Below are 41,236 nucleotides of genomic sequence, written 5' to 3' on the forward strand. Positions count from 1 at the left end.
AATAGAGTTTTCACCACCAAACGATGTGCGGGAATTGAACACCCATCGGCCTGGAAGAATGCGCAGCATTCTTCACCAGCAACCCGCGAAGCGGCGTTGCTGACGCCACCTCCAATAGAGTTTTCACCACCAAACGATGTGCGGGAATTGAACACCCATCGGCCTGGAAGAATGCGCAGCATTCTTCACCAGCAAACGATGTGCGGGAATTGAACAGCTTATGCCGCCTTCAATTGCTGATTGTAGGCGGAGGCAATATCGGCAAACTGGAATTTTAAGTCCTTGAACAAATCCACCAGCACCGGGTCAAAGTGGGTTTCCCTGCTCTTTAGGATAATGTCCTCCGTTTCGGCGGCGCTTAAGGGCTCCTTGTAGGGGCGTTTGGCGATAAGGGCGTCGTACACGTCGGCTATGGCCATAAGCCGTCCTTCCAGGGGGATGTCGTCGCCCTTAAGGCCGCGCGGGTAGCCCGAGCCGTCCCACTTTTCGTGGTGGGTCGCGGCAAAGACCCTGGCATGGCCGAGGAATTCCTTTTTGCGGGTGTTTTTCATGATGGCGTCGATTGCCGCTTCCCCGTAGTCAACGTGCTTTTTCATAATGGCGAATTCTTCCGGGGTAAGGCGGCCCGGCTTGTTGAGGATCGTGTCGCTGATGGCGATTTTGCCCACGTCATGGAGCTGGGCCGACGGAATGAGGTATTCCATGTTCCACTTGGAGGTCGCATCGCGGTACAGGCCCTCGTCGAGGATTTTATCCACCAGGAGAGTAAGGTATTGCTGGGTACGGTTGATGTGCCCGCCCGTCACGCTGTCCCGCGCTTCAACAAGCTCGGCGACGGTGTTCAAAATGGCGTTTTGCAGTTCGTCCACCTGGCCGGTCCGCTTGACCACGGTCTCGACGAGCAGTTCGTTGTAGCTTTCCAGGGTCTTCCGCTGTTCGGCCATGGTAAGGTGGTTTTCAAGGCGCTTTAAGAGGAGCGGCGCCGAGAAAGGCTTGGAAATATAGTCGACCGCCCCCAGGTCAAGCCCTTCCAGTTCGCTGCCCGGGTCGCTTAACGCGGTTAAAAAGATTACCGGTATGCTTTTCAGATCATCGTCGGCTTTAAGCTTGCGAATGGCGGTATAGCCGTCCATCCCCGGCATTTCTATGTCGAGGAGTATCAGGTCGGGGCTTACCTTTTCGAGCAGTTCAAAAAGGTCGGGGCCGGACTGTACAGGAAAGACCTTGTACTTTTCCTTAAGAATGGCCTTCCCCGTGTTAAGGTTCGTTATGTTGTCGTCAACCAGAACGACGGTTTTGCGTTCGTTTTTCATCATACCTCCCGGGTATTACGCGCTTTGTGCGGCAAGGCTCTTTTCCAGAAGCCCGCCGAGCCTTTCGGCAATTTCCTCGAAGGACGTCGTGTCCACCTGGCCGCGCAGCCAGGCGACAAGGTCGCCGCCTTCCTCGTAATCGAATTTTTCCAGTTCTCCCATAGCCTCGTCGGCGGCGTCCACATCGTATTCCCTTGCCGCTTCCCACAGGGCGGCGAGGGTTTCTTCGTCCGGCGACGGGAGTTTTTCCTTGCCGCTTCCCGCGCCGTCAAGGAATTCCTCCAGGCCGTCCAACAGCATGTGGAGCTTTACCATGAATTCGGGGTGTGAATTGGCGATGTAAAGGTCGTCGCCGTCCTTCGCCGCCTTTTCGAGCTTTTCGGCCAGATCTCCCACCTCAAGCGCGCCGATGCTGCGGCTGGAACTCTTGATACCGTGGGTAAGGATGCCGTATTCCTTTATGTCTACCCCGGCGGCGCGGTTTGCTTTTTCGGCAAGCTCCGGCGTGTTTTTCGCGTAAGAGCCGAGAATTTCCAGATAGATGTCTTCACTGCCGCTGAAATGCGCAAGCCCCGCGGCTATGTCCACGCCGGCAATGGCGGCGCCGTCGAGGCGGCCTGGAGACGGCGGCTGCGGAGGCGGGACAAGTCTGCCGGCGAGCTCTTTTTCCAGCTTGCGGTCCCGCACCCAGCGGTCGATTACTTCGTCAAGCTTTATGATGTCGATAGGCTTGGAAAGAAAATCCTGGAAGCCCTTGTTCTTAAACATCTCGTCGTTGCCCACCAGGGCGTTTGCGGTCAGGGCGATAATCGGAACGTTCTTCGCGTATTCGGTGCCTATTTCTTCCTTTATGATGCGGGTCGCCTCTATTCCGTCCATTTCGGGCATCATGTGGTCCATAAACACCAGGTCGAAGGGCTTTTCCTTCAGACGGGCCAGAGCTTCCGCCCCGCTTTCGGCCACATCCGCGTCGATTCCGTAATAGCGCAGAAGCTCCTGAGCCACCAGCAAATTGACGTTGTTGTCGTCCACAATCAAAATATTGGCGTCTTTGACCCTGAAGTTTTCGGAAGAGTCCTCTGCGGAGCTGCCTGCGGAGGCCTCGACCTCCACCTCCGTTTTGTTCAGAGCCCGGGCCAGAGCAAAGGCCAGAACGGGCTCGAAAAGAACCTCGGCTCCCGGCGCCGTTCTCTGCCGGGCGGCGAACTTCATATTTTTGATCGCGATGACCCGGGCCCCGAAGCGCCAGGGCGCGTAACGATCCATGATCAGGGCCCCGTCCGCGTGGCGGTAAAGGACGTGGGTGAAATCGGAACGCATCGCCTTCGCGAATTCCGCCTCGTTTTCGCACATCACGAAGGGAACGAACAAACGGCGCAGCATGTTCGCGAAGGCCTCTCCGTAACGGGGGTGGTCCATAAGGCACAGCACCCGTTTTTTGTCGGGATCTTCCACCAGGGCAAGAACGTCGGACCCCACCGACTGCTGAGGGATCTCGAAGGCAAAGACGCTCCCCTTCTCCTGAACGCTGGACACGCTGATGGTTCCGTTCATCAGCTCCAGCAGACGCCGGCAGATGACCAGCCCCAGCCCGCTGCCCCCCGTGCTTCCGGTTCCCTGCTGTTCCGTCTTGAGGAAGGGCTCGAAAAGTCGGGGAATATCCTCCTCTCTGATGCCGATGCCGGTATCCTCCACCCGACACACCAGGTCGAAGTTCCGGCCTTCGCGTTTTCGGACTTCGATGACAAGGCTCACGCATCCCTCGGAGGTAAATTTCACCGCGTTGTCCAGCAAATTGAGCAGGATCTGCTTGACGCGCACCGCATCCCCCATAATCATGGCGGGAACGGAGGGATCGATGTCCGCCACGAAGTCCAGTCCCTTTTCCGTGGTCTTCAGATGGATCATGTTCGCCACGTCGGAAATCATCGATCCGGCGTCATAGGGAGCCGTCACAATCTCCAGTTTGTCCGCGCTGATCTTCGAAAAGTCCAGAATGTCGTCCACGATGTTCAGGAGCGAATCCGTCGCCCCGAGAATGTTGCGGACGTACCCCTTCTGAACCTCGTCCAGCGGCATGAGAAGAAGAAGATCGCTCATCCCTTTTATGGCGTTCATGGGCGTCCGCAGCTCATGGCTCATCTTCGCCAGAAAGGTCCCCTTCACCCGGGCGGCCTGCTCCGCCTGCTCCACCGCGGCAAACAGTTCGGTGACGTCGTGCATGGCGACGACAACCCCCAGGCACTTTCCATTTTTGTCCAGAGCGGGAGAAAGAGTTGTCTGAAACTTCAAAACGCAGTCCTCAGAGAAAGACAGCGTGTCGTTGCAGCGGGCAGGCTGAGTGGTTGCGTACACCCGCCTTGCATTGGCCAGGGTTTTTTCCGTCCAGGCAGGGGGAAATTTCCGGGCGAACAGTTCCTGAAAGGGCCGATCCACCATCTCTCCCCGATCGGAGATCCCCAGCTGACGGGCCAGCGTGTCGGTAGCCAGCACGACCCGCATCTGCCCGTCCAGAACCAGGATGACGTCGGTGCAGGCCTCCAGCAGCAGACGAGCGTAAAAGGACTTCAGGTCCCCTTCCGCCTCACCGGCGTTCTTCAGACCCTCGTTTTTCAGGCCCTCGTCCTTCAGGTCTTCGTTTTTCAGGCCCTCAGCGCCCTCATCGGAGTTTCCCATGTCATCGCTCCTTTCGCTTCCTCAGGTCCAGCCCGGGCAAATGCGACAAGCTGCAAAACTATTATAATATACCCCCTCATTTCACGCGAAAAAGAGGACCGTCTCTCCGGTCCGAAAATACACCGGAACGTGACGGTCCTCTTTTCTGTTTTCAGTTTTCTGTTTTTCTGTTTTTAATCCGAAAAAATCTGAAAATCAGGCGGTCATGCGGACAAAGACAGCAGGTTGCGATAGATGGGATAGGGCCAAATCTCCGCGGAAATCAGAAGCTCCGCCGCGTCGCAGGTGGAACGTATTGAATCCATCAGAGGAACGACGTCCTTCACCAGCAGGTCCGCCCGCTCCCGTCCGCTGTTCTTCTTGGCCAGCTTCTCCTTCAGAGACCACAGTTTCTGCGACTCCGTCATGAGGCCCGTCTTGAAGCCGCCCAGCTCCAGAATAAATTTCTTCCAGGGAGCGCTGTCCGGGAAGTTCATGCCGTCCAGAGCGGAGAGAGAGCTCTTTTCGAGGATGAGCTGCTTCGAGATCGCGGGCAGAACGCCCTCCCACACCATATCGTACAGGACGGAAAGTTCGATCTCCAGAGCCCGTTCGAAAGAATCCATGCGGATTTCATGCAGAACGTCGATTTCATGTCCCTTGAATATGCCCAGCTTTTCCAGCATTTCCCTGTTTTTCGGACGAAGGAAGAGGTCGATTTTCTCGGGTATGGTCTCGGCCTCGATCAGGCCCCTCTTGCGCGCCTCCGCGTGCCAGGCGGGAGAATAGGCGTCCCCTTCGAAGAGAACGGAAGACCCCTTGCGAATCGCTTCCTTCACCGCGTCCAGAGCGACGTCGATGGCGTCGGCGCCCTGGGCCATTCTCGCTTCGATCATTCCGGTCAGCTGCTCCAGACCCCAGGCCCAGATGGCGGAGAACATCGTCACGGGAAGGGCGATGGACTGAGACGCGCCCGGCGCGCGGAACTCGAACTTATCTCCCGTGAAGGCGATGGGAGACGTCCTGTTGCGGTCGCAGTCGTAGGGCGTAAGGGTGGGCAGTTTTGCGAGCCCCGTGTCCAGCTGTTCCCTGTCGGGCAGCTTCAGATCCGCCTTGTCGAGCTGCGACAAAAGCTCCGTCAGGGTCTGTCCCAGATAGACGCTCATGATGCTGGGAGGCGCCTCATGTCCGCCCAGACGGAACATGTTCCCCGCCGTGGCCACGCTGGCCTGCAGAAGGCTGTGGTACTCCGACACGCCCAGAACCAGAGCCGACAGGAAGGTCAGGAAGATGACGTTGCGCCGATGATTGTTGGAGGACTTGAGGAGGTTGCGCCCCTCGTTGTCCATCAGAGAAATGTTGATGTGCTTGCCGCTGCCGTTCATGTCGCTGAAGGGCTTCTCATGGAACAGAAGGCGCAGGTTGTGAGACCGGGCCAGTTTGCGCATGGTCTCCATGACGAGCTGGTTCTGGTCGCAGGCCCTGTTGGCCTCCGAGAAAAGGGGCGCGAACTCGAACTGACAGCGGGCCACCTCGTTGTGCCTGGTCATGATGGGAACACCCAGCACCGCCAGCTCCCGTCCCACGTCGTCCATGTAGGCGATGACCCGGGGAGCGATGGCTCCCATGTAGTGATGGTCCAGCTTCTGGTCCTTGGCGGGCTGGGCCCCGATGAGGGTACGGCCGCAGAAACGGATGTCGGGTCTCAGCTGAGCCCTTGGACGATCCAAAAGGAAATACTCCTGCTCTGGCCCCACCGTCACGTAGACGTTGTGCACGCCCCGCTGCCCGAAAAGCTTCAGCAGTTTAAGCGATCGGTCCTCAATGGCGGTCAGAGAACGCAGAAGAGGCGTTTTCTGGTCGAGAGGCGTCCCGTCGTAGGAGAGGAAGACCGAGGGGATGCAGAGCGTACCGCCCTTTTCGCTCTTTACGATGAAAGCCGGACTGCTGGGATCCCAGGCGCTGTAGCCCCGCGCTTCGAACGTGGAGCGCATACCCCCTGAAGGGAAGGAAGACGCGTCCGGCTCGCCCTGAATCAGATCCTTGCCCCGAAAGATGTCGATGGGAGTCCCGTCCGCCGAGGGCAGCGCGAAAGCCAGGTGCTTCTCCGCCGTCAGCTCCGTCAGAGGATGGAACCAGTGCGTCCAATGGGTCGCTCCCTTGCTGACCGCCCAGTCGCGCATCGCCATGGCGACCGTATCCGCCAGAGACGCGTCCAGCTTGTGCCCTCCCTCCATAGCGGAAATGAGACGCTCATACACGTCGCTGTTCAACTTTTCTTTCATTACCTTACGATCGAAAACCATTGATCCGAATATTTCTCTCATTTTTGGATATTCTACGGCCGTGCTCATTCCATAACTCCCCCCTGAATTTTTATGATGTATGCGGACTGGAATGAATTATAAGCAGATAAAAATAATAAATCAACTGCTTAAAAAAAATTTTTCTATGTTTTTGTACGAGAGAATGGAATCTCCTCCGCCTGTTCCGTAAGGCGGATGAAAGCGTCCTCCAGGGTGGGGGCGGGGTTGAAAGAGACGGCCGCCGCGGCCTTCAGTTCGTCCGGGGAGCCGGAGGCCGCCAGCCTGCCGTTGCAGACCAGCGCGACCCGGTCGCAGTACTCCGCCTCATCCATGAAATGAGTGGTTACCATCACGGTGACCCCCCGCAGGGCGGCGCTGTTGATGCAGGTCCAGAACTCCCGTCGGGTCACGGGGTCCACTCCGCTGGTGGGCTCGTCGAGAAAAAGCACGTCGGGACCGTGCATGATGGCGCAGCCCATGGCCAGCCGCTGTCTGAAGCCGAGAGGCAGAGATCGGGTCGGAATTTTCAGATATGGAGCGAGGCCAAAGGCGGCGACGACGTGGTCGACCTTTTCTCTTCGGGCTTTCCCCCTCAGCCCGTAGGCCCTTGAGAAAAAGTCGAGGTTCTGCCGCGGGGAGAGCTCCCCGTACAGAGAAAATTTCTGGGCCATGTAGCCGAGACGGGAACGCGCCGCGCCGGGGGCAACGCGAAAATCCAGGCCGATGATGGAACAGCGCCCGGAGGTTGGGGCAAGCAGACCGCACATCATTTTGAAGGTGGTGGACTTGCCCGCGCCGTTGGGCCCCAAAAGGCCGAAGATCTCCCCCCGCCGAATCGAAAAGGAGACCCCGTCCACCGCGGTAAAGGTTCCAAACCGCTTCACCAGGTTTTCCGCCCGGACGGTTTCCTCCCCGGTGTCCTTCAGCTCGAAAAAATCGGCAATCGCCGGACTGGCGGCTCTGGCGCCCCCCAGAACGTCCATAAAGGCGTCCTCGAAACGGGGTTCCGCCGCCGCGAGAGAAAGTTCCGTCGAAAAAGCCCCGGACAGGGCGTCCATGCCGGATCGGGCCTCTTCTCCCCGGTCCCGGGTCAGGATTCGAACGGCGCTGCCCTGAATGACCGCGTCCAGCGTCTGAGATTTTTGCATCAGCGGCCCCACCAGCAGGCGGCGCTTTCCGCCTCCTCCGCGGATCAGAAAAACACGCCCCCTCACGCGGTCGGAGAGGTCCCCGGGAGGCCCGGCGTAAAGCAGTTCTCCGTCGTTCATCAGCAGCACGTCGTCGCAGGCTTCCGCCTCGTCCAGGTACGCGGTGCTCCAGACCACCACATGGCGGGAGGTCAGCAGCTTCCGCACCATGCTCCACAGCTCCCGCCGCGCCAGGGGGTCCACCCCCACGCCGGGTTCGTCCAGAAACAGCGCCCTGGGACGGGCCAGCAGGGTACAGGCCAGGCCCAGCTTCTGCTTCATGCCGCCGGAAAGATGTCCGGCGAGACGGTCCGTGAAGGGAGAGAGGCCGGTAAAGTTCAGGAGTTCCGCGTAGCGATCGTTTCTTTCCCCGGGAGGAACGTTGCGGAGGTCCGCCTGAAGGTTCATGTTCTCCATGACGGTAAGGTCCTCGTAAAGCCCGAACTTCTGAGGCATGTAACCGGTAAGCTCACGAACGGCGTCGGGCCGGGAGCCCACGTCGAGCCCCAGCACGGAAATACGCCCCCGATCCGGAAGCAGCAGCCCGCAGAGAAGCCGCAGCAGCGTCGTTTTTCCCGCTCCGTCAGGCCCCGCCAGCCCGGTGATCCGTCCCCCCTGGATTCTGGCGGTGACGTCGTTCAGCGCCGGACGTTTTCGGGGGTCGAAGGATTTCACGATCCCCGAAAGGGAAATCCCCTCTTCAGATATCAATATTTCAGGCATCAATATTTCAGACATCAAAACTCACGGACGTCAGCGGTCCGTCCCGGACTCCCGCTCCAGAAGGACGGTGACGGGCATCCCGTTTTTCAGCAGTCCTTCGGAATCCTCCTCCACCTGGAGGCGGATGCGATAGACGAGGGCGGTGCGCAAATCCTCCGTCTGCACCTGCTTCGGAGTGAACTCCGCCTCCGGCGAGATATAGCTCACCGTCCCCCAAAGGAAGTCCGAAGACGCGTCCGTACAGATTTTTCCCCTCATGCCCATCCGGATTTTTCCCAGCTGCGGTTCCGAGACGTACGCCCGAACCTGCAGGGGCCGGGCAAGCTGAAGCGCGCAGACCGTCTGTCCCGCCGCCAGAATGGTCCCGGGCTCGGCGACCCGGGTCAGAAGCGTTCCCTCGGAGGGAGCGTAAAGTTTCGTATCGGCAAGGGCGTTTTCCGCCTCCCGCAGCTGAGTTTCAGCCACATCCGCCGCGGCCGCGGCCGCCTCCACGTCCTCCGTCCGGTAGCCCTCGCGGGCCAGGTTCAGCGCGGACTCCATCGAGGTCAGCTGAGCCCGAAGCTGGTCTCTGGACGAGGTGACGCCGTCCAGCGCCTGCTTCGAAACCGCCCCCTGAGCGTAAAGATTCGCCATGCGCTTATAATCCGCCTCCGCCAGGTTCAAAGACGCCCGCACCTGATTGCGGCCCGCCACGGCCTGACGAATTTCCTCCGGACGGGAACCGCGGCTCATTTTCCGGAGGTTCGCCTGAGCCTGGGCCAGCAGGGCCACCTGCCGATCTCTCTGGATTTCATACGGAACGGGATCCAGCGCGGCCATCAGAGCTCCCGCCGTCACCCGCTCCCCCTCCTCAAAGCGAAGCTCCGCGAGACGACCCGAAACGCGAAAACCCAGAAGCGCCTGACGGTACTCGACGCTGCCGAAAAGTTTCATTTCATCGTTCTTCCCGGGGCGAAATTCCCCGCCGAGATACCGCGCAAGGCCGTCCCGCAGCTCTTCCCGCCGGTACAGCAGCCCAAGAACAACCCCCGCGAGAATCAGGGCGAACAGGATTTTTCTCTTTTTCAATAAACGCCTGCCCCTTTCTTACAGTTCTTACATTTCCTGCATTTCTTACGTTTACCGCATTTTATGCGTCTCATCCGGCGTGAATTTTACTGCGTCTTCTTCCGGAAAAACCAGGCGGCGAAAATCAGGGTCGCCGTGGCGATGCCCGACAGCCAGGCCAGCTCCGGCAGAACGTCCGCCAGGGACATGGCCTTCAGGTAGATGCCCAGGGTGATGGAGAGAACGTGCCGCGCGGGGTTCAGCAGGGTCAAACGCTGTAAAAAAACGGGCATGTTTTCGAGAGGCGCGGCAAACCCCGACAGCAGCACCGCCGGAACCATATAGACGAAACACCCCAAAAAGGCCTGCTGCTGCGTGTTGCACAGCGACGAGACAAAGAGCCCCACCCCCGTCACGGCCAGAATGAACAGCCCCTCCCCCAGCGCCAGAAAAAGGGCGTTCCCTGCAAAAGGAACCCCAAATCCGAAAATAGCGACGCAGTGAACAAAAATTCCCTCGCAGAAGGCCAGACAGAACGCCGGAATGGCCTTGCCCAGCATAATTTCAGCGGAGGAAAGGGGCGACACCAGAAGCTGCTCGAAGGTCCCCAGCTCCCGCTCCCTGGCCACGGACATCCCCGACACCACAAGAGCCACCATCTGGGTCATCAGCACCAGCAGCACCGGCAGAGTGAACCACAGGTACTCCAGATTGGGGTTGAAAAGCTGCCGCGTGGCCACGTCCAGCCGAAGCGGGGAAAGGGCGGCCGCGTTTTGAAGCTCCGCCTCCTCGAACCGCCGGGCGATAAGGCGGGCGTACCCGTCCGCGATTCTGGCCGCGTTGACTTTCCGCCCGTCCAGCACGGTCTCTACCGACACGGGCCGGGCGGACAAAAGTTTCGAGGAGAAATCTCCGGGAATGGACAGCACCATCAGAGCTTTCTGATTTTCGATCACCGGACGGATTTCCTCCGCGTCGTTCAGGGTAAAAACCCGCGTAAAAGTGGGGCCGGAGGTAAAATACGATACAAATCGCCGGCCCATGTCGCCTCTGTCCAGGTTCAGCACTCCCAGAGAGGCGTTTTTCACCTCCATCGTGATGGCAAAGCTGAAGACCGCCAGCATCACGAGGGGCGCGACAAAGAGCTGTGCCCGGCTCTTCCGGTCCAGCAGGACGGCGTAAAACTCACGGATCGCCAGAGCGCCCACCCGGCAGGAGGAATTTCGAATCGAAACGAAAAAGCGAACGAAACGCATCATGGTTCAGAGGCGCTTTCGGGTGCTGCACAGAGTCAGGCCCAGCAGGACGACGCCGAAGGCGGCCAGAGTCAGCATGTCGGGGATCAGGACACCCCAGGCGTCTCCCACCAGAAAAAGGGTTTGAAGGGAGGAAACCAGATAACGCGCCGGCAGAACCGCGGCCACGGCCCTCTGGAGCGGAGGCATGGCGTCGATTTCAAAGATGAAGCCCGACAGAAGCGCCGCTGGAAGAAAGGCGGACAGGAGCGCCGCAAAGGAGGCCACGTACTGATTTTTGGCCAAAGTCGAGATGATCAGCCCCTGTCCCAGAGCGGACAGCATAAACAGCGACCCCACGCAAAAGAGCATGATCAGGGAGCCCCGGAAGGGGATGCCGAACAGCCCCACCGCCACGCCGAGGCTGAAAAACGTGGAGAAAATCGCCAGAAGATAATAGGGGATCAGCTTGCCCAGCAGAATTTCCATTGCCCCCACCGGCGTGGACAGGAGGGCCTCCATGGTCCCGCGCTCCCATTCCCGGGCCACCACGAGAGACGTGAGCATCGTCCCGATCAGCGACATGATCATCGCCATGATCCCCGGAAGAAGCGAATAGCGGCTCTCCAGCTCACTGTTGTACCAGTACCGGGATTCCACCTCCACTCCGCCGGCGGACCCCGACAGCCCCTCCGCCCACTGAGAGAGAAGACCGAGGCTGTAATTTTCCACCATGCTCCCCGTGTTGGGAAACGTTCCATCCGTCGCCAAAAGAACCGTCGCCAAAAGAACCTGGGTTTCGCGCTCCGCCCTCCCCGAACGCAGCGCGGCGGAAAAACCGGCGGGAATCACGAGAACGCCCTTCAGGTCGCCGGCGACCACTTTCTGAAAAAGCTCCTGCCGGGCGGGGCTCACCAGGGGACGAAAATACGGGCTGCCCAGAAACGCCGCCGTCAGGTCCCTGGCTTCCCATCCCCCGTCCTCCGCCGCGATCCCAAGGCGAATTTCCCTGGCGTCCAGAGACAGGCCGTAACCAAACAAAAATAAAAGCACGAGAGGAATCACGAAAGCGATGACGATGCTGCTGGGGTCTCGAAGGATCTGAACCCATTCTTTTTTGACCAGCGCCAGCAGCCTTCTTCCACTTTTCATATTTTTCCTCCGATCGTTTCCCCCGTCAGGAATTTTATACCAATTTGAAGTAAAAGGCTCAGATGGTCGCGGCGGAGGGAAATCTGATATACAATAGGGAGATACGATTTCCGAAAGGTAGTGGTCCATGTGGCGGCTTCAAGGCCGGTGAACGAAAACAAAAAAAGACAGGAAAGACCTTTTTCCTCCAGCCCGGCGTCCGCGGGAGAGCCCCTTCCTCTCGTTCCGCCGCTTCTTCTCGCACCGCTCTGGTTCATCTCCCTGGCGCTGCCCAACCTGGTCTACTCCGGGGTCTACTGGTACGATACCCTGCACCTCCTCAAGTTTTTTGTGGCGGGGGTACCGGTGGGAGTTGCGCTGATCGTGGCGGGGATACGTCTGGCCGTGTACGGCCCGGGTCGCATCGATTTCAGGGTGGATCCCTTCGGCATGGCCTGGCTGCTGCTCCTGGCCTACTCCATGCTGCAGCCCCTGTGGATCCCCATTCTCTCCAAGCCGAGCTTCATTCAGGAAATTCTGTGCTTTTCCGCCGTCTGGGCCTTCTACATCATCTCCTGGAACTCCTTCCCCAACCGGACGATCCGGCCGCTTCTCTGGCTGGCCAACATCAACGCGGCGATCAACGTCGTATTCGCTGAACTTCAGATACGCTCTCTCAACGGTTTTACCCCTCTGATCCTTCCCACCCCCGGCAACTACATCGGCAACACGGGGCAGCAGAACATGTTCGGACTGTGGATGGCGGTCTGCATCATGAGCTCCATTTACCTCTACATCGCCTACGCCGCCTCTCCGGAGGGGAAAAAGCGGCATCCCGCCCTGACGACGCTGAATCTGGTCCTTATGGGAATCAACATCTGGGGGCTCTGGAACAGCACCAGCCGCTCGGCGATTCTGTCTCTGGGGGTGGCCCTCGTGGTGCTGGCCTTCGTCATTCTCCGCCAGTTCGGCGATCAGGATTTGTCTCCCGCGGCGAAAAAATCTCCGGCTCTGACGGGGGGCATCCTGCTGCTCATCGTTCTGGCGGTGTGGCTGCTGACGCGAATCCACTCCCAGCCGGGAGAGGGCGCGGGAACCATGGCCGCCTGGGGTCTCTACGGCCTGCTGATTCTCCTGATCCTGTCGCTGGTTTTCACGCTCCACCGGCAGATGCGAAGCGGCTACACGAGGCGCCTGCTGCATGTTTTCGGGCTTTTTCTCGTGGTGCTGACCCTGAGCACGGCCTTCAACCAGCAGCGCTCCGTGGAGCTGATCTCCAAAACCGCCGACATGGTTCAGCACGCGGAGACCTTCGGCGGCCGCGCGGGCATATGGACCACTTCCCGCACCCTGTTTGGAATGTACCCCTGGAAGGGCGTGGGCATCGGACAGTACAAGTGGCATTACCTCGAAGCCCAGCGCGAGATGTTCAAAAACCGGTCGGACATTCTCTGGCAGTACACCCACTGGGCTCACAACGAGTTTTTGCAGTGGTTCTGCGAGGGGGGCACAGCGGGGGGCATCCTGCTGCTGTCCATGTGGGTTCTGTGGGGAGGCGCCCTTCTGGTCATGCTCTGGCGCAGGCAGCACGTGGCGCCGGAGGTTATCTGGGCCTGCTCTCTGGTGGCGCTGATCTCCTTCAACGCCTTCTGGACCCGCCCCTTTCACCGGATCGAGAACATCCTGTGGCTCTCCCTTGGCTTCGCCATCTCCAACAGGGACATGTTCACCATTCTGATGCCCGACAGAACGGCCAGGCTGGGGACTCTGTCCCGGCTCTGCGGAGTGGTGTTCACCGCGGGCGCTCTGGCGGGGCTCCTCTATCTGGGAGACGGCATGGTGGGAGACCGGACGATCCGGGAGGCCCTGCTCACGTCGAACCCCACCGTGCAGGGCAACCTTCTCCAGCAGGCCTCGAAGCATTTGATGGTGCGCAACGAAGCCCTGAAAAACCTGGGCTATCATTACCTTCGCCGGGGAGAGCAGGAGCAGGATATTCGAATGCTCTCCGAAGGATACCGGCTTCTGAAACAGCATTTTATGCGGGAACCTCACTCCGAGGAGCTGCGCGTTCTGCTGGAGTGGTCCCAGCGTTTTCAGGACGTGAACGCCCTGAAGGAGCTCGCCGGCTATCTGAAGCCAGGGACCTACAGACTGGAGACGGAGAAGAACATCCGGGACAGCAACGGCAACCTGGTGGACGCCCTGATTCTGATTCCCCTCCACGAGTCCGGAGGCATGAGAATCACCACTCCCGCCGAGGGGAACTGATTCGGGCTTTTAACTTTATATTTTAATTTGATATAAATTTGGTATAAGAGAGGTTTTTTATATAAACAGCAAAAGAATTTATGAAAGAATTTATGATGAAAGAAGAGTTCAGGCCAGGGGAGGCAGAGGATGGAGCAATGCCTTTTTCCGGGGAAAGTCCGCCTTTACCCTTGTGGAGGTTCTTCTGGCCCTTGCCCTGACTGGAGTGATCGCTTCCCTGTCTCTGGCCCCCGTGATCTACGCCGTGCGTCAGGTCTCCGAGACGGAAACGGCCTGGGCGGACAGCGTGGCGCTTCAGCGCACAGCGGTCTTCATGTCGCAGGAAGTGGCAGCCGGGCTGCGCCTCGCCTCCATTGTGGTGCGCCTCGTGGGTCATGAACCGTTCGGCGGTTCGGGGCGGGAGGACACCCTGATCGTGGCGAGTTCGGCTCCGGTGAAACAGAACCAGCCCAGCGGCAGCGTGGTCTACAAACTGGTTCGGGAGAGCTTCATGAGCAACGCCATTCCCGGTCTTTACCGCTGGCTTTTGCCGGGGAAGCTGCCCGAGGACGTGGAGCCCGATAAACTGGAGGCCGACGACGGTCAACTGGTGATTCCCCGGGTGACGGCTCTGGGATTTTCTGTTTTCGAACCTCCCGAGTGGGTTTCCGACTACGAAGGCCCCATTCCGAAGGGCATGCGTTTCACTCTTTCGCGAGGAGGAGAAAGTGTCGAGTATGTGTTCAGTTTTTCCCAATAAAAATTTACGGTCCTTTTCCCTGTCGTCGTTTTTCGCGGGGCTCAGGCGTTCACGGGGCCGCAGGCGCTCACGGGATGGTTTTATCCTGATTTCCGTCCTGCTTCTGGGGGTGATTTTCATTTCCTGCGCCACCGCTTTCGCCTGGTTCACCCGTCTGCAGATCAAAAGCGCGCTGCGGGAAAAAATCTCCCTGGAAAACCGGAGTATGGCCAGAGTGCTGACCGGAGCCATCATCAGCGGCCTGAAGAGCAATACCCTGACCAACTACGACTCTCCCCGGCTCGCCTGGTTCAAGCCCTTTCTCTTCCCAGCCGACAATCTGGGGCTGTGGGCCGTGCAGATCACCCCTCTGGACGACAGGATCCCCGTGAGAAACCTCTTTCTCCCCGACGGCAACACGCTGCGCAACGAGCTGCGGAAAACCTGGGAGGACCTTTGGGTGAAGCTGGGGAAGCGGGAGATGATCTACGCCACCCTGGACTTTCTGGACAGGGACAAAAAACCCCGCATGGGGGGAGCCGAAAAGGACCATTACATCAACCGTCAGGTCCTCGACCTGTCGGAATTTCTGCTCATCGAGACCATGACCCCCGCGCTGCTGTACGGCGAGGGAAGCGGAAAGGAAAGAAAGCCGGGTCTGGCGGACTACTGCACGCTCTGGAGCGGGGGGAAAATCAACCTCAACGTCGCCCCCCGGGAGGTTCTGGCGATTCTTCCGGGTCTGGACGACTCCATGGCTCAAAAGATCGTGGATTACCGGGAGGAGACGTCTCTGAAAGGCACCTCCGACCTGCGAAACGTGCCGGGATTGCCGCCGAAGTCGGTGACGGCCCTGATGAACCTGGCGGATTTCAAAAGCCGCTACTTTTCGATTCAGATCGAACTGCTGGAGGAGACCGGCGGAGGGACGAACTTCAACGTCGTCATCGATAAAACGGCCGGTAAAGTCGTCCGTTGGGAGGAGATTTGAAGTGTCTTACGAAAGTACCGTATTTTTTCGCGTAACCGAAAACGGAACGGAGAGGATTCCCTCCGCTTCCCTGCCCAGACGCGTGCGGCGTACCGTTTCGCTGTCGCCTCTGAAGTCGGTCGCGATTTCTTCCTTTGCGTTTCCCTTCTCCAGCGTCGTGCGGATAAGAGAAGCGCTGAAGCTGCAAATTCTGCCCTACACGGCGGCGGGAAAGGTGGACCTTTTCCCCTCCGTTCTGGAAAAAACGGCCCGCAGCAGCAGCGGCGTCGTCTGGTTCACCTCCGAAGGGGAGTCCGAGGGCGTCACGGCGCCCATGAGCGGCGTCGAAAATCGCATCTGGCCGGCCCCTCTGCCCCTCGTTTCCCAAATCCACGGCAACGGAACTACGCTCTGGGCGGACAGGGCCAACATCTGCTCGATCCTCTGGCGGAACGGCATCCCCGTCCTCTGCCGTTGGAAACCCGCCGCCCGAACCACTCCGGACTCCGAGCGGGAGTGGATGGAGGCCTACTGCAAATCCCGGTCGGAGGAGCCCGGAGAATTTTTTGCGCTGAACGCGGAAAATCCCTCCGAACTGGCCCGTCTTCCGGAGATCATCAACGAAAGCATCGCCCGATACCCCTGGATCGAGGAGGTCAATCTCTCTCACAGCGCTCTGAACAGCGCACTGGGCCTTGAGCGCGCGCTGGCTCTGGGAACCCGCGCGGCGGTGTGGCTGCTGATTCTTGGGCTCCTGGTCGCCGGAGGAAACGGAATGCGCTGGTACGGAATACGGCAGGACATCGGCGACCTCCAAAGCCGCTCCGCCGCCCTCTATCGCGAAACCTTCGACCCGGCGCGAACGGGGCCCGTCTCCGACCCTCTGGGCCTCGCCCGGGCGAAAATCGCGGAGCTGAAGGGAAACGGAGCCTCCGAAGGGCGCATGATCAGCGAGGTGTTCTCCGAGCTGGGGACGATTTTCGAAAACAACCCCAGCATGGACGTCACGCTGGACTCCGTGCGCTACAATGTGGACAGGGTCGATTACACGGGATCCGCGCCGGACGTGGGAACGGTTCAGAGTTTTCAGAGAGCCTGTCTGGAGAACTCCAGCTCGGCCACCCTCGAAAACCTGCAGGCCGCGCCGGGAGTCGGGTACCGGTTCAATCTGAGCGTCAGGTGGTGAGGAGATGGCGATGAATTTCGACGTGCATTCCAACCAGGTCCGCTCCATTCTGAGAGGGGACGTCAACGGCGGAGCCCGCTTCCTTCTTGTGGCGCTCTGCGTCGTCGTCGCCTGGGGCGCGGCGGGATGGATGAACGGGCTTTCCAGAAGCTCCGCCTCCAGTCTCACCCTCCAGCGGGGGCGCTACGCGTCTCTGGTCCGTCTGGCGGCGGAGTACAGGGCGATCGCCCCCGGACAAAAAGGCGAGAAAATGGAAACGTCGGACGCCCTGACGGCCTTCAACCAGGTGGCCTCCGACATCGTGCAGGGGGATCGGGTCAGCCGGATCGTCCCCATGCCCGACGGGAAAAGGCTTTCCGTGGAAATCAACCGAATTTACGCCGAGGAGCTGGCGGAGATGATCCGGGGGTTGATGATCCGGGGAATTTACGTCATCTCGGCCGAAATACGGGCCATTCCCTCGGGGGAAGAGCGTCTGCTTTCCATGACCCTCATCATCGGCCCCGATATGTGATGGTTTTGACGGACTTGACGGAGACAGAGGCAGACTTCATATGAAAAAAATACTGCAAACCATGCTGAAGGGACTTGTTTTCGCGGCGGGCATCGCGATCGCGGCATGGGTGTTCATGCCCTGGAAACAGCTTGGAGAGGCCGTTCTGCAAAGGGCGGATCAGCGCCTCGGGGAATCCTCGACGATTCGATATTCTTCGGTGGAGAGCGCGCGGGGGGGATTTCTCGTCCGCGACCTGGACGCCCGGCTGACCCTGATGGGCCTGCCGGTGACCTTCTCCTGCAAAACCCTGACCGTCGTTCCCCACGTTTCGGGTTCTCTGGTCAACATGGCCCCCACCGGCGGGTTCAGCTTCACCGGAGCCGCACTGGGGGAGATTCCCGTACTGCTCAAAAAAATTCCGGCAATAACCCTGGGGGACGGACATATCACCCTGTCGGCCAGCAGGCGTCAGATCCTCCTCGAAGACATACGAAGCGGCGGAGAGCTGGCCCTGGCCGGAGCGATGGCCCTCACCCCCTCCGATTCCCGGCTTATCGGCTGGGCGGACCTGAAGATAAACGTGAAATCGGAGGCCTTCGAGCAAAACCTTCCCTCCCTGCAGTCCGCGCTGGGCCTGCCTCTTGAGCAGGAGGGCCCCGGCCGCTGGGTTCTGCGCAGGGACCGGCCGGCAGACAAAAAAGGAGGCGCGAAACAATGAACCTCAAAAACCTGAGCCTGAGACAAATGTTTCACAGAAAATCCCCGAAAAGGGAGAGGTCCGCGTCCGGAAATCTCCAGAGCGCCTCTTCTCTTCCCCTTGAAGGAGGGAAGGTGTGGAAGGCCTGGGGTTGGATTCTGCCCCTGCTGCTGGGGCTGACTCTGGGATGGTTCGGGATGGTCTGCCTGGAGGGATGGCTGGAGAAGAGCAACCGGCCCCGACGGTCGGAGGCCGAGGCGGCTCTGCTTCCCGCCGCCGTCGCCGACACGGAGAACCTGAACATGACGGCGTTTCTGGACGCCAATCCCTTCCGCATCTCCCCCCGGCCTTTCCAGGAGGAGGACGCTTCGGGGGGCGAAATCAGCGGGGACTCCCCCGCCGTCATCACGGGAGACCTGGCGACCGCCGTCCTGAAGTGGCCCATGCCCGACGTGGGCGTCTGGATCGAAAACCAGGGCAAACAGCACATCCTTCTCATCGGCGAGAGCTTCGACGTCTACACGCTGGAGAACGTGGGCGTTCGGCAGGCTCTTTTCAGCAAAGGCGAGGAGTACGTGATCAAGGACCTGCTTTTTGGGGCAACGTCGCCCTCCGGCGGCGCTCCGGGCTCCGCCGCCCGCCGGAGCGAGGACTCCACATCCGCCGCGTCCGCTCCTTCCGGAAGTCAGGTGGTCGCCGCCGAACCGGGGGGGAAAGAGGGCATGATCGAGGGGACCCTCGTCACAAAGCTCCTGGAAAACCCCTTCGAGGAGCTGAAGAACGTCCGCCTGCGACCGCCCAAAGACGGAGAGGGTCTGCAAATTCAGTGGATCAACAAGGACAGTATCCTCAATCAGCTGGGAGTGAACAAGGGAGACACGATCCGCTCAATTAACGGAATCGCGTTCAGAAACGTGACGGACATCACCAATTCCCTGAACTCGCTCATGAACAGCGACCGTTTTGACGTCGAAGTCATACGGGACGGGGCGCCCGTCTCTCTGAAGTACGTCGTTCGCTGACCGGGGTGCCGTTTGCGACGCAGGGGTTTTACGCTGATCGAGGTGCTGGTGGCCGTGGCGATTACCGGACTTGTGACCGTAAGCGGGTTCAGGCTCATCGCGATGTCCATCCGCGCTCTGAACGACGTCCGGCTGGAGCAGGAGCTGATTGCCGAGGCGCAGAAGGTGCAGCTCGAATTTCTGATGAAGGAAGATATGCCCGACAGCGGAGAAAAAGACGGTGTAAAATGGACAGTGGCGACCGACTCCGTTCCCGTGGCGGGAGATGTGGAACTGACTTTTCGAAGGCTGACGGTGGAGTATAAAGGTCGGGAGATGGTTCTCTATCTGCCGGAAAACAACGCCGAAGAAAAATAAAAGGACATGCGCCTGATACGGCAAGAGGGTAAAAAAGAGGCTTAAATCACCGAACCTCTCGCCGCGTCAGGAATTTTAAGAGGGTGAGCGCTTTTGAAGGTACCGAAAAAGACGGTTATGGCCGTATTTTTGCTGTTTATTTTGTTCTGTGCCGTTCCTGATCCCGCTCAGGCCGCTCCCGCCGCCGGCGGAGGGACCAATGGAAAGAGCGCCGCGGCCGCGGAAAACGCTCAGGACGAGAAAGCCCTTGTGGAAGCCGCTCAGGCCATGCGGCGCAAGGGAATCGTGTATTTCAACTTCACGGACATCGATCTCGTGAAGTTCGTCCGTTTCATGTCGGAGATTCTGGAGAAAAATATCGTGGTTCCGCCGAACATCACCGGCAAAATCACGGTCATCTCCCCCAAACCCTCCTCCATTCAGGAGGCTCAGCAGATCATGCTGTCCGTGCTTCAGACCTACGGCTGGTCCCTGCAGGACATGGGGGCGTACTTCAAACTGGCTCAGGGCGGCGTCAGCACCTCGACCCAGGTGGGCCGGGGCAAGGGCGGACCTGGGCCCGGGGAGCAAACCGTCACCCATATCGTCCCTCTCGACTACATCACTGCGGACTACGTGATCCAGGCGCTGCAGCAGGCCTTTGGACAGAACATTATCGTCCTCCCCATCGGGAACGGCCGCGACATCATGCTGCAGGGGCGAGCCGTGGACGTCAGCAAAAGCGTCCAGATCATCCGGGACATGGACAACCCCAGAATCGCCAAAATCAGCCGGGTGTTTTCGGTGGAGCACGGAGATCCGGTGACCATCGCCAACCAGCTCAACGCCATCGCTCAGACGGGGGGACACCTTCGGGGGCTCACCGCCATTCCCGACCCCAACAGCCGGAAAATTCTCGTGGCGGCCGAACCCTCCGTTCTCGTGGGGGCGGCGCAGCTCATCCGGGAACTGGACGTCCTGCCCAGCAAAACGGGAGATTTTCATATTTACAAACTGCAGAACATCGACGCCACAGCGGCGGCCGAGCAAATCGGCAAGGTTCTGGCGGCCTCGGCCATGCTCCAGCCCAACCAGGAGGGGAAATTCCCGGCCACCGTCGTTCCCGACGTGACCACCAACAGCCTGATCTTCGCCGCAAGCCAGAGACAGTACGACGCCCTCGAAAAAATCCTCATGGAAATCGACGTCCAGCCCAAACAGGTTCTGATTCGGGGTTTCATGGCGGAGGTCAACGTCACCAATCTGGACCGGGCCGGAATCGACTGGTCCATCATGGGAGGGCAGATCTGGGACAACCTCATGCTGGGCGGCCTGGGTCAGCTGGGCGAGGGCAGCGTCCCCAGCCAGTTCACGGAGTGGTTCAACGAGCTGTCCCGCAGCGAGGAGCTGGTCGACCGCAACGGGTCCACCTACTCCGTGACCAACTACAAACCCCTCGCTTTGATCTACACCACCGTCGAGATGCTGAAAAAATACGACGCGGTGAACATTCTGTCCGTTCCGCGCCTGATGTGCACCGACAACAAGGAGAGCTCGTTTCAGGTGGGACAGGTCATCCCCGTCCTGAAGGGCTCCACGTCGGACCTTTCCAACCCCGGCGCGGTCCAGCAGAGCATGGACTACAAGGACACGGGACTGACCCTGACCGTAACCCCCCACATCCGGAGCGGCAACCTGGTGGCCCTGGACATCGAGCAGACCACGGAGGACGTGCTCACCGCCACCACCTCCGTGACCCCGGTGACGGCCAAGCGCAAGGTCAAAACCTCGGTGGTCGTGGAGGATGGCGAAACCATCGTCCTGGGCGGCATCATCAAGGAAACGGAAAAATCCCTGAAACGCCGGGTACCCGGTTTTTCCTACATTCCTCTCCTGGGCGGGCTTTTTCAAAAGACCTCCAAAGAGAAGGAAAAAATCGACTTCATCATCTTCCTGACGCCTCAGATCATTCGCAATACCGAAGAGATGCGCCAGGCCACGACCCAGACGGCCATCGAGTCCAGCGATTCGAAACGACCGGCGGCGGGTCCCATGGAGACGGAAGTGGACAGGCGTTTCTCCGAGCTTTACCAGAAAAGCATAAAGAAAAACAGAAAATGAGCGTTGCAATGAATGAACCTGCCGCCGCGACTGCCTCCGATGCCATAAACGATTCCCGGACCGCGCCGGCCACCGGCGAGAAAAGCCCCGCGCTGCCCGAGGCCAAAGAAATTGCGGAACTGCTTCCCGAAAGCATGGGGCTCGACGTTCTGCGCAGCGCCAAAATCGTGCCCCTTCGCGTGGAGGACGGCGTCCTGATCGTCGGCGCGACGTCCGTCGAGGCGTTCTCCAAAGCCCAGATGCTGGGAACGGCCATGGGTTTGCCCGTGGATCTGGAGCTGTACCCCGACCGGGACATCTCGGAGCTGCTGCGCCGGCTCTACGACATCCGAAGCGTGGCGGCGGACGAAGCGGCCAAAAATATGGAGGGCATCGAGGACATCGACGATCTGAACCGGGAGGACGTTTTGAGCGACTCCGTGGACGTCCCCGTCATCCGTCTTGTGAACGGCCTTTTTGTGGACGCCCTGAAGCAGAGGGCCACGGACATTCACGTGGAGCCCTACGAGGACGAGGTGCTGATCCGCTTCCGCATCGACGGAGTTCTCCAGGACCGTCTGCGTCTCCCAAGAACCCACCAGGCCCCCCTCACCAGCCGCATCAAGGTCATGTCGCGAATGGACATCGCCGAGCACATGGCCCCCCAGGACGGACGAATCGGCATCACTCTGGCGGACCACGCCGTGGACATCCGCGTGGGCCTCGTTCCGACCCAGTACGGAGAGCGGATAGCCATGCGTATGCTGGACAAGGGGCACGGGCTCCTGACTCTGGAGGACCTGGGCATGGAGAAGGCGGAACGGGAGGTCATGGACGGACTGATCTACCGCCCCCACGGCATGATCCTTTTCACGGGTCCCACGGGATCGGGGAAAACCACCAGCCTCTACGCCATTCTTCAGGCGCTGGCCCGACCGGAAGTCAACATCATCACGGTGGAGGACCCCGTGGAGTACGCACTTCCCGGCGTCGCCCAGATTCAGGTGAACGAGAAGGCCGGCGTGACCTTCGCTTCGGCCCTGCGCTCCATCCTGCGTCAGGACCCGGACATCGTCATGATCGGAGAAATGCGGGACTTCGAAACGGCCCACATCGGCGTACAGGCGTCCCTGACCGGACATCTGGTTCTTTCGACCCTGCACACCAACGACTCCATAGGGGCGGTCATCCGTCTGGTGGACATGGGCATCGAGCCCTACCTGGCGGCGAGCTGTATCATCGGAACCGTCGCTCAGCGCCTGGCCCGGCGTCTGTGCCCTCACTGCCGCAGAGAAACCTCCGTTCCCGCGGTCATGGCCCGGCAGGGCGTCAAAACGGCCTGGGAACCCGCGGGCTGCCCCCGGTGCAACGGAACGGGATACCACGGACGTCTGGGACTTTACGAACAGTTTGTAATCGACGAGGAAATCCAGGAGGCCATCGCCGCCGGCGCTCAGGCCTCGAAACTCCGGGAAATCGCCCGAAAGCGCAGCTTCAAGACCCTCTGGGAAATCGGGCTCGACGCCGTGGCGGCCGGAAAGACCTCTCCCGACGAGCTGATTCGAGTGGCCGGAGAGGAGTAGAATCGTGCCTTCTTTTAACTATTCAGGATACGACAGCCGGGGGAAGCAGACAAAGGGAACCCTGGAGGCCTCCTCTTCCGCTCAGGCCGTGGAGCGTCTGACGGAGCGGGGCGTGGTGGTGGTCGAAATCTCTCAGGCAGAGGAAAAAGCGGTTCGCTACGACAGAAAACGCCCTTTGTCCCTTGACGTTCACATCATGTTCTGCCGTTCTCTGGCCTCCTACCTGAAATCGGGGCTTCCTCTGGCCGACGCCCTCAAAATTCTGGGCCGTCAGAGCCGGGACAGGCGCATCGCCGCGGCGTTCGACGGCGTGCTTCGAGACGTGGTGGGAGGGAAAAAATTCCACACCGCCCTGGCGGAAAGCGGGGCCTTCCTCGAAAGCCTGTGGCGGGTGGTGGAGTCGGGGGAGCAAAGCGGCTCTCTCATCGCCGTTCTGGAGCAGTCCGCCGCCCAGTTCCGCATGGAGGCGTCCCTGAAGCGCAGGATCAAAAGCGCCATGACCTACCCCGTCGTCATGATCGTGGTGGGTGTGGGAGTCGTGGCTTTCCTCCTGACCTTCGTCGTGCCGAAACTGGCCGCGATGTTTCAGGATCTGGGGCAGACTCTGCCTCTTCCCACCCGGCTTCTGCTGGCGCTTTCGAGCTTCCTCAACAGCTTCGGACTGCCCATCCTGATCGCGATTCTCGTTTTCTGGCTGATCCAGAAACGCCGCGGCAAAAAATTCTCGCTGCCCTTCATGAAGGGAATCCGCGAACGTCTGACCCTGGCTTTGATCATGTCCCACCTGGCCACGCTTCTGAAATCCGGCATTCCCCTGGTGCAGGGGCTGCGCATGGCCTCCTCCATGGACGTCCGCCCCCAAAAATGGCTGAACATCGCCGACCTGGTCAAAGCGGGGCATCGCTTCGACAAAGCCCTGGAAAAAGAGGGCTTCGACGAAGATGTGGTCTACGTGGTTCGGGTGGGCGAAATGGGAGGAGACCTGACGGAAGCCCTCACCAACGTGGGGCAGAACAACTGGGAGATCGCCCAGGCCCAGATGGAACGTCTCGCAACTTTGATGGAACCCGCAATGGTACTGATTCTCGGTTTTGCGGTCGGTTTTATCGTTCTGGCGATACTTTTGCCGATTCTGAATCTCTCCGGCATGGTAAAGTAAATGCCGACCGGCGCAGGAAGGCCTATAATGATTCCGGGCAGGAGTTCTTTTCGTGCCCCGTACAATAATAATCCAACAGGGAGGTCTGTATGATGCAAAAAAACGTCGGTGAACGACGCGGAGTTTCCTTCGATTCCGAAAACATCAAACCCCAAAGACGCAGAAAGGCGTTCACTCTGATCGAAATCATGGTCGTGGTGGTGATTTTGGGTATTCTGGCCACGGTCGCCACCGTTCAGGTCGTAGCCCGTCTGGAAGAAGCGCGCCGCACCACGACGAAGGCCCAGATCGAGGCGTTCGTCACGGCCCTTGACATGTACCGTCTGCACAACGGCGTCTACCCCACGACCCAGCAGGGCCTCGACGCTCTGGTGAAAAAGCCCGTCACGTCCCCCATCCCCAAACGCTACCCGGAGGAACCCTACATGAAAAATATCCCCGACGACCCCTGGGGCAACCCCTACATCTACCGCTGCCCCGGCGAGCGCGGCGCCTACGACATCATCTCCACAGGGCCCGACGGCGAAGAGGGCGGCGAGGGCAGAAACGCGGACATCAACAACCACGACCCGCTGTAAAGCTGAAGTTCATCATGCGATTTTCCCGACGGCGGGGTTTCACTCTGATCGAGCTCACGATCGTGATGGTCATCATCGCTCTGGCGGCGGTCATGGTCATGCCGAAGGGGTTTCTTTCCTTCGAGTCCCCCATGCGCGGTCTGCAGCGGACGGTGATGGAGCTGTCCGACCTGGCCCTCGACGGCGTCAGCGTGCGAATGAGGCTCGATGCTTCCGAAAGAGACGAGAGAGGCCCTGTCGTTATCGAAGGCTTCATGCAGGTCGAAGATCCTTTCGACCCCACAAGGCGCACTCTGGAGTGGAAACCACTGACGACGCGCTATCCGCTGGCGGGGAACGGCTGGCGTCTGGAGCCGCCTGTCATCTATTTTTTCAGGGACGGAACCTGTACGCCGGCACGCATCATGCGGGCGGATCGGAATACCCGCCTCTCGGAGGGAGAATCCGCGCTGCTGACCGTAACGGGCTATCTCTTCGAGGAAACCGGCCGGCAGAGTCGACTGTAAATTACAGCGGATTACGTAATCCTGCACTGAAAATATGGCGCTCAAAAGATTATAATTACCGATAAAAATCTGCGCAAAAATAGCCGACCGCTATAAAAAGGAGGGTTTGTCATGGCTGTTTTATTTTCGGGCGTTACCTGATGTGAAGCGTCCAATGCACGGGTCTGCATTTACGGATCGACGGAGAAAAGCAGAACGGCCATGAGCGACACTCCAGCTTTAAATCTGGAAATTTGAATTTGGAGATTTTGACCCGATATTTTTGATCTGAAAATTTTCGTCTGAGGTTCAGGGCGTGTTCCTGTCGTCAGACGCTCTCCATTTTTCATTTTTTGTCCTCCGCTCCGCGTTCTTCATCGTTTTTTCTCCGAATCGATTCTGTCCCCTGCTCTCAAAATCGCAAAATCTGTAAAAAAATATATTGTTCAGGATTCAGGAAATCATTGGAGGTGGATGTGTTATGGATAAAATTTTGACGTCCCGTCAGGGGCCATTGGTGGCCGGCGGGGTGCTTGGCGCTTTGGCGGCTCTGCTGGTCTGGTGGGGAAACCCCGCCAACATGGGGTTCTGCGCGGCCTGTTTCACCCGCGACATCGCGGGGGCTCTGGGGCTTCACCGGGCGGGTATCGTTCAGTATCTGCGGCCTGAAATTCCCGCCGCGATTCTCGGCGCCTTCGCGTCGGCTCTGTTCTTTCGGGAGTACGCCCCCCGGGGCGGATCGTCTCCGCTGGTGCGCTTCTTCCTGGGGGTCTGCGCCATGTTCGGCGCTCTCGTTTTTCTGGGATGCCCCTGGAGGGCCTACCTTCGCGTGGCCGGCGGAGACTGGAACGCGCTTTACGGAATCGGCGGTCTGGCCGTCGGCGCGCTGATCGGCATCGCGTTTCTGTGGAACGGCTTCAGCCTGGGAGCTGCCGAACGCAATCCCAAGGCCACAGGGCTGGTCATGCCCGTCATCGCCGTCATCCTGCTGGCCCTCGTGGTCCTGAAGCCCCTTTTCGGACCGGTCGGTTCCGACGGAGCGGCAACGGGACCCATCTTCTTCTCCAAAGAGGGACCAGGGGCCGCCCACGCGCCCTTCCTGATCTCCCTGGCCGGAGGGCTCATCATCGGCTGGCTGGCCCAGCGCAGCCGCTTCTGCACCGTTGGCGCGCTTCGCGACCTCTTCATGCTGAGGGACGGCTACCTGTTCCGGGGCATCGTCTCCTTCACCGTCGCGGCCTTCGTGGTCAACTACGCCCTGGGGCAGTTTCATCCGGGTTTTGAAAAACAGCCCATCGCCCACACGCAGGAGCTTTGGAACTTCCTGGGCATGGTGCTGTCGGGGCTGGCTTTCACGCTGGCCGGCGGCTGTCCCGGTCGTCAGCTCATCATGGCGGGTGAGGGCGACGCCGACGCAGGGGTTTTCGTTCTGGGACTGCTGACGGGAGCCGCGTTCGCCCACAACTTCAGCGCCGCGTCCAGCGGAGCCGGAGTGGGCCCCTGGGGGATTCCGGTCACCATCGCCAGCCTTGTGGTCTGTCTCCTGATCGGTTTCAGCTGCACCAGGAAACAGGCCTGAGAAAAGCATTCAATCGAGTCAGGAGGAAATTAAGGATGAACGACGTCATTACCATCGACACTTCGGGGCTCTCCTGCCCTCAGCCCGTTATAGAGCTCAAAAAGGTTCTCGATAAAACGCCCTCCGGCAGGGTGGAGGTTCTCGTGGACACCGCGACTTCCCGCAACAACGTCGCCCGCTTCGCCGGGGACAAAGGCTGGAAAACCACCCTGGAGGAACGCGACGGAGGCTACAAAGTCATTCTGGAAAAATGAAGAGGATACCAACAGGCTTTTGATTTCAATCTGGTATAAGCTGGTATAAGGCACGGGGGATATTCGAACTCTGAACGTCCCCCGTTCTTATTTTTCTATTCCTTCCAGGGTAAAATCACCGTTCGTCCCAGCGACTCACTGTTGCGCAGACGGTTCAAGGCTTCGTTGATTTCGGAAAACTCGCAGGTCTGGTAAACAAAAGGTTTCAGGACGCCCTTTTCTACCAGTGCGATCGTTTCGCGCAGTTCTTTCGGAGTGCTGCCACGAATTCCGATAATTTCCTTTTCATAAAGGACTAAATCCTGATAGTTCACGCTGAATTCAGGGTCACTGTAACCTGCCGCCACCACTCTGCCGCCCCGCCGCAGAACCGCCACCGCCTCACCCACGGAAGCGGCGATTCCAATGTTGTCAAAAACGACATCACATCCGGCGCCATCGGTAAAACGCATAATTTCTTCCCTGAAATTCTGAGTTTTGGTATTGATTACACCATCCGCTCCCGCTTTTTCGGCAAGAGCCAGTTTCCGATCCTGCCGACTGGTGACAACGACTTTCGCCCCCAGATGCCGGGCGATCTGGATTCCCTGGAACCCAAGCCCGCCGACCCCAAGGATACATACGATATCTCCACGCTGAACTCTGCCCTGAGCGGTGAAGGCATGATACATGCAGGCCACCGCATCGGGGATAATCGCCGCCTGTTCACAGGGAATTTCTCTGGAGATCGGGAAAACATTGGCGGCCGGAACAACACAATATTGCGCGTGGGAACCGTCGCGTTCAAAACCGATCCGCGTTCTGTGAACACACAAATTTTCTCTGCCTTCCCGACAAAAACGACATTTGCCGCACAGCACATCAATGGCGGCCACAAAACGGTCTCCCTTTTGGAGGTTATCCACCCCGGGGCCCACCGTATGGACTTCACCGCAAAGTTCATGGCCTGGCGTGTAAGGCAGGCGCACCGTGGAAATTTTTCCCTCCATAATATGCAGGTCGGAGGCGCAAATACCACTGGCCAAAACTCTGGCAAGCACTTCTCCTTCTCCGGGTTCAGGAATTGGAAGCTCGACCAGGTTCAGTTTTTCGTGAAATCTGAAAAGACGTGTCGCTTTCATAAATTCCTCTTTCATAAAGTTCTCCGTTCAGTCTCTCAGGGCCAACACCCGCGTGGGAGAACCCTCTGCGCCGATGATCTTCAGGGGCAGGGCAATGACATCGAAGATGCTGTCCACCACTTTCCCCAGATTGGTCAGGTGTTCGATGTTCAAACAGCCGTGCTCCAGAAGAATTTTATGCACTTTGAACAAAGCGGGATTGAGCACGGGTTGCTTTGCGCCGATCTCCTGGAAGAAATCGAACCCCGCGATCTTCGTTCCGTGATCCACCAGCCACTGGGCCGCATCTTCCCCGAGGAAAGGAGAATCGTTCCAGTAGGCGTCCTGCCCGAACATTTTGTCGCTCCATCCCGTATAAAGGAACGCCATCATCCCTTTTTTTATTTTTGATGACGCATAATCCAGCATAGCGGCTGTAACGGGTTCGTTGGGTTTCACCGCGGTACAGTTGATGCAGTACCCTTTGCCCATGAAATAATCCAGCGGCAATTCATCGATGGTTTTACCGCCGGGAACGATGTGACGCGGTGCGTCCAGATGGGTTCCCGCGTGGATGCCCTGCTGATAAAAACCCACCTGGATGCCGTCCTTCGAGGCATCACTGTAGAGCCGGAATTCCACAGGAGGCAGTGTTTTCCTGTTTCCGGGAGGTACTGACATATTGGAGACGATTCCCAGCGTCAAATCGATGATTTCTCTGTACTGAACAGACATAACCCACTTCCCCCTTTTATGCTTCGGTTACTTGCGCTGAATGTACTTCTGCGTGTCGATGGACACCGCCAGCAGGATGATGATGCCCTTAATCAGATACTGAACGTAGGTATTGACCCGCAAATACACAAGACCGTAGCTGATGACCTGAAAAATCAGCACACCGATGACCACGCCGCCCACAGAGCCCACTCCGCCTCGCATGGAGACGCCCCCCACCACGCAGGAAGCGATGGCGTCCAGTTCATAGCCGGAGCCCAGAGAGTTTGCCGCACTCCCCGTGCGCGCCGCCTCCAGAGAGCCGCCGAAACCGTAAAGCAACCCCGCCGTGGTGTAGATCATCATCATCGTCAGGACGATGTTGATTCCCGAGACGCTGGCCGCCTCGCTGTTGCCGCCGATCGCGAACATGTTGCGTCCCAGTCGGGTTTTATTCCAGATGAACCATATGACCAAAGTAGTCAGAGTGGCGTAAATAACCAGATAGGGAATACCGGGGTTGCCCAGAGGAACGTAGCCCTGCGCAAAATGTTTGAATCGTTCGTCCAATCCTCCGATGGGAGAAGATTTATTCACCACGTCGAAATAGATGGACTGAATTCCGTAAAGAACCAGCTGAAAGGCCAGAGAGGCAATGAACGGAGCAACCTTCACCTTAGCCACGAAGTAACACTGCAGAACCGCGAACAACGCGCAGAGGAGCATCGCCCCCAAAATGGGAATGAAAATCGGCAGCTCCGGCATTCCGGCGAAAATTCTGCGTTCGTAGGAGACACTTTGCAAAAGGCTCGCCGTCATAATGCCCGCAAAGCCCACCGCTCTTCCCAGAGAGAGGTCGGTGCAGCCCAGCACGATGATACCCGCCACTCCCAGCGCCAGAATGACGCGGGTGGAGGCCTGGGACAAAATGAACAGGAGGTTTCTGAACGTCAGGAGTCCGGGTTCAAGCACCACCATGCCAAAAAAGATCAGCAACAAAATGATATAAATCGCGTAGGTGAGCAAAAAACTCCCATACAGGGACGCCGCAGACTTGCCTGGTTCCGTTCCGGATCTCCACACCTTCTCCGCCTCGCCTTACTTAGAGGTATTTTGCGCTCAACAACATAATTTCTTCCTGGGTCGTTTCTCCCGCATTGAGGATCCCCGCCACTCTGCCGTTGCTCATGACAAGAATGCGATCACTGACGCCTAAAAGCTCCGGCATTTCCGAAGAAATGAAAATGACACTTTTGCCTTCCCGGGCCACTGCGTCGATAATTTGGTAGATTTCGTACTTCGCCCCCACGTCGATACCCCTTGTGGGTTCGTCAAGCAAAAAAATATCCGGACCCGCCAAAAGCCAGCGGGCGATGATGACCTTTTGCTGATTTCCTCCCGAAAGAGCGCGGGCAAAGGTTTTTTGGGAGGGCGTTTTGATTCGCAGCTTTTCAATCATCGCTTTCGTATCCGCTTTGATGGCTTTATCGTTTACGACGCCCATTTTACAATAAGCCGGCAATTTCACTATGGCCGTATTGAAAGAGACGCTAAGATCCTCAAAGATCCCCGACCTCCGGCGTTCCTCCGTAATGAGGGCAAAACCGTTGACAATGGAGGTGTGAGGCACAGGAGGCGGCAATTTTCTGCCGTTTTTCTCGATCGTGCCCTCCGCAAGGCGGCGAATGCCGAAAATCGTTTCCACCGCTTCCGTACGGCGGGCGCCCATAAGTCCCGCTATCCCCAAAACCTCCCCTTCATGCAGATCGAAGGACATATCTCTGACCGTGGGCTGATAATAGCCCGTCAGACCTCGGACACTCAGCACGACCCTGTCAGAAGGCCTGTTGTGTTTGGGAGGGAAGCGATTGACGATCTCCCGCCCCACCATCAGCCGGATAATTTTATCCGTGGTCAGATCCGAAGCCGCTTGAGTGGCGATCCATTCCCCGTCCCGCATAATCGTGACGTCATGAGACACCTGGAGGATCTCTTCCATCTTATGAGAAATATAAATGACGGCGCAGCCTCGCTCCGTCAGCCCGCGTATCATTTCGAACAGATGCCGTACTTCCTTGTCCGTCAGGGAAGAGGTGGGTTCATCAAGAACCAGTACTTTGGCCTGACAGGAAATTGCCTTCGCAATTTCTACCATTTGACGCTGAGAGACTGAAAGCGTTCCTATTTTTATACGAGGGTGGATGTCGATTTTGAGCTGCTCGAAGAGGGCCTTTGTCTCATCGAACAATTTTTTTCTGTCCACAACGAAACCCCGGCAAAACAGGCGGCCAAGCCACACGTTTTCCATGACGCTCAGCTCCAGAACCTGGTTCAGCTCCTGATGGACCATGGATACGCCGTGAGTCAGCGCCTGATGCGGATTTTCAAAAGAGACGGGGCATCCTTCCAGTAAAATTTCTCCCTCGTCCCGGATATAAATCCCGAAGAGGCATTTCATAAGCGTGGATTTGCCCGCTCCGTTCTCCCCCATCAATGCGTGAACCGTTCCAGGACGCACCTGCAGCCTTGCGTTTTTCAACGCCTGAACTCCTGGAAAATATTTATAGATTCCCCTCATTTCAAGAATATAGGGCGTATCTGCCACAGGGGATCCCTCCGCTCCACCAAAACGAGAGCGCGACAAAATGTCACGCCCCCGCAGCGTTCATATCCAAAATACTTTTGTGCTTTCGCACCGAATTCGCTTACTTCAGGATTTTGCCGTAAATCTCCCGCGCAAGGCTCGTGTTGCTTTTATCGATGGGGATATAGGGGATACGGACGTCATTCATGGATCCGAAGCCCTCCTTCAGTCCGGTCAGTACATCTTTTCCTGTGGCGAGGTTGTAGCTCATCGTGTAAATACACACGCCCTCCCGACCTGCGTCCGACAGAATCGAGCCGATCAGCGTTCCGTTGTCGATGAGGGGAAGAACCTCCGGTAAAGCGTTGATCCCTACGATGCCCGATTTGATCTTTGCGCCGTTCAGAGATTCGACTGCCCCCAGCGTCATAGCGTCGCTGTTGGTGAGCACCATCTCAATCTTATCGCCGAATTTACCCACCCAGGCGTCCATGACGTCCTTTGCCTCTGCCGTGCGGAAACGGCCTGTCTGAATGTCCAGTAATTCGACGGAGGCATTCAGATTTTTGAGGGTATACTGATTTGCCTCGGTACGGGCTTCGGCATCGGGATGTCCCGGCTCTCCCTTAATAATGACGTACTGCATTTTGCCGTCGCCATTTTTGTCGAAGGCCGAGTTGGCCTTAAAAGCCTCCCACGCCATTTTAGCCTGCATTTCACCGGACTGAGCCGGCGTCGTTCCCACATAAAAACATTTGTCGTAGCTCTTCAGGTCCTTTTCGGAAGGACAGCGGTTGAAAAACACCACGGGAATCCCTGCCGCCTTGAGTTTGTCGATCATGGCCCCGGCGGATTCGGGCGCCACAGCGTTGATGGCGAGGGCATCCACACCCTGCTGAATCAGATTGTCTACCTGTTCGACCTGTTTTGCCTGGTCATTCTGGGAGTCGACCATGATCAGTTCGGCTTTACCGTCCGCGTTACTGTGTTCGATGCTGTTACGAATGTAGGAAACGTACGCATTTGAGTAATCAAAGATGAGCACACCCAAACGAGGTTTTTTTTCTGCCGCCGCCACTCCGGAAGCAAAAATCGTGAGAAGAGCCATGAAACCTGCCAACAGGATCAACGAAGATTTCTTCATCTTGTAACTCCTCCTTTGGTATTCAGGCGCCTGAGACACCGCCTGTATTTTTTTGCCCGAGAGTTCCGTCTTTTCCATAGCATACCTGCACCACAAGGTTCACCGAAATCAAACTATGAACGTCTTCCGCGCAGAAATCTCTCCATCGTTTTTTCATAATTAATGTTATTTACTTCTTCTTCTGGACGAAGGTATTATCACATATTGAGTATCACATTGCAACTTGACATAATATACATGATAATATGCTAAATCCATGTTTGAAGGCATATTTTAAAACGCTCGAAGAGGAGGAAAGGTTAATGGATAATTACTCAATTCCTGAAAAAATGAAGGCCGTCGTGCTTACCGCTCCCGGACAGTTCGAGATCCAGGAGGTGCCCGTCCCCGTTCCCGGCCCCAACGAAGTGCTTTGCCGAATCGGAGGCGTGGCAATCTGCGGCAGCGATCCGGAGATCGTTCGAGGAGACCTGGCGGGGAACTGGCCTCCGAGTTACCCCTTTATTGCCGGGCATGAGTGGGCAGGGCGCGTGATAGCCCTGGGCCCCCAAGTTTCTGCCTTCAAAATCGGCGATCGTGTGGCCGGTGAAGCGCATAAAGGCTGCGGATTCTGCAAAAACTGTCTGGCGGGGCGTTACACGCTCTGCTACAACTATGGAAATACCGCAGCGGGGCATCGCCACTATGGTTTCAAAGTCAACGGAGCCTACGCTCAGTACGCCGTCTATCACATTCAGAGCCTCACTCCACTTCCCGATAACGTCTCCTGGCAGGAGGGGGCCATGTGCGACACCGCGGGAGTGGCGCTCCATGGACTGGAACTTTCGGGAATCACTCCCGGAGGAACCGTGGCTGTCATCGGCCCCGGACCCATCGGTATGATGGCCATGAAGCTCGCCCGGGCCATGGGAGCGGCGCGTCTCATCGTCGTAGGGCGCGGGTCGAGGCTTAAAACGGCTCAGAGCTATGGCTGCGACGACGCCGTAGATTTCACCACCTGCGATCCCGTCTCCAAAGTGAGAGAGCTGACCGGAGAATTGGGAGTCGACGAATGTTTCGAATGTTCCGGAGCCCCGGGGACCTTTGTCCAGGCCGTGCGTATGGTGCATAAAGGGGGTGTCGTCACGCTTTTGGGCGTCGCTACCGATGACGTCATGGAACCGCTGCCTTTCAAGTACGTCACTCACAACGAGATCACCATCCACGGGTCTCGGGCCAATCCCAACGTCAGCGGCAAAGTCCTCTCCCTGATCTCACGGGGCAATATCGTCGTCCGGGACATGGTGACTCACACCTATCCTCTGGAAAAATTCGCGGAGGGACTGGAAACCTTCGTCAAACGCAAAGACAACGTCATGAAGGTTGTCTTCCTGCCCAATGGAGAAAACGCCTGAATGGATCCTCGTCCCGCTCACGCGAACCGGTGACGGAGGACAGCCTGAAATACAAATGACAAAGTCCGTGAGCGGGAAAACCGTTTATAATGAATACTGTTCGTTGAACAGAAGGAAAATCCCGCTGAAAGGAGGAAAAGGCGACGAACAGCAAACTGCCCAGGCTGCCCATTGGCATCCAGACGTTCGAGATTATTCGAAACGAAGGATATCTTTACGTGGACAAGACAAAATATCTCGTGGATCTTATCGATAACGGCAGAGCCTATTTTTTGTCTCGGCCCCGACGCTTCGGCAAGTCTCTGACCATATCCACCTTTGATGCGCTTTTTTCAGGCAAAAAGGAACTGTTCCGGGGCCTTTACGCTGAAGAATTCATGAATCGCCCCGATTACAGAGCATATCCCGTCGTACGGCTGGACATGAGCGACCTGACAGCGAACATGGGACCTGACCTTCTTCGTTCATCCATGTTGGCCAGAGTCAAAGAAAATGCCGAACGGCTCGGCGTGGAAGTCAAAGATGCCGCGCCCGGGGATGCCTTTTCCGGGTTTTTGAAACGTACGGCCCAAAAATACGACTCACCGGTCGTCCTTCTGATTGACGAATACGACAGCCCCGTCCTGCAACATGTTTTCAATCTTCCGGCAGCCGAAGCAATACGGGAAATTCTGAAGGATTTCTATATACGGATTAAATCCGCCGATGAACACCTGCGTTTTATTTTTATGACAGGAATGAGCAAGTTTTCGAGGATGGGAGTTTTTTCTGCGCTGAACAATCTTGAGGACATTTCGATGGATACGGCTTTTGCGGGGATGTTGGGTTACACTGAAGAAGAACTCGTGAGCAACTTTGGAGTATATCTGGATAAAATATCTGTCGACGCAAAAACAAGCAAAGAAGGACTCTTCACTCAGATCAGAGACTATTATGATGGATTTTCGTTCGATGGAGAAACTCGTCTCTATAACCCGTTTTCTGTACTGAACTTTTTTAAAAAGAAAACATTCTTCAATTTTTGGTTTGAGTCCGGAACGCCATCATTCCTGGCCGATTACGTCAAACGGAATGATCTGGAAGTGGAAATTTTCAGGGGTTTTCCGACGGACGACGAATTTACTTTGACTGCGGAAATAGAGCAGGCTCCTCCGGAAAGTTTCCTGTTTCAGAGTGGATACCTGTCCGTCCGCGAAAAAAACGGAAGAAAATTGCTTCTGGACTATCCAAATATGGAGGTCCTTTCCTCCGTAGCACGACTTTTTTTGCGCGAAAAACTGGAAATATCCAATGCCGGATTCGCGACGGTTGAGCTGGAAGACGCTCTGACACGAAAAGACGCTGAAAGTCTCGTAAAAACATACAACATCCTGCTGACAAGCCTTCCCTATGATCTGTACGAGCAGGAAAATCGAAAATACGAGATCGAAAGGGTCAAAAAAGGAACTGTTTCACAGTATGCGGAAAGTTTTTATCACGCTTTGCTCTTTACGATGCTCTGGTCGTCCCGTATCCATACCACGGCGGAAAATCACAGCTATAAGGGCAGAAGTGATATAGAAGCCGAAAAGAACGGGCATCGTTATATCATAGAATTAAAAATCGCCGAAGGAAAAGAAGCCTCCGAAAAAGCCGCCGAAGCGGCTATAAGACAAATCCATGAAAAAGGTTACGCGGATAAATACGCCGGGCAGGACGTCACGCTCATTGGCCTGGGTATAGACAGACAGGCGAGACGAGCAGCAAAAGCCAGAATAGAACACCTGTAGACCTGCAACGATACTTTTTGCATGAAATTGGAGGAAATATATACCCTTGATATTCACCTAAAGATAGTTCATACCAATTTGAAATAAAAGGCCTGATGAAGAAACTAAGCGACTCACACGGCTCATACTTTACCGGTTCGCTGCTTATAAAGTTAGAATAGCTGGAAGCAATGACATTCAAACATCAGCTTCTTCATTGATACTCGATCAAAAATATTCGATGGAAAGCAAACCGCCATGAATCCTCGGGGTATCTGACCTCTGAAAGCGGAATGCCATTAGACACCATAAATTATTATTTCGACTGGCGGATGATTATTTTGCAAAGTCGATAATCACCTGTTTAGCGTGATTGATATGATTTCTCATGGCATTTTCCGCTTTCACCCCATTGCCTTCCAATATCGCCTGATATATTTCTTCATGTTGCGTTTGAGCCAAACCAATATCCGCTATAATTGCTCGACGCACGTATTGACTGTAAACAAGCTGGGAATGTAATCTCTGATGCGAATTTCTGAGGTAACGATTACCTGAATTATCGGCAATGAGCGAATGAAATTGAGCATTCGACTTTCTTGCGAGTTCGTAGTTTTTCTGTTCGACGGCCGCACGTCCTATCTGAACAACTTCTTTCAGTTGCTGCAACACGTTTTGATCGACATATTCCGCGATAAGCCGCGCGGAAAGTCCTTCAATATACTCCCGCACCAAATACAGATCCATCACATCCTGAAAATTGATCGTCCGAACTCTGATGCCTTTATGAGGAACGAGTTCCGCAAGCTCATCATTCAACAGGCGGCGCAAAGCTTCACGGACTGTTGTGCGGCTAACTTTGAACTCTTCGATCATCTCTGATTCAACAAGATGATTACCTGCAAGGTATTCACCCTTTAAGATCCGGTCCTTCATCGCCTGATAAACATAGTCCACTTTTAAAGTATTGATGTTATCAACTCCAAAAGATTTTTTCACTGAGGAGTCATTATAATAACTGGTCGTAAATAAAGTCAAGGCAAACAATTCTTTCGTACAGCAATTTATAGAAATATTGACAATGAAACTAATTATATTACAATTTTGTCATACAATCAGAGGGAGGGATTTTTCTTGAAAGGCAATCCACGTACAAATATGCGAAAAATGTTCGAAAAGAAACTTGGCTGGCCTTATTTAATGCCGGGAGTTTACGACGCCTGCACAGCTCTTTTAGCAGAATCTGCCGGATTTCAAATTACGTCTGTTTCCGGCTTTTGTTTGTCTTATACAAAACTTGGCAAGGCAGATGTTGGGCTGGTGACACTCAAAGAGTTGAGTGAAACTGTCTCCAACATCGCAAAAGTTAGTCAAACGCCAATTTTAGTCGATGCTGACACCGGCTTTGGCAATGCGATAGGCGTGATGCGTACCGTTGAAGAATTGATTGACTCAGGTGCTGCAGCTCTGTTCATCGAAGACCAGGTCGCGCCCAAAAAATGTGGCCATATGTCTGGAAAAATGGTAGTGTCGAGCGAAGAATTCGAGGGCAAAATGCGTGCCGCGGATAAAGTTCGCCGGGAATTGGCTCCTGATTTACTGTTGGTAGCACGCAGCGATGCCAAAGGAGCAGTGGGTGGTTCAATAAAAGATCTGATCGAGCGTGGAAAGCGCTATCGCGACGCCGGTGCGGATATATTTTTCGCCGAAGCGCTCACTTCCGCCGACGAAATCGAACAATGCGGGCGCGAAGTCGGCCTGCCACTGTTATACAATATGGCAGGTATTTCGCCTCGATTGCCTCTCAAAGAACTGGCTGACTACGGTGTATTTTTAGTCGCTCTGCCGGCATTGGTTATGCAGGCCTCCATTCGCGGCGTTATGGCTCTACTGCAGGGTATTCGGGAAAAAGGTGAACAATATATCGTTCAATTCGAAAAAGAATTGAAAGGTCATCCTGTCGATAATATTCAGCAATTTGTAGGATTTTCCGACATCCGTAAACTTGAGGAAGAATTTCTGCCTTCCGCTGAACTGCTAGCCCGTTATGAATCCAGCACATCAGGCTACAATCTGGGCGCAAAAAAGGAGTGATGCGCCGTGGGAATGAACATCGCGGAAAAAATCCTCGCTCGTAATTCCGGCAGAAAAACAGTGCGTCCCGGCGATGTCGTCGTTGTAAATGTAGAATCTGCCGTGGTTTTGGACATGAATTTTCTGATCAGGGGCGCGTTTGATACCTGGCCCGTCAGGCTGTTTGATAACGACAGAGTGATTGTCATCAACGATCACATATCTCCTCCGAAAGATATTCCCACTGCCGAAAGCGTTCGAAAAAGTCGCCAGTTCGCTCAAAAATATGGTATACGTCGATTTCATGACGTGGGCGCGAACCAGGGCATTGTCCATCAGGTAATTGCGGACGCGGGATATGCCCTGCCGGGAAGAGTGCTGGTCTGCAACGATTCCCATACCTGCAGCAGCGGTGCATTCAACAATTGTGCAAGAGGAATTGGCCTCGCTGACCTGCTTTATGTCCTCTGTAAAGGAGAAACATGGTTCAAAGTAGGCGAAACCATTCGCTACGATTTTACAGGAACTCTGCCGCAATATGTTTCGGCGAAAGACGTTTTTCTCCATATCGCCGGCAAATACGGTGCACATGTGGGTCAGAACATAGAATTTGCCGGTCCTGCGGCGGATTCTTTCAGCCTAGACGCACGCAAAACTCTGTCCGCCATGTCCGCTGAACTCAGTGCGGAATTTGCGATCTGGCTCCCCAATGAAGAATTGGACCGACACATGCGTACGCGAACAAATCGCCCTTACGAACTGACGTTTCCGGACAACGACGCTGAGTATCTGGAAGTACGCAAAATAAATCTGAGTGAAATAGTTCCTTATGTGGCGCTTCCGGACAGCGTCCCCAATAACACCGTTCCTGTGGCTCAGCTTGAGAAAGATAAAATATGTGTGAATCAGTGTCACGTAGGATCCTGCGCTAACGGAACCATAGAAGACATACATGCAGTTGCCCAGATTCTGAAAGGAAAGAAGATAGCTCCCCATGTGAGATTTATCGTAACTCCCGCCTCCCAGGAGGTTTACAGAGAATCATCGAAAAACGGAGATATCAACATTTTAATTGAGGCAGGGTGCCTCCTTACGCCCCCAGCCTGTGGCGTGTGCGGGGGGCTCGACTTCGGCGTGCTGGCAGGAGATGAAGTCTGCCTGACGGCCAGCCCCAGAAATTTTAAAGGCAGGATGGGAAGCGCCGACGCCAAAATCTACCTCGGCTCGCCCGCTGTTGTTGCCGCATCCGCTGTTGCCGGGTATATTACAACCCCACGGAGGTGATGTCATGATTATTAAGGGAAAAGTTTGGAAATTCGGCGACAATATCAATACAGATCTTATTTTACCCACTCAGGCAGTCGCGATGTCCCCCAAAGAGCGCGCTCAATACGTCTTCAGCGCCAACCGCCCGGGATGGGCACAACAGGTTTCCAGCGGCGATATTGTGATTGCAGGCACCAACTTCGGCACAGGTTCCAGTCGCCCCGCGGCTTTAACAATGAAAGACCTCGGCCTCGGCTGCCTTTTAGCAGAAAATATCAACGGATTGTTCTTTCGCAGCTGTGTAAACGAATCATTTCCAGCTTTGGAAGTAAAAGGAGTCTGCAATTGTTTTGAGGAAGGAGACATCGCTGAGGTGGACTTCACTTCCGGGAAAATTGTCAACATGAGAACCAGTCAGGAGATTCAGGGCGATGCCTGGCCCGATCAATTGCTCGCGATTTATAACGCAGGCGGCATCATCCCTTTGTTAAAATCTCAGGATCTTTTGGAAGAGCAGAGTTGCTGAGGAGGGAACTATGAGTATACATATTTTGATTTTAGCGGCAATTATCATCGCAATCACGTTAGGATATGTGACCAGGATCAATATCGGGCTCTATGCCATCGCTTTCGCCTATCTTACAGGAGTCTGTGTTCTTGGGTTGCGCGTAAACGCAATTATTGCAATGTGGCCCGTCCGTCTTTTCTTTATTCTGTTTTCCATCAGCATGTTCTATGGCTTCGCCACCATCAACGGTACCCTTGAAAATCTGGCGCTAAAAACGATATTTGCTTGCAGGAAAGTTCAGTTTTTGCTGCCAGCAGCCATATTCGTAATTTCCCTCGTACTCTCGGCCATTGGAGCTGGCGCGTACGCCGTCATCGCGCTGATGGCTCCTCTTACCATGGCTATCTGTAAACATACGGAAATGAGCAGACTGTTGGGCTCAATCGCCGTTTGCTGCGGTTCGGTTGCAGGGGCGACTCTTCCCATTAGTGTCACCGGTCTGGTAGCCAAAGGACTGATCGAACGGGCCGGATACCCGGAACAGGCGGATGCATATGTCATGAAACTCTTTCTCCAGGTGTTTTTGGCCCAAACATTGATTTTTGTGCTGGGTTACTTTGGCCTAAGAGGCTTCAAAATAAAGCCTACGCAATTGGAAACACCTCCCTCACTGAATAATCAGCAAAAAAATAATCTGATCCTGTTGGGAATTGTCGTGTTGTTGATTGTAGTCCCCCCGTTGACAAATCTGATAGTTCCAGGAATACCTCTTATTAAAATGTTTATAGCCAGTACAGATATAACGATGTTGGCTATATTGGGCTCCATCGCCGCTATTCTGCTCAAAATTGGAGACGAAAGAAAAGTTATCGCAAAAGTTCCCTGGAATACCATTATTCTTTTGTGTGGAATGGGAATGTTAATTGAAATTGCGGTTAAAGCCGGCACGATAAACATTTTGGCCACATTTATCGGCAACAATGTTTCCTATTCAATGGCGCCTGTTGTCATTATTCTGGTAGCTGCGTTTATGAGTTTCTTTTCAAGTTCTACAGGCGTGGTCATGCCGACGCTTTATCCTGTCATTCCGGGTATCGCAGCGGCAGTTTCCAGAGATCCGGCCTTTTTGTTCGCAGCTGTCACAATCGGCGCCAGCTGCACCGGCTTCTCACCTTTTTCTTCCGGTGGCGGCCTGCTTTTGTCTGGCGTAGAGGAAGAAAAACATCGTGACGAACTATTCTCCCAATTACTGGTGTTGCCTTTTGTTTTTACCGGTTATGTCATCATACTGACGATGGTCGGAGTTTTACGCTGATTTGTTCGAGTATAAATTCATAGAACTGGGCAGACAAAAAATCTCATGGTTTCCGGTGATATTGGCTGTTATTCTCTGGCTTTTGACGAACCCTATAATGCCATGGATTTAAGTGTGTATGGGAACCAGCATCAGTTTCGGATATCCGACGGACGACCTGAGTCTGCGCCGGATATCCGAAATAAACTATTTCTCTTCCCGGATCAGCTTGCCGGGGTTCATGATCTCCAGAGGATCGAAGGCCAGCTTGATCGCCCGGTGTATTCCCGCTTCCTCGGGGGTCTTGGACGCCAGCAGCGCGGGCAGCTTCAGATATCCCACTCCGTGCTCTCCGCTGCCCATCCCTCCCAGTTTCACCG

Annotated in this window: 36 protein-coding genes; 22 read left to right on the forward strand and 14 right to left on the reverse strand. The window is 56.2% G+C overall.

What is annotated here, in order from left to right:
* The coding region (locus LBR61_11890; GenBank protein MDR1732782.1) for a hypothetical protein at nt 1-213 on the forward strand (213 nt) is incomplete at its 5' end.
* A 5-nt stretch (nt 214-218) separates the two neighbouring features.
* On the opposite strand, the gene LBR61_11895 is transcribed toward LBR61_11890, so the two are convergent.
* From LBR61_11895 to LBR61_11925, 7 genes are all read right to left on the reverse strand, one after another.
* Nucleotides 219-1,316: a response regulator gene (locus LBR61_11895; GenBank protein MDR1732783.1), complete on the reverse strand. Its 1,098-nt coding sequence runs from the start codon at nt 1,314-1,316 to the stop codon at nt 219-221.
* 12 nt (nt 1,317-1,328) lie between these two features.
* Nucleotides 1,329-3,989, reverse strand: a complete 2,661-nt coding sequence (locus LBR61_11900) for a response regulator (protein ID MDR1732784.1) — start codon at nt 3,987-3,989, stop codon at nt 1,329-1,331.
* Between the two features lie 203 nt (nt 3,990-4,192).
* On the reverse strand, nt 4,193-6,322 hold the full coding sequence (locus tag LBR61_11905) for a glutamine synthetase III (GenBank protein MDR1732785.1): 2,130 nt from the start codon (nt 6,320-6,322) through the stop codon (nt 4,193-4,195).
* A 95-nt stretch (nt 6,323-6,417) separates the two neighbouring features.
* The gene (locus LBR61_11910; protein MDR1732786.1) at nt 6,418-8,184 is read right to left on the reverse strand and encodes an ATP-binding cassette domain-containing protein; all 1,767 of its coding nucleotides are present in this window, start codon (nt 8,182-8,184) and stop codon (nt 6,418-6,420) included.
* 30 nt (nt 8,185-8,214) lie between these two features.
* Nucleotides 8,215-9,252 (reverse strand): HlyD family efflux transporter periplasmic adaptor subunit, encoded by a 1,038-nt coding sequence (locus LBR61_11915; protein ID MDR1732787.1) that lies wholly within the window; start codon nt 9,250-9,252, stop codon nt 8,215-8,217.
* A gap of 86 nt (nt 9,253-9,338) precedes the next feature.
* Nucleotides 9,339-10,490: an ABC transporter permease gene (locus tag LBR61_11920; protein MDR1732788.1), complete on the reverse strand. Its 1,152-nt coding sequence runs from the start codon at nt 10,488-10,490 to the stop codon at nt 9,339-9,341.
* 3 nt (nt 10,491-10,493) lie between these two features.
* Nucleotides 10,494-11,618: an ABC transporter permease gene (locus tag LBR61_11925; protein MDR1732789.1), complete on the reverse strand. Its 1,125-nt coding sequence runs from the start codon at nt 11,616-11,618 to the stop codon at nt 10,494-10,496.
* Nucleotides 11,619-11,765: 147 nt separating this feature from the next.
* Between LBR61_11925 and LBR61_11930 the strand changes: the two genes are divergently transcribed.
* The 15 genes from LBR61_11930 (at nt 11,766) to LBR61_12000 (ending at nt 27,031) form a co-directional block, all read left to right on the forward strand.
* Complete coding sequence (locus tag LBR61_11930; GenBank protein MDR1732790.1) at nt 11,766-13,868, forward strand: O-antigen ligase family protein; 2,103 nt, start codon at nt 11,766-11,768, stop codon at nt 13,866-13,868.
* A gap of 88 nt (nt 13,869-13,956) precedes the next feature.
* Nucleotides 13,957-14,607, forward strand: a complete 651-nt coding sequence (locus tag LBR61_11935; GenBank protein MDR1732791.1) for a prepilin-type N-terminal cleavage/methylation domain-containing protein — start codon at nt 13,957-13,959, stop codon at nt 14,605-14,607.
* Complete coding sequence (locus LBR61_11940; GenBank protein ID MDR1732792.1) at nt 14,585-15,577, forward strand: general secretion pathway protein GspK; 993 nt, start codon at nt 14,585-14,587, stop codon at nt 15,575-15,577. The genes LBR61_11935 and LBR61_11940 overlap by 23 nt, the downstream gene beginning before the upstream one ends.
* Nucleotide 15,578: 1 nt before the next feature.
* The gene (locus tag LBR61_11945; GenBank protein ID MDR1732793.1) at nt 15,579-16,742 is read left to right on the forward strand and encodes a hypothetical protein; all 1,164 of its coding nucleotides are present in this window, start codon (nt 15,579-15,581) and stop codon (nt 16,740-16,742) included.
* A gap of 10 nt (nt 16,743-16,752) precedes the next feature.
* The gene (locus LBR61_11950) at nt 16,753-17,256 is read left to right on the forward strand and encodes a hypothetical protein (protein ID MDR1732794.1); all 504 of its coding nucleotides are present in this window, start codon (nt 16,753-16,755) and stop codon (nt 17,254-17,256) included.
* A 40-nt stretch (nt 17,257-17,296) separates the two neighbouring features.
* Entirely contained in the window at nt 17,297-17,956 is a 660-nt protein-coding gene (locus LBR61_11955) for a hypothetical protein (GenBank protein ID MDR1732795.1), read from the forward strand.
* Nucleotides 17,953-18,957: a hypothetical protein gene (locus LBR61_11960; GenBank protein MDR1732796.1), complete on the forward strand. Its 1,005-nt coding sequence runs from the start codon at nt 17,953-17,955 to the stop codon at nt 18,955-18,957. Before LBR61_11955 ends, LBR61_11960 begins: the two co-directional genes overlap by 4 nt.
* Before the next feature lie 12 nt (nt 18,958-18,969).
* Nucleotides 18,970-19,314: a type II secretion system GspH family protein gene (locus LBR61_11965; protein ID MDR1732797.1), complete on the forward strand. Its 345-nt coding sequence runs from the start codon at nt 18,970-18,972 to the stop codon at nt 19,312-19,314.
* Between the two features lie 93 nt (nt 19,315-19,407).
* Complete coding sequence (gspD, locus tag LBR61_11970; protein MDR1732798.1) at nt 19,408-21,414, forward strand: type II secretion system secretin GspD; 2,007 nt, start codon at nt 19,408-19,410, stop codon at nt 21,412-21,414.
* A complete protein-coding gene (locus tag LBR61_11975; GenBank protein ID MDR1732799.1) occupies nt 21,411-22,976 on the forward strand; it encodes a GspE/PulE family protein in 1,566 nt (521 codons plus the stop codon). Before gspD ends, LBR61_11975 begins: the two co-directional genes overlap by 4 nt.
* Nucleotides 22,977-22,980: 4 nt before the next feature.
* On the forward strand, nt 22,981-24,135 hold the full coding sequence (locus LBR61_11980; GenBank protein ID MDR1732800.1) for a type II secretion system F family protein: 1,155 nt from the start codon (nt 22,981-22,983) through the stop codon (nt 24,133-24,135).
* A gap of 92 nt (nt 24,136-24,227) precedes the next feature.
* Nucleotides 24,228-24,713 carry a type II secretion system major pseudopilin GspG gene (gspG, locus tag LBR61_11985; GenBank protein MDR1732801.1) on the forward strand — a complete coding sequence of 162 codons (486 nt, stop codon included), beginning with the start codon at nt 24,228-24,230 and terminating at the stop codon, nt 24,711-24,713.
* A 14-nt stretch (nt 24,714-24,727) separates the two neighbouring features.
* Nucleotides 24,728-25,219: a type II secretion system GspH family protein gene (locus tag LBR61_11990; protein MDR1732802.1), complete on the forward strand. Its 492-nt coding sequence runs from the start codon at nt 24,728-24,730 to the stop codon at nt 25,217-25,219.
* A gap of 460 nt (nt 25,220-25,679) precedes the next feature.
* A complete protein-coding gene (locus LBR61_11995; protein ID MDR1732803.1) occupies nt 25,680-26,777 on the forward strand; it encodes a YedE-related selenium metabolism membrane protein in 1,098 nt (365 codons plus the stop codon).
* A 35-nt stretch (nt 26,778-26,812) separates the two neighbouring features.
* The gene (locus tag LBR61_12000; GenBank protein MDR1732804.1) at nt 26,813-27,031 is read left to right on the forward strand and encodes a sulfurtransferase TusA family protein; all 219 of its coding nucleotides are present in this window, start codon (nt 26,813-26,815) and stop codon (nt 27,029-27,031) included.
* 95 nt (nt 27,032-27,126) lie between these two features.
* On the opposite strand, the gene LBR61_12005 is transcribed toward LBR61_12000, so the two are convergent.
* The 5 genes from LBR61_12005 to LBR61_12025 all read right to left on the reverse strand — a co-directional run bounded on the left by LBR61_12005 (nt 27,127) and on the right by LBR61_12025 (nt 32,573).
* The gene (locus LBR61_12005; protein ID MDR1732805.1) at nt 27,127-28,152 is read right to left on the reverse strand and encodes a zinc-binding dehydrogenase; all 1,026 of its coding nucleotides are present in this window, start codon (nt 28,150-28,152) and stop codon (nt 27,127-27,129) included.
* A 27-nt stretch (nt 28,153-28,179) separates the two neighbouring features.
* Nucleotides 28,180-28,866 (reverse strand): cyclase family protein, encoded by a 687-nt coding sequence (locus LBR61_12010; GenBank protein ID MDR1732806.1) that lies wholly within the window; start codon nt 28,864-28,866, stop codon nt 28,180-28,182.
* A 27-nt stretch (nt 28,867-28,893) separates the two neighbouring features.
* On the reverse strand, nt 28,894-29,928 hold the full coding sequence (gene mglC, locus LBR61_12015) for a galactose/methyl galactoside ABC transporter permease MglC (GenBank protein MDR1732807.1): 1,035 nt from the start codon (nt 29,926-29,928) through the stop codon (nt 28,894-28,896).
* A 19-nt stretch (nt 29,929-29,947) separates the two neighbouring features.
* Nucleotides 29,948-31,384: an ATP-binding cassette domain-containing protein gene (locus LBR61_12020; protein MDR1732808.1), complete on the reverse strand. Its 1,437-nt coding sequence runs from the start codon at nt 31,382-31,384 to the stop codon at nt 29,948-29,950.
* Between the two features lie 166 nt (nt 31,385-31,550).
* Nucleotides 31,551-32,573, reverse strand: a complete 1,023-nt coding sequence (locus LBR61_12025; protein ID MDR1732809.1) for a galactose ABC transporter substrate-binding protein — start codon at nt 32,571-32,573, stop codon at nt 31,551-31,553.
* A 302-nt stretch (nt 32,574-32,875) separates the two neighbouring features.
* Between LBR61_12025 and LBR61_12030 the strand changes: the two genes are divergently transcribed.
* Together LBR61_12030 and LBR61_12035 are read left to right on the forward strand one after the other, a co-directional pair.
* Complete coding sequence (locus tag LBR61_12030) at nt 32,876-33,967, forward strand: alcohol dehydrogenase catalytic domain-containing protein (GenBank protein ID MDR1732810.1); 1,092 nt, start codon at nt 32,876-32,878, stop codon at nt 33,965-33,967.
* A gap of 176 nt (nt 33,968-34,143) precedes the next feature.
* Nucleotides 34,144-35,736 (forward strand): ATP-binding protein, encoded by a 1,593-nt coding sequence (locus LBR61_12035; protein MDR1732811.1) that lies wholly within the window; start codon nt 34,144-34,146, stop codon nt 35,734-35,736.
* A 315-nt stretch (nt 35,737-36,051) separates the two neighbouring features.
* Here the strand turns inward: LBR61_12035 and LBR61_12040 are convergent, their stop codons facing one another.
* Nucleotides 36,052-36,714, reverse strand: a complete 663-nt coding sequence (locus LBR61_12040; protein ID MDR1732812.1) for a GntR family transcriptional regulator — start codon at nt 36,712-36,714, stop codon at nt 36,052-36,054.
* A gap of 135 nt (nt 36,715-36,849) precedes the next feature.
* Between LBR61_12040 and LBR61_12045 the strand changes: the two genes are divergently transcribed.
* From LBR61_12045 to LBR61_12060, 4 genes are read left to right on the forward strand one after another with little or no spacing between them, the layout of a single operon-like run.
* A complete protein-coding gene (locus LBR61_12045) occupies nt 36,850-37,809 on the forward strand; it encodes an isocitrate lyase/PEP mutase family protein (GenBank protein ID MDR1732813.1) in 960 nt (319 codons plus the stop codon).
* Nucleotides 37,810-37,821: 12 nt separating this feature from the next.
* A complete protein-coding gene (locus tag LBR61_12050) occupies nt 37,822-39,072 on the forward strand; it encodes a 3-isopropylmalate dehydratase large subunit (GenBank protein MDR1732814.1) in 1,251 nt (416 codons plus the stop codon).
* Between the two features lie 4 nt (nt 39,073-39,076).
* Nucleotides 39,077-39,580: a 3-isopropylmalate dehydratase small subunit gene (gene leuD, locus LBR61_12055; protein MDR1732815.1), complete on the forward strand. Its 504-nt coding sequence runs from the start codon at nt 39,077-39,079 to the stop codon at nt 39,578-39,580.
* A 10-nt stretch (nt 39,581-39,590) separates the two neighbouring features.
* The gene (locus tag LBR61_12060) at nt 39,591-40,877 is read left to right on the forward strand and encodes an SLC13 family permease (GenBank protein MDR1732816.1); all 1,287 of its coding nucleotides are present in this window, start codon (nt 39,591-39,593) and stop codon (nt 40,875-40,877) included.
* Nucleotides 40,878-41,063: 186 nt separating this feature from the next.
* Here LBR61_12060 and LBR61_12065 read toward each other — a convergent pair whose 3' ends face one another.
* On the reverse strand, nt 41,064-41,219 hold the full coding sequence (locus LBR61_12065) for a hypothetical protein (GenBank protein ID MDR1732817.1): 156 nt from the start codon (nt 41,217-41,219) through the stop codon (nt 41,064-41,066).
* Nucleotides 41,220-41,236 lie beyond the last annotated feature (17 nt).

This window comes from Synergistaceae bacterium, from assembly GCA_031272035.1.
Taxonomy (GTDB): domain Bacteria; phylum Synergistota; class Synergistia; order Synergistales; family Aminobacteriaceae; genus JAISSA01.

Coding starts and splice junctions, on each gene's coding strand:
- LBR61_11920 (MDR1732788.1), bottom strand. CDS start 10,490: ATGATGCGTTTCGTTCGCTTTTTCGTTTCGATTCGAAATTCCTCCTGC.
- leuD (MDR1732815.1), top strand. CDS start 39,077: ATGATTATTAAGGGAAAAGTTTGGAAATTCGGCGACAATATCAATACA.
- LBR61_12005 (MDR1732805.1), bottom strand. CDS start 28,152: ATGAAAGCGACACGTCTTTTCAGATTTCACGAAAAACTGAACCTGGTC.
- gspG (MDR1732801.1), top strand. CDS start 24,228: ATGCAAAAAAACGTCGGTGAACGACGCGGAGTTTCCTTCGATTCCGAA.
- LBR61_12010 (MDR1732806.1), bottom strand. CDS start 28,866: ATGTCTGTTCAGTACAGAGAAATCATCGATTTGACGCTGGGAATCGTC.
- LBR61_11995 (MDR1732803.1), top strand. CDS start 25,680: ATGGATAAAATTTTGACGTCCCGTCAGGGGCCATTGGTGGCCGGCGGG.
- LBR61_11990 (MDR1732802.1), top strand. CDS start 24,728: ATGCGATTTTCCCGACGGCGGGGTTTCACTCTGATCGAGCTCACGATC.
- LBR61_11940 (MDR1732792.1), top strand. CDS start 14,585: ATGTGTTCAGTTTTTCCCAATAAAAATTTACGGTCCTTTTCCCTGTCG.
- LBR61_11950 (MDR1732794.1), top strand. CDS start 16,753: ATGAATTTCGACGTGCATTCCAACCAGGTCCGCTCCATTCTGAGAGGG.
- LBR61_11975 (MDR1732799.1), top strand. CDS start 21,411: ATGAGCGTTGCAATGAATGAACCTGCCGCCGCGACTGCCTCCGATGCC.
- LBR61_12050 (MDR1732814.1), top strand. CDS start 37,822: ATGAACATCGCGGAAAAAATCCTCGCTCGTAATTCCGGCAGAAAAACA.
- LBR61_11925 (MDR1732789.1), bottom strand. CDS start 11,618: ATGAAAAGTGGAAGAAGGCTGCTGGCGCTGGTCAAAAAAGAATGGGTT.
- LBR61_12060 (MDR1732816.1), top strand. CDS start 39,591: ATGAGTATACATATTTTGATTTTAGCGGCAATTATCATCGCAATCACG.
- LBR61_11905 (MDR1732785.1), bottom strand. CDS start 6,322: ATGAGCACGGCCGTAGAATATCCAAAAATGAGAGAAATATTCGGATCA.
- LBR61_11895 (MDR1732783.1), bottom strand. CDS start 1,316: ATGATGAAAAACGAACGCAAAACCGTCGTTCTGGTTGACGACAACATA.
- LBR61_11910 (MDR1732786.1), bottom strand. CDS start 8,184: ATGCCTGAAATATTGATATCTGAAGAGGGGATTTCCCTTTCGGGGATC.
- LBR61_12000 (MDR1732804.1), top strand. CDS start 26,813: ATGAACGACGTCATTACCATCGACACTTCGGGGCTCTCCTGCCCTCAG.
- LBR61_11955 (MDR1732795.1), top strand. CDS start 17,297: ATGAAAAAAATACTGCAAACCATGCTGAAGGGACTTGTTTTCGCGGCG.
- LBR61_11960 (MDR1732796.1), top strand. CDS start 17,953: ATGAACCTCAAAAACCTGAGCCTGAGACAAATGTTTCACAGAAAATCC.
- LBR61_12065 (MDR1732817.1), bottom strand. CDS start 41,219: ATGGGCAGCGGAGAGCACGGAGTGGGATATCTGAAGCTGCCCGCGCTG.
- LBR61_12030 (MDR1732810.1), top strand. CDS start 32,876: ATGGATAATTACTCAATTCCTGAAAAAATGAAGGCCGTCGTGCTTACC.
- LBR61_12025 (MDR1732809.1), bottom strand. CDS start 32,573: ATGAAGAAATCTTCGTTGATCCTGTTGGCAGGTTTCATGGCTCTTCTC.
- LBR61_11900 (MDR1732784.1), bottom strand. CDS start 3,989: ATGGGAAACTCCGATGAGGGCGCTGAGGGCCTGAAAAACGAAGACCTG.